This is a genomic window from [Scytonema hofmanni] UTEX 2349, assembly GCF_000582685.1.
Taxonomy (GTDB): domain Bacteria; phylum Cyanobacteriota; class Cyanobacteriia; order Cyanobacteriales; family Nostocaceae; genus Hassallia; species Hassallia hofmanni.
In genome coordinates this window covers 3213074-3270744 of sequence record NZ_KK073768.1, presented here as the reverse complement: position 1 = coordinate 3270744, position 57671 = coordinate 3213074, and the positions used below count along the sequence as shown (strand labels likewise).

General features: G+C 41.2%; 52 protein-coding genes and 1 tRNA gene (2 of these 53 running past the window's edge). 34 read left to right on the top strand and 19 right to left on the bottom strand.

Going from position 1 to position 57671, the window contains the following annotated elements:
- The 3 genes from murA to TOL9009_RS0119625 form a co-directional block, all read left to right on the top strand.
- Nucleotides 1–881, top strand: partial view of a UDP-N-acetylglucosamine 1-carboxyvinyltransferase gene (gene murA / locus TOL9009_RS0119635; protein WP_029634289.1) — the 3' portion only. The gene continues 514 nt to the left of window position 1, outside the view; the window shows 881 of its 1395 coding nt (coding positions 515–1395); its start codon lies off the left edge, out of view; the stop codon is at nucleotides 879–881.
- Nucleotides 882–1037: 156 nt separating this feature from the next.
- Complete coding sequence (locus TOL9009_RS43690) at nucleotides 1038–1913, top strand: M48 family metallopeptidase (protein WP_029634288.1); 876 nt, start codon at nucleotides 1038–1040, stop codon at nucleotides 1911–1913.
- Nucleotides 1892–1975, top strand: a tRNA-Leu gene (locus TOL9009_RS0119625). The genes TOL9009_RS43690 and TOL9009_RS0119625 overlap by 22 nt, the downstream gene beginning before the upstream one ends.
- A 177-nt stretch (nucleotides 1976–2152) precedes the next feature.
- Here TOL9009_RS0119625 and TOL9009_RS0119620 read toward each other — a convergent pair.
- Together TOL9009_RS0119620 and TOL9009_RS0119615 are read right to left on the bottom strand one after the other, a co-directional pair.
- Entirely contained in the window at nucleotides 2153–2668 is a 516-nt protein-coding gene (locus TOL9009_RS0119620; protein WP_029634287.1) for a GNAT family N-acetyltransferase, read from the bottom strand.
- Nucleotides 2668–2949, bottom strand: coding sequence for a type II toxin-antitoxin system TacA family antitoxin (locus TOL9009_RS0119615; protein ID WP_029634286.1), 282 nt, complete (start codon nucleotides 2947–2949; stop codon nucleotides 2668–2670). Before TOL9009_RS0119615 ends, TOL9009_RS0119620 begins: the two co-directional genes overlap by 1 nt.
- 685 nt (nucleotides 2950–3634) lie before the next feature.
- Between TOL9009_RS0119615 and TOL9009_RS0119610 the strand changes: the two genes are divergently transcribed.
- The 10 genes from TOL9009_RS0119610 (at nucleotide 3635) to TOL9009_RS49495 (ending at nucleotide 13061) form a co-directional block, all read left to right on the top strand.
- Nucleotides 3635–3829, top strand: a complete 195-nt coding sequence (locus TOL9009_RS0119610) for a hypothetical protein (RefSeq protein WP_029634285.1) — start codon at nucleotides 3635–3637, stop codon at nucleotides 3827–3829.
- A 507-nt stretch (nucleotides 3830–4336) separates the two neighbouring features.
- Nucleotides 4337–5146 (top strand): WecB/TagA/CpsF family glycosyltransferase, encoded by an 810-nt coding sequence (locus TOL9009_RS0119605; RefSeq protein WP_029634284.1) that lies wholly within the window; start codon nucleotides 4337–4339, stop codon nucleotides 5144–5146.
- Nucleotides 5147–5820: 674 nt separating this feature from the next.
- Nucleotides 5821–6660, top strand: coding sequence for an ABC transporter permease (locus tag TOL9009_RS0119600; RefSeq protein WP_029634283.1), 840 nt, complete (start codon nucleotides 5821–5823; stop codon nucleotides 6658–6660).
- A 15-nt stretch (nucleotides 6661–6675) separates the two neighbouring features.
- Nucleotides 6676–7935 (top strand): ABC transporter ATP-binding protein, encoded by a 1260-nt coding sequence (locus TOL9009_RS0119595; RefSeq protein WP_029634282.1) that lies wholly within the window; start codon nucleotides 6676–6678, stop codon nucleotides 7933–7935.
- 95 nt (nucleotides 7936–8030) lie between these two features.
- Nucleotides 8031–9383, top strand: coding sequence for a glycosyltransferase (locus TOL9009_RS0119590; RefSeq protein ID WP_029634281.1), 1353 nt, complete (start codon nucleotides 8031–8033; stop codon nucleotides 9381–9383).
- 263 nt (nucleotides 9384–9646) lie between these two features.
- On the top strand, nucleotides 9647–10051 hold the full coding sequence (locus tag TOL9009_RS39795) for a class I SAM-dependent methyltransferase (protein WP_084763259.1): 405 nt from the start codon (nucleotides 9647–9649) through the stop codon (nucleotides 10049–10051).
- 68 nt (nucleotides 10052–10119) lie between these two features.
- Nucleotides 10120–11139: a glycosyltransferase family 2 protein gene (locus TOL9009_RS0119580; protein WP_029634280.1), complete on the top strand. Its 1020-nt coding sequence runs from the start codon at nucleotides 10120–10122 to the stop codon at nucleotides 11137–11139.
- A gap of 73 nt (nucleotides 11140–11212) precedes the next feature.
- The gene (locus tag TOL9009_RS0119575; protein ID WP_029634279.1) at nucleotides 11213–11971 is read left to right on the top strand and encodes an FkbM family methyltransferase; all 759 of its coding nucleotides are present in this window, start codon (nucleotides 11213–11215) and stop codon (nucleotides 11969–11971) included.
- A 22-nt stretch (nucleotides 11972–11993) separates the two neighbouring features.
- Nucleotides 11994–12911: a glycosyltransferase gene (locus TOL9009_RS0119570; protein WP_038297348.1), complete on the top strand. Its 918-nt coding sequence runs from the start codon at nucleotides 11994–11996 to the stop codon at nucleotides 12909–12911.
- Nucleotides 12912–12938: 27 nt separating this feature from the next.
- Nucleotides 12939–13061 carry a hypothetical protein gene (locus tag TOL9009_RS49495; RefSeq protein ID WP_260675921.1) on the top strand — a complete coding sequence of 41 codons (123 nt, stop codon included), beginning with the start codon at nucleotides 12939–12941 and terminating at the stop codon, nucleotides 13059–13061.
- 26 nt (nucleotides 13062–13087) lie between these two features.
- Here TOL9009_RS49495 and TOL9009_RS0119565 read toward each other — a convergent pair whose 3' ends face one another.
- Nucleotides 13088–13294, bottom strand: coding sequence for a type II toxin-antitoxin system HicA family toxin (locus TOL9009_RS0119565; RefSeq protein WP_029634277.1), 207 nt, complete (start codon nucleotides 13292–13294; stop codon nucleotides 13088–13090).
- Nucleotides 13291–13494: a type II toxin-antitoxin system HicB family antitoxin gene (locus TOL9009_RS0119560; RefSeq protein WP_029634276.1), complete on the bottom strand. Its 204-nt coding sequence runs from the start codon at nucleotides 13492–13494 to the stop codon at nucleotides 13291–13293. The genes TOL9009_RS0119565 and TOL9009_RS0119560 overlap by 4 nt, the downstream gene beginning before the upstream one ends.
- A 258-nt stretch (nucleotides 13495–13752) precedes the next feature.
- Between TOL9009_RS0119560 and TOL9009_RS0119555 the strand changes: the two genes are divergently transcribed.
- From TOL9009_RS0119555 to glf, 4 genes are all read left to right on the top strand, one after another.
- A complete protein-coding gene (locus TOL9009_RS0119555; protein ID WP_029634275.1) occupies nucleotides 13753–14598 on the top strand; it encodes a glycosyltransferase family 2 protein in 846 nt (281 codons plus the stop codon).
- 119 nt (nucleotides 14599–14717) lie between these two features.
- The gene (locus tag TOL9009_RS0119550; RefSeq protein ID WP_260675920.1) at nucleotides 14718–15986 is read left to right on the top strand and encodes a glycosyltransferase family 4 protein; all 1269 of its coding nucleotides are present in this window, start codon (nucleotides 14718–14720) and stop codon (nucleotides 15984–15986) included.
- 83 nt (nucleotides 15987–16069) lie between these two features.
- Nucleotides 16070–18625 (top strand): glycosyltransferase, encoded by a 2556-nt coding sequence (locus TOL9009_RS49490; RefSeq protein WP_084763257.1) that lies wholly within the window; start codon nucleotides 16070–16072, stop codon nucleotides 18623–18625.
- A 97-nt stretch (nucleotides 18626–18722) separates the two neighbouring features.
- On the top strand, nucleotides 18723–19844 hold the full coding sequence (gene glf / locus TOL9009_RS0119535; protein WP_029634272.1) for a UDP-galactopyranose mutase: 1122 nt from the start codon (nucleotides 18723–18725) through the stop codon (nucleotides 19842–19844).
- A gap of 186 nt (nucleotides 19845–20030) precedes the next feature.
- On the opposite strand, the gene TOL9009_RS39785 is transcribed toward glf, so the two are convergent.
- Nucleotides 20031–22337, bottom strand: a complete 2307-nt coding sequence (locus tag TOL9009_RS39785; protein ID WP_186227602.1) for a glycosyl hydrolase family 28-related protein — start codon at nucleotides 22335–22337, stop codon at nucleotides 20031–20033.
- A gap of 951 nt (nucleotides 22338–23288) precedes the next feature.
- A complete protein-coding gene (locus TOL9009_RS39780; RefSeq protein WP_084763254.1) occupies nucleotides 23289–25361 on the bottom strand; it encodes a glycosyl hydrolase family 28-related protein in 2073 nt (690 codons plus the stop codon).
- A 76-nt stretch (nucleotides 25362–25437) separates the two neighbouring features.
- On the opposite strand from TOL9009_RS39780, the gene TOL9009_RS47475 reads away from it, so the two are divergent.
- From TOL9009_RS47475 to TOL9009_RS39765, 6 genes are all read left to right on the top strand, one after another.
- Nucleotides 25438–25575 carry a hypothetical protein gene (locus TOL9009_RS47475; RefSeq protein WP_186227600.1) on the top strand — a complete coding sequence of 46 codons (138 nt, stop codon included), beginning with the start codon at nucleotides 25438–25440 and terminating at the stop codon, nucleotides 25573–25575.
- Nucleotides 25576–25882: 307 nt separating this feature from the next.
- Nucleotides 25883–26998 (top strand): glycosyltransferase, encoded by a 1116-nt coding sequence (locus tag TOL9009_RS0119505; protein WP_029634270.1) that lies wholly within the window; start codon nucleotides 25883–25885, stop codon nucleotides 26996–26998.
- Between the two features lie 110 nt (nucleotides 26999–27108).
- Complete coding sequence (locus TOL9009_RS39775; RefSeq protein WP_051502958.1) at nucleotides 27109–28242, top strand: glycosyltransferase; 1134 nt, start codon at nucleotides 27109–27111, stop codon at nucleotides 28240–28242.
- A 113-nt stretch (nucleotides 28243–28355) separates the two neighbouring features.
- Nucleotides 28356–29618 (top strand): glycosyltransferase family 4 protein, encoded by a 1263-nt coding sequence (locus TOL9009_RS0119495; RefSeq protein WP_029634269.1) that lies wholly within the window; start codon nucleotides 28356–28358, stop codon nucleotides 29616–29618.
- Nucleotides 29619–29751: 133 nt separating this feature from the next.
- Nucleotides 29752–31101, top strand: a complete 1350-nt coding sequence (locus TOL9009_RS39770) for a hypothetical protein (RefSeq protein WP_051502957.1) — start codon at nucleotides 29752–29754, stop codon at nucleotides 31099–31101.
- Between the two features lie 202 nt (nucleotides 31102–31303).
- A complete protein-coding gene (locus tag TOL9009_RS39765) occupies nucleotides 31304–32548 on the top strand; it encodes a glycosyltransferase (RefSeq protein WP_051502956.1) in 1245 nt (414 codons plus the stop codon).
- On the opposite strand, the gene TOL9009_RS0119470 is transcribed toward TOL9009_RS39765, so the two are convergent.
- The 7 genes from TOL9009_RS0119470 to TOL9009_RS0119440 form a co-directional block, all read right to left on the bottom strand.
- On the bottom strand, nucleotides 32507–33745 hold the full coding sequence (locus TOL9009_RS0119470) for a nucleotidyltransferase domain-containing protein (protein ID WP_029634268.1): 1239 nt from the start codon (nucleotides 33743–33745) through the stop codon (nucleotides 32507–32509). The two genes, TOL9009_RS39765 and TOL9009_RS0119470, sit on opposite strands and share 42 nt — an antisense overlap.
- Nucleotides 33746–33769: 24 nt before the next feature.
- Nucleotides 33770–35641, bottom strand: coding sequence for an ABC transporter ATP-binding protein (locus tag TOL9009_RS0119465; protein WP_029634267.1), 1872 nt, complete (start codon nucleotides 35639–35641; stop codon nucleotides 33770–33772).
- Between the two features lie 130 nt (nucleotides 35642–35771).
- Nucleotides 35772–36710: a phosphoenolpyruvate carboxykinase (ATP) gene (locus tag TOL9009_RS39760; protein WP_051502955.1), complete on the bottom strand. Its 939-nt coding sequence runs from the start codon at nucleotides 36708–36710 to the stop codon at nucleotides 35772–35774.
- Nucleotides 36711–37033: 323 nt separating this feature from the next.
- The gene (locus TOL9009_RS0119455) at nucleotides 37034–37228 is read right to left on the bottom strand and encodes a lasso peptide (RefSeq protein ID WP_029634266.1); all 195 of its coding nucleotides are present in this window, start codon (nucleotides 37226–37228) and stop codon (nucleotides 37034–37036) included.
- Between the two features lie 128 nt (nucleotides 37229–37356).
- Complete coding sequence (locus tag TOL9009_RS0119450) at nucleotides 37357–39378, bottom strand: lasso peptide isopeptide bond-forming cyclase (RefSeq protein WP_029634265.1); 2022 nt, start codon at nucleotides 39376–39378, stop codon at nucleotides 37357–37359.
- A complete protein-coding gene (locus TOL9009_RS0119445; RefSeq protein ID WP_029634264.1) occupies nucleotides 39375–39815 on the bottom strand; it encodes a lasso peptide biosynthesis B2 protein in 441 nt (146 codons plus the stop codon). The genes TOL9009_RS0119450 and TOL9009_RS0119445 overlap by 4 nt, the downstream gene beginning before the upstream one ends.
- 10 nt (nucleotides 39816–39825) lie before the next feature.
- Entirely contained in the window at nucleotides 39826–40140 is a 315-nt protein-coding gene (locus TOL9009_RS0119440) for a PqqD family peptide modification chaperone (RefSeq protein WP_029634263.1), read from the bottom strand.
- 942 nt (nucleotides 40141–41082) lie between these two features.
- Here TOL9009_RS0119440 and TOL9009_RS0119435 point away from each other — a divergent pair.
- From TOL9009_RS0119435 to TOL9009_RS0119410, 5 genes are all read left to right on the top strand, one after another.
- A complete protein-coding gene (locus tag TOL9009_RS0119435) occupies nucleotides 41083–41448 on the top strand; it encodes a ferredoxin thioredoxin reductase catalytic beta subunit (RefSeq protein WP_029634262.1) in 366 nt (121 codons plus the stop codon).
- Complete coding sequence (locus TOL9009_RS0119430; RefSeq protein ID WP_029634261.1) at nucleotides 41445–41849, top strand: DUF309 domain-containing protein; 405 nt, start codon at nucleotides 41445–41447, stop codon at nucleotides 41847–41849. Before TOL9009_RS0119435 ends, TOL9009_RS0119430 begins: the two co-directional genes overlap by 4 nt.
- 271 nt (nucleotides 41850–42120) lie before the next feature.
- The gene (locus tag TOL9009_RS0119425; protein WP_029634260.1) at nucleotides 42121–42621 is read left to right on the top strand and encodes an LptA/OstA family protein; all 501 of its coding nucleotides are present in this window, start codon (nucleotides 42121–42123) and stop codon (nucleotides 42619–42621) included.
- A gap of 31 nt (nucleotides 42622–42652) precedes the next feature.
- Nucleotides 42653–43381: an LPS export ABC transporter ATP-binding protein gene (gene lptB, locus TOL9009_RS0119420; RefSeq protein WP_029634259.1), complete on the top strand. Its 729-nt coding sequence runs from the start codon at nucleotides 42653–42655 to the stop codon at nucleotides 43379–43381.
- Nucleotides 43382–43588: 207 nt separating this feature from the next.
- Entirely contained in the window at nucleotides 43589–44719 is a 1131-nt protein-coding gene (locus TOL9009_RS0119410; protein ID WP_029634258.1) for an LptF/LptG family permease, read from the top strand.
- Between the two features lie 131 nt (nucleotides 44720–44850).
- Here TOL9009_RS0119410 and TOL9009_RS0119405 read toward each other — a convergent pair whose 3' ends face one another.
- Entirely contained in the window at nucleotides 44851–45471 is a 621-nt protein-coding gene (locus tag TOL9009_RS0119405; protein WP_029634257.1) for a CP12 domain-containing protein, read from the bottom strand.
- 573 nt (nucleotides 45472–46044) lie between these two features.
- Here TOL9009_RS0119405 and TOL9009_RS0119400 point away from each other — a divergent pair.
- The 3 genes from TOL9009_RS0119400 to TOL9009_RS39755 all read left to right on the top strand — a co-directional run bounded on the left by TOL9009_RS0119400 (nucleotide 46045) and on the right by TOL9009_RS39755 (nucleotide 50208).
- The gene (locus tag TOL9009_RS0119400) at nucleotides 46045–47277 is read left to right on the top strand and encodes a hypothetical protein (protein WP_029634256.1); all 1233 of its coding nucleotides are present in this window, start codon (nucleotides 46045–46047) and stop codon (nucleotides 47275–47277) included.
- Nucleotides 47278–48234: 957 nt separating this feature from the next.
- Entirely contained in the window at nucleotides 48235–48867 is a 633-nt protein-coding gene (locus tag TOL9009_RS0119395) for a hypothetical protein (protein ID WP_029634255.1), read from the top strand.
- Nucleotides 48868–48939: 72 nt separating this feature from the next.
- Nucleotides 48940–50208, top strand: a complete 1269-nt coding sequence (locus TOL9009_RS39755; protein ID WP_242055314.1) for a hypothetical protein — start codon at nucleotides 48940–48942, stop codon at nucleotides 50206–50208.
- Between the two features lie 30 nt (nucleotides 50209–50238).
- Here TOL9009_RS39755 and TOL9009_RS0119385 read toward each other — a convergent pair whose 3' ends face one another.
- From TOL9009_RS0119385 to TOL9009_RS43675, 4 genes are all read right to left on the bottom strand, one after another.
- Nucleotides 50239–50427, bottom strand: a complete 189-nt coding sequence (locus tag TOL9009_RS0119385) for a type II toxin-antitoxin system HicB family antitoxin (protein ID WP_029634254.1) — start codon at nucleotides 50425–50427, stop codon at nucleotides 50239–50241.
- 275 nt (nucleotides 50428–50702) lie between these two features.
- On the bottom strand, nucleotides 50703–52667 hold the full coding sequence (locus TOL9009_RS0119380; protein ID WP_242055312.1) for a sensor histidine kinase: 1965 nt from the start codon (nucleotides 52665–52667) through the stop codon (nucleotides 50703–50705).
- A 124-nt stretch (nucleotides 52668–52791) separates the two neighbouring features.
- Entirely contained in the window at nucleotides 52792–53661 is an 870-nt protein-coding gene (locus TOL9009_RS0119375; RefSeq protein ID WP_029634252.1) for a substrate-binding domain-containing protein, read from the bottom strand.
- A 752-nt stretch (nucleotides 53662–54413) separates the two neighbouring features.
- Nucleotides 54414–54521: a type II toxin-antitoxin system HicB family antitoxin gene (locus TOL9009_RS43675; RefSeq protein WP_260675980.1), complete on the bottom strand. Its 108-nt coding sequence runs from the start codon at nucleotides 54519–54521 to the stop codon at nucleotides 54414–54416.
- An 87-nt stretch (nucleotides 54522–54608) separates the two neighbouring features.
- On the opposite strand from TOL9009_RS43675, the gene TOL9009_RS0119365 reads away from it, so the two are divergent.
- Both TOL9009_RS0119365 and TOL9009_RS0119360 read left to right on the top strand, forming a co-directional pair.
- Nucleotides 54609–54812 (top strand): type II toxin-antitoxin system HicB family antitoxin, encoded by a 204-nt coding sequence (locus TOL9009_RS0119365; protein WP_029634250.1) that lies wholly within the window; start codon nucleotides 54609–54611, stop codon nucleotides 54810–54812.
- Nucleotides 54809–55084, top strand: a complete 276-nt coding sequence (locus TOL9009_RS0119360; protein ID WP_029634249.1) for a type II toxin-antitoxin system HicA family toxin — start codon at nucleotides 54809–54811, stop codon at nucleotides 55082–55084. The genes TOL9009_RS0119365 and TOL9009_RS0119360 overlap by 4 nt, the downstream gene beginning before the upstream one ends.
- A 166-nt stretch (nucleotides 55085–55250) precedes the next feature.
- On the opposite strand, the gene TOL9009_RS0119355 is transcribed toward TOL9009_RS0119360, so the two are convergent.
- A complete protein-coding gene (locus TOL9009_RS0119355; RefSeq protein ID WP_029634248.1) occupies nucleotides 55251–56672 on the bottom strand; it encodes an NADP-dependent isocitrate dehydrogenase in 1422 nt (473 codons plus the stop codon).
- A 288-nt stretch (nucleotides 56673–56960) separates the two neighbouring features.
- Here TOL9009_RS0119355 and TOL9009_RS0119350 point away from each other — a divergent pair, with 288 nt between their 5' ends.
- Nucleotides 56961–57671: the 5' portion of a GUN4 domain-containing protein gene (locus TOL9009_RS0119350; protein WP_029634247.1), read on the top strand. Its footprint extends 12 nt past the window's final position; the window shows 711 of its 723 coding nt (coding positions 1–711); its start codon is at nucleotides 56961–56963; its stop codon lies off the right edge, out of view.

The window sequence follows — 57671 nt, the reverse complement described above, 5'->3', positions numbered from 1 at the left end:
GTAGTAATGGTAGACTCCAAGGAGCCAAGATTTACCTAGACAGCCCCAGCGTTGGTGCCACGGAAACCTTGATGATGGCAGCTACTCTGGCAGATGGGGAAACGAAGATTGAAAATGCCGCACGGGAGCCAGAAGTAGTCGATCTGGCGAATTTTTGTAACGCGATGGGAGCAAAGATTCAAGGTGCCGGCACTAGTACGATTACCGTCCTCGGTGTCCCCAAGTTGCATTCTGTTGACTACTCTATTATTCCCGATCGCATTGAAACAGGCACATTTTTGGTTGCTGGAGCGATCGCGCGATCGGAAATTACTCTGTCACCAGTGATACCAGACCATTTAATTCCAGTACTTGCCAAACTGCGGGATATTGGTGTGTCTATAATTCAAGAAGCGCCTGATTGCTTACGCATTTTGCCCGCTGAAACCCTGAGAGCGACGGATATAGAAACCTTGCCCCATCCAGGCTTTCCCACGGATATGCAAGCATTATTTATGGCTTTGCTGACCGTAGCAGAAGGCGACAGCATAATCAACGAATCTGTGTTTGAAAATCGCTTGCGTCACGCTTCGGAGTTGAATCGCTTAGGAGCAGATATTCGCGTTAAAGGTAACGCGGCTTTCGTGCGGGGAGTACCGAAGTTATCTGGTGCACCTGTATTAGGTACAGATTTGCGGGCATCAGCAGCCTTAGTTGTAGCAGGACTGGCAGCTGAAGGCAAAACTACAATTCAAGGATTGCACCATTTAGATCGCGGCTACGATCGCCTTGATATGAAGTTGCAGCAATTGGGAGCAAAAATCCTCCGCGTAAACGAAACACCAACGGATGCAGAATTACCCGCAATAGCTAGTAATCCTCAAACCTCGATTTCAACGTAGTAAGCGCTTCAGCGCTTAAAATTGAGCGATTAATCGCTCATTACGAGTAATAGGTAGGGCAGATGCCCTGCCTAATTATCGTTATACTATCTGTGGGGTACTGTGTATATCCGCAGCGACATCCCACCATTTCTTACTTTTTTTCTAGCGATCGCTATGTCCTTTTTTAAGACTCAGCTCATTGGTATCAAAGCAGATTCTTTTCGTCATCCTTTAGACTTGGAAGCAACTCTTGCTCTCAAGCAGATACCCGGATTAGACATGCTCGTGCGGAATTTGCTCGGACCATTGGCAGAGCAAGTTTTTTATGTAGAAAATATTGCCTCCAGCGTTTTGGTAGGTGAACAACAATTGCCTGATTTACACAACTTGTTGTTAGAAGCCTGCAAAATTTTGGATATGGAATCTCCCCAACTCTACATCCGCCAACATCCGGCTCCCAACGCTTATACTTTTGCCATGCGTGGCAAGCAGCCTTTTATTGTCATACACACTTCCCTGATTGATCTACTTACCCCCGTTGAGATTCAGGCAGTGATTGCCCATGAGTTAGGACATCTCAAATGCGATCACAGCGTTTACCTGACTCCAGTAAATTTATTGGTGTTAGCAGCCGCAAGTCTACCAAATATAGGAGCAGTCCTAGCACAAAGCATACAAGCACAACTTTTAGAATGGGTACGTTGTGCTGAGTTTACATGCGATCGCGCCGCATTATTAGCCACCCAAGATCCCAAAGTTGTCATGTCAGTCTTGATGAAGCTTGCCGGTGGTTCCCCAACATTAGCACCGCAACTCAACCTTGATGCCTTTGTCGCCCAAGCTCGCGCTTATGATGATATTAGCAAGACTGAATTGGGTGAAATGGTCAAAGTAGCTCGCACCTCTCAATTGTCACATCCAGTGCCAGTACTGCGGGCGCGAGAAATTGATCGCTGGGCAAGCAGCAAAGAATATCAAAAGTTGTTGCATTCGTCAGAAAAAGTGTATAATGGTGAAGTTGCACCCAAGGGCGGGTGGCGGAATTGGTAGACGCACCACACTCAAAATGTGGCGACCGTGAGGTCATAGGAGTTCGATTCTCCTCCTGCCCATTGTAAAAATATAGATAAATGTAGGGCTAACCATTGCCAACATTTTTATCCCACTTAAATTGTCGTTAAACCCATAACCCGACTAGGGTTTACAACCGTAGTACAGGTCGGCGTAAATAAACCAACCATATAGCTATTTCTAAACATCGCAGAAATCAAAATTTCTGCCTTGAAAACTTATCCAGCCGCTTCAAGCGATTGTCGAATGTCCTTGAAGAGTAAAAGCAGGTGTACTTTATTGGTTGGGGATTCTTCCATGCCGAATTTGAGGTAAAAGGCGCGGGCTTCCTCGTCTTTGGCATGGACAAGAAAAGCACGACCGCCAATGGTTTCTGCCCCCGCCAGGGAACGGCGTAGCGCGTTGCGAAACAGGGCTTTGCCTAAGCCTTTTCCCTGTTCGCCTCGGTCTATGGCAAACCGCGCCATCAGGATAACTGGTACAGGATAACGCCCCTGCCCTTTGATAACACGAGCGGGGGCATCGTCTGGCGATACGGACGCAGGGGCAAGGCTGTAATAGCCGATGACGCGCTCTTCCCGGGTAAGGACATAGGTTCTGGCTCCGCCGCTTGCCTGATTTTGCAAAGCGTATTTCATCAGGAAATCATTAAGCGGTGGCTTGCCGCAATCGAAACCCGCAAAAATGTGACTTTTGGTCAGCAGAACTGGCTCATTTAAAGGCTCACTTTGCATTAGAACGGATCTGGTTCGCTAAAGAGCCGTTGCAATTGTGGAACGACTTTCGGCAGCCCGTCAAGACGTTCGCAGAACGCTTCCCACTGATCCGGTGGCAAGCGAAACTCGGTTTGCTGCATCAGAATGGCATTCGCGGCATCAAGCGATGCTTGCAGGACAAACTTGCTAACATTCGTGTGCCGCACGCGTGCCGCTTCTGCCAGTATTGCCTTTTCCGGCTCCGTTGCGCGAATGGAAAGCCGCGTTTCTTTGGGTGTAGCGGCGGCAGCCTCAAACATGGTTTTTCTCCTATGGCTTTCTTGTATTCCCAATGTACACCCAATGAGTGAAAGCTGCAATTATTTAGTCGTCTTTATACGAATGAGCGCTATTAGCCTGATAAATTAATTCTAAGGCGGTTGTTGGGATTGATGCAAGATATCAGCCCCTCACTAGCGGCGATCGCCACTAGCAACATTTGTTTTACTTATTATAGATATTAAATAAATTTATTAAATTTCTTTGCGATTTATATATTTAATTCCGGATCGTGGTGGAAAAATTATGAATAAATATAAAGAAGCTAGCGATCGCTTACAAGATGGATTCTCAAAGTCTATTGCAGCGAGGCAATAAAATAGCCCGGATAGTTCTTAGTATGGGATGTATTTAACAAAGAAACTTGCTATATTTGGCAAGTTTTGTTTCTATTGCCAATGATAAATGTAAATGTGGGTTTACTTTTTTGATTAGCGATATTGCATGGATAGCCATCAAGCTGCACAAAATTAACTTACATTGCAGCCGTTATTCATCATGATATTTGTTCACCTCTACCATTTTGATTTGACGATATGATAGTTATGAACTAAAATATATGTAGTGAATATTAATTGCGAGAAAAATAAATTATCAGCGACTTCGCAGTCATAAAAGTTCGGTTATCTTATTCCACTAATTTTTACTGAAGAGAGGTTAATGATTATGCGCTTAAAGAGATGGGAATCTCCCCGTCGTGAAGGCAGAAACGATAAAGGCAGAGGTGGTTCTGCAAGACAGCGACAACTTAAAAAACAAAGGCAGATGTTGCGAAAAAGGCTGAAAGAAGGCAACAACCTAGACAATCGCAAAAACAATAAACAGGGGGAAGAAAAGTTAATCTTTCCCCTATTTTTTTGAGCTTTTATTTAAAGTTAAAAAAAATTGTTATTTAAGCTACAGAACAGCAGATTGTTTGTTAATTCATAATTTTTTTAAATATAAATTATACTTCTCATTTGCAATCCTCAAGTATTAAGGTTTGTCTATTTAAGTGTTTAATATTTAGCTAAAATTACTGAGTTTTTGTGTTAATTAAATGTTTGTTTTTCTATTTTTAAAGCACTTGTAAGATTTACGTAAAAGAAATATAAAGTTAATATGAATTTCATGTAAATCTAATATAAAGTTTGCAGAAAAATTACACAAATGGCTTTTTTTTAGAGTACATTCTATACAGGCTAAGAAGAAAGAATTATTACCAGGGAAGCCAAGAATTTACAGGAAAAGGTATTGCATCTCCATGTGTTAACTTCAACCATGCTCTAATCCTTGAAAAGAGTCAGTCTTTTATGAAATCTGACATTTTCAATATTTGGAATGGTTAGTCGTTGTTCTAAATTTTTGTTTGACACAAGGAGTGACCTAATGGTGGGAATTTTTCTACCTAAACAAAGAGTGATTGATTTTCCGATTACAGCTTTACGATTTGACGATCAGATACAGACTATACTTAGGTGGGCGATCGCTCGCGAAAGCAAAACAGTTTGCGTAGCCAACGTACATATGCTGATGGAGGCGCATTGGAATCCAGAGTTTGCTACTGTTTTAAAGAACGCAGATATAATCACTCCTGATGGGATGCCTCTAGTTTGGATGATGAGGCTTTTGGGAGCGCGTTACCAAGATCGCGTAGCGGGGATGGATGTATTGTTAGCATTGTGCAAGCTAGCGCAAGCGCAAAACGTTAGTGTTTTCTTTGCGGGTTCTCAACTAGACATTCTTTCGAGAATGCAAAAAAGGTTAGAGCAGGAATTTCCTAAGTTGAAAATTGCCGGGATGGAACCTTTGCCCTTTCGTCCCATGACGGAAACTGAAGACAAAGCTCTGATTAAGATGATTAACAATAGTGGTGCTGGTTTAGTGTTTGTATCTCTGGGGTGTCCAAAACAAGAAAATTGGATAGCTCAACATAAAAATCAAATTCAGTCGGTGATGATTGGGTTGGGTGGAGTTTTCCCTGTTTACGCAGGAATCCATAAACGCGCACCCCGCATGATACGAGACTTGGGTTTTGAATGGTTATATCGGTGGATGCAAGAACCTCGTCGTCTCTGGAATCGTTATACACAGACCATTCCAGCTTTTATATTCTTGGCTTTGAAGCAACTATTGATGTCAAGTTCTTTTAGCACTCCATTTCGTATCCGCGAACGGTATTTGGGATGGAGAGATTAGCAACAAAGAATGTAGAGACGTAGCATTGCTACGTCTCTGGCTTCTAGATAACGCATGTTTAAATTCGGTTGATGCCTACATAACTTACGCACGAACTATGTATTTCCGTCATTGCGATGCGAGGAAGCAATCTCAAAGTCTTGTTTTCTCCATCAGAAGTACGTAAGTGATAGTCTAATTAGTACCATTTAATCATCCTTTTGCGCTCTTATTTCCATCGTTGTGCTGTTTTGACCTACATTTAGTTTTTGCATCAAATTCAAAGTAGTAGCAGTAGATTTTCTGAGTAAAATGTCCGGAACACCAGTAAAGCACTTAGAAGTATATTACAGAATCTTCTCCGAGTAAATACTAAGACATTCATTTTTCGTGAAGCATTTGACCATAAATTATCAACAAATAATTCGGAGAATTTTGTAGCTCTCTATATCGCCTAAAGTATTTTTGTGTAAGCTTTACGGAGTTTTAAAGCTAAAGTTTCCATCTTGATTTAATCCTTTTTGCCAAAAACTCCAGTTGATTTAAAGCTGAGACAAAATTACAAATATTTCCTGATATGAAGATTAGCAAAGGAAATACTAAAGGGATAACAAAGGCAGTATTTTTTCGGAGATGTCTATTGACTGCAAAACAATCACACGTTCTTTAAATTGATGCAACATACAGGTAAGTAGATGGAAAGCAAAGAACTCATTATCGAGTCAGGTAGAACTGAGAGTCAGTACTGGAAAGACCTGTGGAAATACAGAGAGCTATTCTACTTTCTGGCATGGCGCGATATATTGGTGCGCTACAAGCAAACTGCGATCGGGATGGCATGGGCTTTAATTCGTCCCTTCTTAACAATGGTGGTGTTCACTGTTGTGTTTGGAAATTTGGCAAAACTACCCACTGAAGGTAGCGCACCTTACCCGATACTAGTCTTTTCAGCTCTGCTACCTTGGCAGTTTTTCTCTGGTGCGTTAAACGAATGCAGCAATAGCTTAGTTGCCAACTCCAACTTGCTTTCTAAAGTCTACTTTCCCCGATTGATAGTGCCAACGAGTGCGGTAATTGTCAGCTTTGTAGACTTTTTGATATCTGGCATGATTCTGCTGGGGTTGATGGCATATTACAACTTTGTACCCGATTGGCGCATTTTGACACTGCCACTATTTATTTTGATTGCCTTTGCAGCATCCATAGGTGTGGGATTGTGGCTAGCGGCTCTGACTGTGGAGTATCGAGATTTCCGTTATATTGTGGGGTTTCTAGTCCAGTTTGGTTTGTACGTTTCCCCGGTGGGTTTTAGCAGCAAGATTATTGCTGAACGATATTCTGAACAGGTGCGGCTGCTGTATTCGCTCAACCCAATGGTAGGAGTAATTGACGGTTTTCGCTGGGCAATTTTAGGTGGTGAATCGCAGATATACTTACCTGGTTTTGCACTATCTCTGGCTCTGGTAGTTCTGATACTGTTGAGCGGTATTTGGTACTTCCGCAGAATGGAACGCACTTTTGCAGACGTGATTTAAGTAGGAGTTAGATAGATGTCAGATACTGTAATCCGCGTAGAGAACTTAGCTAAGAGGTACATCCTTGGACAACAGGAAGAGGGAAGTAGTTACAAAACATTTCGTGGAGCAATGACTGATGCGGCGAAGTCCGTTAGCAGTGCGCTAAACCCCCGTGCCAAGAAGGAAGCAAGAACTGCCAAGGGGGAGTTTTGGGCGCTGAAAGATGTGTCATTTGAGATTAAACAGGGCGATCGCGTTGGCTTCATTGGGCGTAATGGTGCTGGTAAATCAACGCTACTGAAAGTTCTCAGCAGAATTACGGAACCAACCAGCGGATCTATCCGGATTAAAGGGCGAGTTGCCAGTTTATTAGAAGTAGGAACAGGATTTCACCCAGAGTTGACAGGTAGAGAGAATATCTTTCTCAACGGTGCAATTTTGGGGATGAGCAAGGCAGAGATTACACGCAAGTTTGATGAGATTGTCACTTTTGCCGAAGTTGAGAAGTTTTTAGATACGCCAGTGAAGCGGTATTCATCTGGGATGTATGTGCGGTTGGCGTTTGCTGTAGCTGCTCACTTGGAACCGGAGATTTTGATTGTAGATGAAGTATTAGCAGTAGGAGATGCAACGTTTCAGAAGAAATGCTTAGGCAAGATGGAGGATGTGGGTAAGGAAGGAAGAACCGTTTTATTTGTCAGCCACAATATGCAAGCCATCAGACGGTTGTGTTCCAAAGCAGTTTACCTTGAGCGGGGAGTCACTAAGGAGGTCAATAGTGTTGAAGACGCAATCCAACGCTACTCTGCTCAATCATCTATGTCAGCCTTTGATATTGACCTAGATTCTGTGCGAAGAAATAGTGGATTTGGAGAAAAAGCTCGTTTACTTCGTCTTCGATTAGCTCGAGGCACTAGTTTCAGCTATGGAGAACCTTTAGAGTTAATATTTACCATTAACTGTGTTCAAGAAGTATCCGATTTAGCAATCGGAATTGGCTTTGAAACCTTAGATGGCAATAGAGTTATGACCCTTGATTCTGACCACGATCAACCTCCTTTACAAATGCCAGTTGGTATTCATGAAATTCATCTTCAATTAGATAAAAATCCCCTACATCCAAGTATATATTCAGTGGGCGTAGCCATTATTTCAAATGCCCATCTCTTAGATTTTATTCCTAACGCAATCACTTGGGAAGCAAGTTCAGGTTCTACAGACTTAGTCGGTGACAGAGGTTATGGAGGCTGTCGTTTATCTGTCAAGGTATTAGTTCCACAACTGTCACAATAATGTTTTTCTGTATTTTTCCAATTCCATAGTCAGAAACTTTCTTATTGACATGGAAAAGTACACAGTTAAGTTCCAAGTTAGAAAATACCAAAATCATGAACATACTTATTGTTGCATTTCATCAAGTTTATCCCTTTGAGACTGGCGCAAGTATTGCCCAATTTGGAATGATAGAATACTTAAGCGATCTATGTAATATAAGTCTATTACTTCCTGAAGAAAGCAGTATCACAGACCAAGAATTTACTGAACTAAAGCAATTGTTACCAAAAGTCAAGATTTATGCGGTAGATAACCAGGATAAATCAAATAAAAAAACACGCACTAATGATATTAGTTCAAAAGCACTTAATTTTGTTAGTGCTTTTAAACGTAAAGTTAAGCTTTTCTTGAAAAGTTTGCTAAAATTTTCGCAAAGTTATAGCAGTAGTAATTTAAAAAATGTTCCAGAAGTAAATGTTTGGGAAGCCGATTTTGTTACTATGTACTCATCATGGAATCCATATTATATTCACAGTAAGGAATATGTTGAAAAATTGAATGAGATAATTCTGCAAGATGAAATTGATATTGTTCAATTAGAATATGTAGACAATCTAAATTTGGTAACAGCCCTTCCTCCACACATCAAAAAAGTATTTGTAGAACATGAGTGTATATTTTTAAGAATTAAATCTCATATAGAGGCAAGACAACTCAAATCAGTTTTTGCTGATTATGTTATGAACTTCTATAAAAATGTTGAGATTTCTTTGCTTAATAAAGTAGACGGCGTTTTAACATTTAATCATCTAGAATATGAAATTTTAAAAAATTCTTTAGAAGATAAAAATAATAAAATTGAGGTTTTTGTTTCCCCTTTCCCTGTTCTTGAGCGGGACTTTAAAGAAATAGACAGGGAAAAATTTGTCAAACCAAACAAATTGATATTTGTAGGAGCAGACCATCATTATCCCAATCAAGAGGCTGTAAAGTGGTTTCTTGAAGAAACAGCAGTAGAAATTTTCAGGAAATTTGGCTTAAAATTTTATGTAGTAGGGAAATGGAAACCAGATACAGTTAAACAATATAATAACCATCCAAGCCAAGTTCAATTTATGGGCTTTATTGAAGATATATATGAGTTTTCTAAGGATAGTATTAGCATAGCTCCAGTAAGAATAGGTGGTGGTTTAAGAACTAAAATACTGTTGGCAATGGCTCAAGGTATTCCAGTTATAAGTACAAAGTTTGCACTTGAAGGAATAAATGCGAAGCATTTGGAAAGTGTGATGATTGCTGATGATAAAGATTCATTTTGCTGGGCTATAGAATATCTTTTAGCAGACTTAGAGCGCACATTTATGCTTTGCCAAAATGCTCAATGTATCATCAGGGAAGGCTACTCACAGTCTCTAGCTTCTGAAGTCAGATACAATTTTTATCAAAGAGTTTTGAAATCGAGATAGTTATGCTTGAATCTGAAAAAATTAGCATGAATCCAGGATAAGCTGATGCTGTGTACTGTCATTTATAGCTTATGTTCAGTTACTTAGCTAGTCAAGTTTCCTGAGATTAAATCAAGTTAAAAAGACTGGCAAAATATTCCTTTTTTTGATTTTTTGTGTTGAAGTACAGAATTGAGAGAATAAGGTATTTACTAGGCGATTATCAAAGCGGTTATATAACTGAAGATTAATCAGATTTACTTTACTAAAGGATATTTACTTTTATGGATTACCTTAACCTTGGCTGTGGTGATCGCTATCATCCCGATTGGACAAATGTTGATATTGTCTCAACAGGAGGAAGCGTAATTGCCCACGATCTCACTCAAGGTATTCCCTTTCCTAATGCTTCTTTTGATCTTGTCTATCATTCACATGTACTAGAACACATACCAAAAACAGAAGCTGAATCTTTTTTGAAAGAGTGCTATCGTGTCTTGCGTCCTCAAGGTGTCTTGAGAGTAGTAGTTCCAGACTTAGAACAGATTGCTAAAACTTATCTAATAGCAGTGGAACAAGCTAGCAGTGGTTCTCAAGAGTGGACTTCTAACTACGAGTGGACGGAACCGGATGGTACAGTTTACAAACCAGATTCTCTATATATGGAAGCCATTAAACCACCTGCATGAAGCTTCTGCATATCGATGTCCGTCTTTTAGTTGAATCATTAGCTTTTAAATAATTATAGAGAATCCTAATGAGTGAGCAACACCCACATAGAGCTACTATTTTACCTGTACCCGAGGGCAGTCCACGACCTTTGTGGTCTGTAATGATTCCTACATACAATTGCGCCAACTATCTGCGCGAGACACTGGCTAGCGTATTAGCCCAAGATCCGGGAGCTGATATCATGCAGATTGAGGTGGTTGACGATCACTCCACCAAGGACGATCCAGCAGCAGTTGTTGAAGAACTAGGTCGTGGTCGCGTTAGTTTTTATCGGCAACCAGAGAACGTAGGTTATATCAGAAACTTTGAAACTTGTTTGCAGCGATCGCGTGGTAAGTTGATTCATCTTCTACACGGTGATGATTGCGTCAGAGATGGCTTTTATCGCAAGCTACAACGAGGCTTTGACGAAAACCCCGAAGTTGGATCTGCTTTTTGCCGACATATGTTGATGGATGAGCGAGGACACTGGACCCACATTTCCTGGTTAGAGCAGCCTGAAAGTGGCATTTTGAGTAATTGGCTAGAGCGAATTGCTGTGCAGCAACGTATTCAGACACCATCAATTGTGGTGCGACGTGATGTATACGAGCAACTTGGTGGGTATGACCGTCGTATGACCTGCTGGGGTGAAGACTGGGAAATGTGGGTTCGTATTGCTGCTTGCTACCCAGTGTGGTACGAAGTTGAGCCACTAGCTTTATACCGCAGAGGTTCAACTTCATTAACTGCACAATCTGTACGAACTGGTAAGAATATTCAAGATTTTCGTAAAGCAGTGGATATAGTGCGGGAATATTTACCAACTGAGTGTGCTGATAAACTTACACAAACAGCATTAAGGAACTATGCATTTTATGCACTTAATACTGCAAATGAATTTTTTAGTGTAGGCGATCGTTATGGTGCCAGAAATCAACTTAGAGAAGCTTTACTATGTCACTCATCACTGTCGGTAGTTAGCTCTTCACTAAAGCTAGGTATAAAAATCTTTTACCTCATGATGCTGTCGGGGCTAAGTGGGGCACAGCCTGCAAATTCATAAATAGTTCTTTAGGGAAAAGTCTGCTTAGCCTCCTTCTCAGAAAAGCTTCTTAAGATTGCTAGGAGTTTATTCAATGCAAAAAGTGCTGAAACAAATTTTTAAACAGTTAGGATATGACGTGCATCGTCTTAATCCATCTAAGGTGGGTACAGAATATCGACCTGTAGGTAATATGCAGATACTTTTGGAGGATCTTAAATATCGAGGCTTAATGTGTCAATCAATTCTTGACGTAGGAGCTAACGATGGAAACTGGAGTAGAATTGCCAAGACAGTATTCTCCTCAGCAAATTGCTTCCTGATTGAGCCGCAGATTGAAATGCAGTCTTATTTAGATAATTTTTGTAAAGAGTTTCCAGGTTCAAATTGGTTCCTAGTAGGTGTGGGTGCAAGCCCTAGTGAAATGACTTTAACTATTTGGGATGACCTAGTAGGTTCATCGCTTTTGCCATCCGAATCAGAAGAGTTAAAGGTATCAGGCAAGCAAAGAAAGATTCAGATAGTTACTATTGATTCACTAATTAAAAATAATTTAATACAAATACCCCAGTTAGTCAAATTGGATATTCAAGGTTTTGAACTTGAAGCGCTACGGGGAGGAACTATGCTGTTTGGCAGCACAGAGGTTTTCATCTTAGAAGTTTCTTTGTTTGAGTTTTTGGAAGCTCAGCCTATTTTCCACGAAATTATTGCCTTTATGGTTGAGCGAGGCTATCTAGTATATGACTTTCCAGGTTTTCTCAGAAGACCATATGATGGTGCTCTTGGACAAGTTGACGTGTGCTTTGTGAAGCAAGATGGGTTTCTGCGTAAAGAAAATCGTTGGTTTTAGTAATTTATTAATGTACCCCCCTATGCAACTAGCTATAAGTATCATCATCTGCACTCATAACCCTCAATGGAATTACCTCGATAAAGTATTAGCAGCACTCAAGTCTCAGACGTTGCCCTTGGAACAATGGGAACTATTACTAGTTGATAATGCGAGTGAACAATTACTCTCATCAGAAATTGACCTTACCTGGCATCCTAACGCTCGTCATGTTCGAGAAGAGCAACTAGGTCTTACACCAGCCCGGTTGCGTGGAATTCGGGAAGCTCAAGCCCAAGTACTAGTCTTCGTTGACGATGATAACGTCCTTGATTCAGACTATCTTGAAATAACCTTAGGAATCAATAAAGACTTCCCATTCCTTGGCGCTTGGGGTGGACAGATTAGAGCTGAGTTTGAGGTGGCACCTCCAGACTGGACTAAACCTTATTGGGGTCACTTGGCTATTCGGGAGTTGGAGCGAGACAAGTGGTCGAACTTAAACCTACATGAAACAGCTCCTTGTGGTGCTGGAATGTGTGTACGAAAAATTGTGGCACAGAAGTATGCTGATCTGGTATGTACTGACCAGAAAAGATTAGGTCTAGACCGAAAGGGAAAGCTATTAATGAGCGGCGGAGATTCAGATATAGCATTTACATCCTGTGACATTGGATTAGGTACAGGACAGTTCACATCTCTCAAATTAACTCATCTTATGCCAGCGAATCGGTTGGAAGAGGAATATTTGATTAAGTTAGTAGAAGGTATGGAGTATTCCCACAGAATACTAGATTCTTTAAGGGGTCAGATGCCAAATGTAGCACGTTCATCATGGAAAGGAAAATTACTTGAATTTTATCGACTTTTACAAATGAATCCGAGAGAGCGTCGCTTTTATAAGGCGAAAAAAAGAGGGCTGCTTTTAGCTAGTCAAGCAATTTTTAGTTTTCAAAGGTGAGTTTTTATATGAGTCTATAAGTCAAAATTGTCGAGCTGTCGAGCGATCGCTCTTGCAGAGTACACCCTAGAACTTCAGGCACAGCGGTACGTTGATTTGTACCGTCAGATTTTTGAGAAACAGGGACGAACATTGGCTAATAAGTGTTGATTTAGAGGTAGAGCGATCGCTCTTTATTACAAATCTTCTTCAGTTAACTCGGCTATCTTCATCAAAGCTTTCAAAGTTCCTATCTTCAAATCTTTGTTCCCATGAACTGGAATCGACAGTATGTTACTAAACTCAGGTTGCTGATAAATGTGATGACTACCAGTAATTTTCTTCAAAAACCATCCCTTCTTTTCTACTATCGAGCATAGCTTTTTCCCAGAAATAGACTTCATATAGCAATTTCAACTACCTGAACTGTATCTTCTGTGGAATGACTTTCATTAGCGACCTCAAGCCATCCTTCAATCGCATCCTTGAGATTAGCCATTAACTCTTCCCAAGTATCACCCTCAGTAATACAACCAGGTAGAGCAGGAACCTCCGCCCAATATCCGCCTTCTTCAGCTTGGTGAACAATTGCCTTAAACTTCATGCCGAATGTTTCTATTAAAAACTTCAACTCTATGCTATCAGTGATGCTCAACCAAAAACCTGAGCAATATTCTCGCTAAGTTACAAATCAGTCTTTACACCGAGACATAACAATAGATTTTACAAAATTTTATAAAAAGTTCTTACAATTAATCCGGATTCTTCTGTTTATTACAGAATACTTCAGTAGTTATACGGTAAATCATCGACTACTTTATCGCCATCAAAGAATAGTCCTGTAATCTAAAGCAAGCCAAGCATGATTAGTGTTATCACACCAGTTTACAACGGAGAAAAATTCATTGAAGCCTGTATCAAGGTTGTCATTGAACAAAATTGTCCTGACGTTGAACACATCATTGTAGATGGTGGCTCAACAGACCGCACTGTAGAAATCATCAAACAATATGCAGAAAACTATCCACATATCCGTTGGATATCTGAAAAAGATAAGGGACAGTCGGATGCAATGAATAAGGGAATTGCAATAGCAAAAGGAGAAATATTAGCAATTCTCAATGTTGATGATTACTATGAGCCAAATGTACTGAATCGAGTATCAGAACTTTTTAAAACCTTACCGAACCCCAGCTTACTTGTTGGAAACTGTAACTTATGGAACGATGATGGTGAACTCATGGAAATCAATAAACCAAAAAAAATGAAGTTCACCGATTTTTTGATGGGATGGAATATAAATCCTTTGCCTGCTAACCCATCTGCATATTTCTATCATACTTCGGTACATCAAATTATAGGTCTTTATGATGTGGACGATCATGATTCAATGGATTTACATTTCATGCTACAGGCTGTGCAAGCAGCTACAGTCAAGTATGTAGATGAAACTTGGGGCAATTTTCGATTACTCAAGGGTACAAAAACTTTCAATAATAATTTGAGTGGTCAGACTATGCCGAGAATAGAAAGTATTATGGCTAGTTATCGTAAAAATCTCCCTTGGTATCAGCAGTGGCGAATAGCTATTATACGTGAGTTTTACGAAAAGAAGAATTGGATTGAAGTCAGAATCAAATATTTTTCAAAAAGCCCCCAAGAACTACCTCGGTCAATTACAGCAAAGTTGATAAAGAAATTTGGTTAATTGCCACAACATAAAGTGACAAAGAAACTACTTTTTGTAGCTTTAATAAAGTCAGAAAAACTGCAATTTTAGCCTTCATAAATTAAATAAATTATCCATCTTCAAACTTTTTAAATGCCGTGGAACTAAACTACAAAATTAAGGTCACGTTTTGTACCTATGATGATCCTGCCTTTACAGGAGGACCAAACTCATGGCTTAGGAGGTTGTTACCTGATCTTAAACTTGCTGGAGTAGAACCACAGGTGCTTTTTTTTATCAATGCTGATTCACCAGATGATTGTCCTTGTTTTGTAAATTTGCGTAATCAAGGAATTTCTTGCCAAACCTTTCCCTGGCAAACGACTACACAACAGAAAATTCACTGGATTCTCTCAAAACTAACTGAAGAGCCTCCGGATGTATTCGTGCCAAATATGCTAGCCCCAGCCTTCTATGCTATTCGATGGGTCAAAGAAGCAGGAATACCTACTGTTGGAGTTTTACATTCTGATGAAGAGTTTTATTGGGGTGTTTTAAGAGAATTTGTTTTTGGTAGAACTTCTTACAGCCTCTCTGCATTAGTCTGTGTTTCACAATTTTTAACACAAAAAGTTAGCAGTATAGGAAATACAGCAACCTTAATCAGACAAATTCCTTGTGGTGTAACTCTGCCTGAGAACTTTGCTCAACCGCCTTTAGAGCGAATGAGGCTGATATATGTCGGTCGTTTAGTGGAAGAACAAAAGCAGATATCCCAAGTAACATCTGCCTTGTGCCGTGCTGTTAGAGAGATACCGAATACAGAAGCAATAATATTCGGAGATGGTTCGGCAAAAGCTAATGTTGAAAAAATACTTACCACAGAAGGAAAAGGATTACCAATAAAATTAGCTGGGCTAGTAGACAATGCTCGAATTCAAGAAGTGATGCTAGAATCTCATGCTTTGGTTTTGCTATCAGATTATGAGGGCTTACCCATTGCTCTGATGGAAGCTATGGCATGTGGTGTAGTCCCAATATGTCTACAAATGCGGAGTGGAATACCAGAGTTAGTAGAAGATGGAGTGACTGGGTTGCTGGTCAATGACAGAGGTAATGAGTTTGTGACTGCTGTTAAACGCCTAAGAAATGAAGTGGGACTTTGGGAAAGATTGTCCGTATCTGCCCGTGCCAAAATAGAAGCTTATTACTCTAGTGAAGTTTGCACAAGCAAATGGGTTCATTTACTGACAGAATTACATACTAATTCTCAAGGGGTGAAAGCCATAAAAAAACCTTTCTGGATAAAGCTACCACCTGTTAATTCTGCTTTAGCACGCGAAGATGTACGTATACCTTATTTTATATTTAAATTTTTACGTAAACTCCGCCAAAATCTTCGTTTAATTCAGCAAAAAATATTCTGAAAAACATAAAAATAGCACACATTATTATCCGTAATATTGCCAAAAATTTGCAATATAGCTACCAAAAGTAACACTGTAATATTATGACTATTCCTCAAACAAAGTTGCGGCTCCTAGTAATATCTCCCTCTACTGAACGTGGCGGTGCTGAGGGATATGCCCTGACATTAACTTCAGCAGCAGTCGAAAAAGGTTGGGACGTGCATGTAGCTTTCCCAAAAAGGGAACAAACAGCATCTCTTATCAAAAGCTTTGAGGAAAACGGTGTAAGTTATCACCCTTTAGAAATTGAAAATTCAAATCCTCTCAAATTCAAAACGATAAGAAAATATTTACCTCACTTAACTCAAACAGTTCGTTTACTACTGAAGAATAAGCCAGACGTGGTGCAAATAGTCCTGCCTCAGTTGGACTTGTGTTTGGGTAGCATACTTGCATGTGGTTTATTAAAGATACCGACAGGAGTTGTCTTTCAGTTAGCACCTACTCCTATTTCTTATAATCGGGTAAGATTAAAGCTTTATCAGTGGGCACGAGATAGAAATCAGCAGTGGATTGCTGTATCAGAGCATAATCGCAAAGTCATCTCTGAATCATTTCAGTTTCCTCGTGAACAAGTGCGTTATATCTATAACGGGAGTAAAGCAGCTTTATCTATAAACAACTTCAACAACGAGGAAATCAATAACTTACGCCGTCAAATCAAACAAGAACTTAATCTACCACAAACGAGTCGTCTTGCTCTCACCGTTGGTCGCTTAGAGTCTCAAAAAGGACACGTGGATCTCATTCCGGCAATCCCTCACTTGGTTAAAGAGTTTCCAGATGTGAGGTTTGTTTGGGTAGGAGACGGAAAGGAACGGGAAGATATACTTCAAAAAGTTCGACAATACGGTGTTGAAGATAAAGTATTGTTTTTGGGATATCGCTCTGATGTCCCAAAATTATTAGTTTCTGCTGACTTGTTTCTCTTCCCTACTCGGTATGAAGGTCAACCCTTTGCACTGATGGAGGCAATGGCGCACGGATTACCAATCGTGACCTCAGATGCTTGTGGTATTCCGGAGTTAATAGAGAATAGAGTTCATGGTCTACTGTTCCGTACGGGCGATAGCTGTGACCTCCTGGAAACGACTCGTTGGGCACTTCGCTACCCGGAGGAGATGCAGCAGATGGCTATGAAGGCAAAACTGCGCGTCCAGGATTTTTCGGAGCAGAGAATGGTGGAGGAAACTTTAAGCTTATTACAGAAGTTAAGCAATGCTCCGAAACAAGTTGATTTATCCAAGCCTAACTCCTCTAGAATTGTTTCTGCAAAGATCCAAGAACCTGTAATAAATCGACCTATTAAGGTTCAGATTTTTAGTCGGCATATTCCAATCCAGAATACTGTTGGTAATGCCACTTATATCTTGGACTTCATCCGCTACTTACATTATGCAGGTTGTGAAATTGAGTACACAGTTCTAAGTTCATCCCCAAATGGCGGAATTCCCTTCTATATTATTCCATCGTCGTTGGCAGCGATCGCCACTGTGTCAGCAAGGGATAACTTGCGAATTGGTCGTGTTCTGTTAAAATTCAACTCCTTATCACAATGGCTTCTTGCGCCATTACAGCTAGCTTACAGACAAGTGCCAAACAATTGGAAAAGTTTCTACCGAGCTGTTTGGAATAAACTACGGAACAAGCGCGAGGATGCGATCGCCCCTCAAACTTGGGATGCTTTGGCAACACCAGAGGAAGTAGCCTTTGCAAATTCACGCTTTGTCAGCTTCCAGCCAGATGTTGTGATTGCTAACTATACTTGGTTAGGGAGTCTATTAGAGGCTCTCCCGCAAAAGCAATCAGTCTTAAAAGCCATATTAACTCATGACATTCTTCACCAAAGAGTTGCCGATTTTAGAAAAATAGGCGTAGATTCCCATCTTTCAGACTGGAATTGGGACAAAGAATCTGCACTGTTGCGAAAAGCACAAGTTTTGTTAGCTATTCAGGAACAAGAGGCTGAAATTCTCAAAGAGATGGCTCCTTCAAGCAAGGTGATTAGTATGCCTATGTCTGTTGTTTGCCATGTTCACGAGACTCAGCAAGTTGATGGTCGCTGCTTATTTGTAGGTAGTGGATCGCCTCACAATGTTCATGGTTTACGATGGTTCTTGGAAAATGTATGGCTACTTGTTTTAGACGCAGCCCCATATTGCAGTCTCCATGTTTGTGGTGACGTATGTGCTCAGATTCAAGGAAGTTTTCCAAATGTTCGCTTTTTAGGCAGAGTTGCCAACCTTAAGCCAGAGTATGGAGCCGCTCAGGTCTGTATGGTTCCTCTTCTTATGGGTAGTGGACTGAAGATTAAGCTTGTAGAAGCTCTGTCATCTGGGCGTGCTTGCGTATCAACACCTATTGGTGTTCAAGGACTAAGTGATATAGTCGGTCATGCTGTGCTTGTAGCCGAAACAGCCGAAGAGTTTGCAGCAGCAATTCACACACTGATAACCAATCCAGAAAAACGTAAATGGATGGAGGCACAAGCTCATCAATATGTAAAAGGGAAACTTTCTCCTCAAGCAGTGTATCAACCATTTTTACATCAAATTGAACAGCATATACAGCAGGTAACAAACTCTGTCCTTAAATAATTTATCAAATTTAATCTTTTTGATAAAGGTATCAAACTGGCTGTAAGCAAGACCTGCACTCTAATACTTTACGTAACATAAATAAAAGAGAAGCCAAATGAAATTTGATTGGTTAATTATTGGAGCAGGCTATTCAGCTTGCGTTATGGCTGAAAGAATTGCTAATCAGTTAGGACAAAGAGTGCTAATTGTAGAACAGCGAAACCACATCGGTGGCAATGCTTACGACTACTACAACGAGCATGGAATTTTAATCCACAAATACGGTCCCCATATCTTCCACACCAAATCTAAAAAAGTTTGGGATTACCTATCTCAATTTACTGATTGGAGACATTACTATCACCATGTACTAGGAGTAGTTGAAGGCAAGAAAGTCCCCATCCCTTTTAATCTCAATTCCCTTTATGCTCTTTTTCCGCCAAAATATGCAGAGAAGCTAGAGAATTTACTTCTAGAAAACTTTGGTTTTGGGGTCAAAGTACCGATTTTAAAACTGCGTGAAAGTGCTAGTGGTGACTTAACTTTTCTAGCCGAGTACATCTATGAAAATGTCTTTCTCCGCTACACCATGAAGCAGTGGGGTGTGAAACCAGAAGAACTAGATCGGGGAGTTACAGGGCGTGTTCCAGTCTACATCAGTCGGGATGACCGTTATTTTCAAGACCCTTACCAAGCTATGCCCAAGCTTGGTTACACCGAAATGTTCCACAAAATGCTCGATCACCCCAACATTAAGGTGCTTCTGAACACAGATTACCGCGAAATTATCAACGACATTCAATTTAACCGGATACTCTGCACTGGTCCGATTGATGCCTTCTTTGATTATATGTACGGTGAGTTGCCCTACCGTAGCCTGCGCTTTCAATTTGAGACTTTGGATCAAGAGCAGTATCAAGAAGTTGGTACAGTCAACTATCCTAACGATTACGACATCACCCGCATCACTGAGCAGAAATATCTATCAGGACAAACCTCACCCAAAACCACTTTGGTGATGGAATATCCCCAAGCTTATGTACCAGGGAAAAACGACCCCTATTACCCCATCCTCAATGAGGATAACCGTGGGCGTCTAGACCTTTACCTTAAAGAAATAGAGAAACTCAACGGCAGTGTACTGTTTGCAGGGCGACTTGCAGATTACAAGTACTACGACATGGATCAAGCAGTGCTGCGGGCATTGGGCTTATTTGAGAAAGAAGTGGCGCAGTAAGTCTAACAGGTTAGGAGGTAGATCAATCAGGATTTACACACCAGAACCCAGCTTTTAATGCACCTTATTCAAAGCCCGCCTACGCGGGCTTTGTTTGTATAGCTCCAGTCTTCTAGACTGGGGGGAAAGAGGTTTTTAACGAGAATTTGTGATTAAAACTACGACTCTCAAACCCCTAATTTTCCCTCACTGCCCTCCTACGTAGAGCGGCACTGTACTACCATTAGTGTATTGGAAAACCTGATCGCGAGTGAGTTTACGACTTTGAGATCCCTGTGTGTCTTGAACCTGAATCTGGAAATCGTTAGCTCCATACTTTCTTGTGGCATAAGAGAGTGCAACCCAAGAATTGTCATTGATAAAAGCGATCTCATTAGGTGACACACTTTCAGTCACGTACAAGAGCGCTCCCAATAACTCGCTTGCACCACCTCCTTTGGTATGGATCACAGTGTTGACATTACCTCCTTCGGTTTTAAGACCTAACACCCAAAGCTTCCCGCCATTATTGAATATCTTCTCATTACTACCCTCAGGATTAATCTGACGCATCCATACTTGTTGCGGATGCTCAAAGCGCCAAGTTTCAGCAGATACATTCTCAACGAAGAGCTTTCCGGCTCCTGGGGTGTTCCGAAACACATACTTCTGGTCGGTGGTTCTCCATGAGCAGCAGCCCATATCCTTCAAAAACAGTGTTCGGGAAGTAGCTTGTTCAAAACCAATCAATCCAGGTGAGGCATCTGGAGTAATATTTGTGATACCAACACGTTCAATAGTCACGTCAGGCGCTGCTCCATCCTCAATCCGAAAGAATGGTTTGGGATTGTTTGCATCCCCAAAGGCTCTTCCACCAGGAGAAAGCGTAGCATTCATCGCAATGATTTTGCGAACATTTCCCCTGACGCGTAGGGTATCACTGATATAGTAGCGACCAGGTGGAATGTAAACGGTGGATTTTCCTGAGTCGAGGGCGTTTTGAATTGCAGCCGTATCATCGCCCCAATCATCGCCACCATTTGCTGCTTTCCCTCTTGCACCATAATCCTCAACGTTTGCCCAGTTTGAGAGATTATTATCATGAAAGTCTGGCGGTTCCTCGACTGGAAGATTGAGAGAGGTCTTTGCGGAAGTCCCAAACAAAGTAAAAGGAGTGTTCGAGGTATATTCCTTTACCGTAGCTTCCTGCAAGACCTTGTTATCTTGCATAATTGCAGACAGATAACCCGATGAACTGACATTCCGGGCAAACATACGGCTATTGCTCTCAATAGCACTTACCAAGGGATTATTGCCATAAAGCTCGGCATCGATTAGGGTCATAAGACCCGTCATGCCTGTATTGCGTATCGCCGGCACACTATTGCTGCTCCAGAGGTCTCGTATTGCTACAATATTTCCCGCATTCTCTAAACCGACAGTTTTCTGGTTGCAAAGACTAATGTGTTCGAGAGTCATACCGTTGACCTCGCCCGCAATACGAATACCATGATCAAAGCCTTCCACAACGACGTTCTTGACTAGAGCAGGACCAATCCACTTTCGAGTTATCTCAAGCCCGACAAGTCCTTGACCGCGAAGTGTGACATTGCGAACCGCACCCATGTTGTTGGCTAAATAATCGAGTGCGATCGCTCCACGATTATTACCAGTGTCAATCGTCAGGTCTTCAATGTAGTTTGCAAATGCCTCGTTCCCCTCCCCCTTTCCGAAATAGTCCTTTGCTCCGGCGTAAGCATCTGTCGTATAGAGTCCCGACGCGGTATAGACTACTGCTTTCGGGTTGCTAGGATCGTTGTAACTAGGTGCATTGTCCTTCAACCGGATAATAGTGTTGGTGCGGTTTTGTCCTTGAAGCCTTAGCTGTGATTGCCATTTACCGTTCGTGTCTTTCCACTCCAGGCGATCGCTCACAAGGTAAGTCCCTTGAGGGAAATAGACAACTCTGTTTGTACCTACGTTCTCTCGAATCGCCCTTTGGATTGCGGGAGTATCATCTGTGACTCCATCGCCTTTGGCTCCATACTGTGTCTTAACATTAATCACCATATTTTCGGGAAAAAGCTTATCCTCCGAAGTATTGGCGGTGACGACACATCTATTTTCTGCTGAGTTGACAGCAACCTTCTCAGAAAGCCCTAATTGAGAGGGGATGTTTGCACTCAGTGTAGGTTTGTTAACCCCAGCAATAGGAGAAAATACTGCTATCCCACACATGATGGAAAGTTTAGAAAATGTCTTCTTTCTGCGCTTAAACTTTGTCACAACTACCTTGGTAGGAGTAGGTTCGTTAACCTCAGCAACAGAAGAAAGTTCTGTTATCCCACACATGCTCGAAAGTTTAGACAATATCTTTTTTCTACGCTTAAACTTTGTCACAACTACCTTGGTAGGAGTAGGTTCATTTACATCAGCAACAGAAGAAAGTTCTGTTATCCCACACATGCTCGAAAGTTTAGACAATATCTTCTTTCTGCGTTTAAACTTTGTCACAACTACCTCGCTTCTTAATAGGGAACTTATTTTGACGCTTAAGCGTCTCCTCTTTTCACTAGAGGTGGGGATTCGTCCATCACCGAGAACTATTCATTTCTTGGGCGCAGTCGCTAAACCAAATATCTGTCCAATGAAACCAAATATTGAGCCTATCTTAGATAGACCATAGAGTTTCATCTTGGCAAAGATTTGAGGATGACTGGGAATATTTGTGTGCGCTCAACGGTAGATCAAAATATTCAGGCTGAATACTTGCTTTTTGCACCTAGACTAAAATTAAAGCACACAGCGGGAACATATCACTTCTGCAAAAATACTCAATAGTTGCAGTATGGTAAATACACAGGATTCACTTAGATCAGGTTAATGACCGCTGAAGAAAAGCAACAGCTACATGTAAAATTAACACAAATCACATCAATTATGTTGTGGAATCTACTTACTATTATGGGTTAGGCTTTTTTTAGCGATCGCCAATTTTAGATCGGGTCATCTGAAGTATGAATTCAGAAGGCAGAAGGCAGGAGGCAGAAGGCAGAAGGCAACCCACCCTTACTCATAGTGGGATTGAAACAAGGACGTTTTATACCGGAAGTGCAAGCAGTCTCGGTATAATTATTTGTTTAAACTGGGCTTTAGCTTTAAACCCAGAACTAAAGTTTTAATTGATACTCGTAACCTTCTGCCTTCTGCCCTCGAACTTCTGCCTTTCTTGTAAACCCCATCAACAAATTGAGGGGCTTATAGGCTTGTATCCTATAAATGTATGAACATTGCTTACGGCTTTGCAAATCGAGAAGGATTGACCGTTGACAAGTTTTTTATTGTTTATCCTTCTTCAAATACACAGCGCGAACATACTTTTTTGTCAAAATGGTATGTGGATTTTTTTTTGGTGAGTTCCAAAGTTGCTCAAGGCAATTGAAAATTCTTGATTAGAAATTTCCTTCACTGCTTTCCTACATAAAGTGGCACCGCACGCCCATTACCATGCCCAAGCAGCCGATTGCGAGTGAGTTGAAAACGCTTAAACCCTCGTGTTTCTTGAACATGAATCTGGAAGTCGTTGGCTCCGTAGCTAATAGTGGCATAAGAGAGTGCAACTTGAGAGTTGTCATTGATAAAAGCGATCGCATTTGATGGCACGTTCCCGGTCACGTACAACAGCGCTCCCAATAACTCGCTGACACCACCTCCTTTCGTATGGATAACAGTGTTGACATTACCTCCTTCAGTCTTCAAACCTAACACCCAGAGCTTGCCACCGTTATTAAATATCTTTTTATTACTACCTTCAGGGTTAAGCTGACGTGCCCATACCTGTTGAGGATGTTCAAATTGCCAACTTTCAGCGGATACATCTTCAATAAATAGCTTTCCGGCTCTTGGCTTGTTCCGAAATACATACTTCTGATCATTGGGTCTTAATGAGCAGCAGGTCACATCTTTCAAAAATAGTGTTCGGGAGGTGGCTTGTTCAAAACCAATAAGTCCAGCTTGTGGTGGGGCTTGTTGAACAAGATTTAAAACACTAACATGTTCAATGGTCACATCAGGTGCTGTTCCATCCTCAATCCGAAAGAACGGTTTCGGATTATTGATATCTCCAAAAGCTGTCCCACCAGGAGAAAATGTAGCACCCATCGCAAAGATTTTGCGAACCTTTCCCCTGACGTGTAAGGTATCACTGACAAAGTAGCGACCCGGCGGAATATAGACAGTGGATTTTCCTGAGTCCATCGCTTTTTGAATTGCCACTGTATCGTCCCCCCATTCATCGCTTCCATCGGGGTTTTTCCCTTTTGCACCAAAATCCTCAACGTTTACCCAGTTTGAGAGCTTGTTATCATGAAAGCTTGGCGGCTCCTTAATCGGAAGATTGAGAGAGGTCTTTGCGGAAGATTTAAACAAAGTAAAAGGAGCAAACGAGGTAAACTCCCTGATCTTTGTCCCCTTTACGACCTTATTATCTTGCATAATTGCTGACCGATAACCAGATGAGCGGACATTCCGAGCAAACATACGGCTATTGTTCTCAATAGCACTTACCGAGTCACTGCTGCCACGAAGATCCGCATCGAGAAGGGTAATAAGGCTCGTGTTGTTGGTATTGCGTACCGCTGGAACACTATTGCTGCTTGAGAGGTTTCGGATAGCTACAACATTCCCTAAATTCTCTAAACCAACAGTTTTCTGATTGCAAAGATTAATATGCTCAAGAGTAATACCGTTGACCTGACTCCCAATCCGAATTCCAGAGTCAAAGCCTTGGACAAAGACGTTCTTGATCAGAGCCGGACCAATCCACTTTCGAGTCATGTCAAGACCGACGAGTCCTCTCCCTTGAAGTGTGACATTGCGAACCGCACCGATGTTGTTGGCTAAATAATCGAGTGCGATCGCTCCACGGTTATTACCAGTGTCAATTGTCAGGTCTTCAATGTAGTTTGCAAACGCCTCGTTACCCTCTCCTTTAGCTGGATAGTCTTTTCCGCCGCCGTTAGGCTGCTCTACATAAAGTCCCGACGCAGTATAGACTACTGCTTTAGGGTTGTTAGTAGAGTTGTAACCAGGTGCATTGTCCTTCAACCGAATAATAGTGGTGGCACGGTTTTGTCCTTGGAGCCATAGCTGCGATTGCCATTTACCGTTCGTGTCTTTCCATTCAAGGCGATCGCTGACAAGATATGTCCCTTGAGGGAAGTAGAGAATTTTGTTTTTCCCTACATTCTCGCGCATCGCCGTTAGAAGTGCTTGAGTATCATCTGTAACACCATCTCCCTTTGCTGCATAGCGGGTCTTAACGTTAACCACTAAATTATCGGGAAAGAGCTTATCCTGTGTCGGGGTAGTAGCAATAACGCATGGATTCTTCGCTCTTACTAGAGACTTGTCCGCAAAAATCCCCGACACAGAAGAAAGTCTAGGGTTTGTCACAGCAAACACAAAAGAAAGTAGTATTATCCCAGAGATGATGGCAAGCATAGAGGAGACTTTCCTTCTGCGCTTAATCTTTGTCATAACGACCTCGTTTCTTGCTACAGAACTTATTTTGATGCTCTCCCGCCTCCACTGTAACTAAAGACGGGTGATTTTTGTGGAATCTACGCATGTTAAACTTACATCTTGCAGCTTTTGGGAACTGCACTTAGCACTCAGCTTAATTGGTAAAAAAATTCTGCATATATTACTCAAGCCTATGCAACTATATCCGGAAGAAATCAAATCTTTATAAATTAATTACATGATTTTTGCAAAAATTAGCTTTTTTTTACATAGCTCAAAGCCAAACTACACAGCTATTACGGCACTTTCTTATTAAATTAATGATGTTTTTCAGTAGATTTGCTAATTAAAATTTCCGGAATGTGTGCCAATGTGCCGAAAAACTATGACAGCATCGTTTAAGGGAAACTACGGTAAAACACGTTTTTAGGTCTTTTAGTGCGAATGAGATGACTTATTTTTAAAGTGAAAATTGAAAATTTTTCCAACTTGTGTTGGTTTAAGAATGTGCCGAGTATAAAGTTAAGGATGAATATATGCAAGAACTGCAAACCGAAAAGCTACAACCACTCAAACTTCCCCAACTAAAAGAATTGCCTTTAGTTTCAATACTGATTGCCAACTATAACTACGAAAAGTACATTGGGGAAACTTTAGAGAGTGTACTTTCTCAGACCTACCCAAATTGGGAAGCGATCGTTTGTGATGACGGCTCTAAAGATAACTCCTGTGAAGTCATCGAAACTTATGTCCAGAAAGACTCCCGAATCAAGCTGATACGTCAGCAGAATGGTGGTGTAGCTTCTGCATTAAATACAACTTACAGCAAAAGCAACGGTCAAATCATCTGTTTACTTGATGCAGATGATGTGTGGATGCCCCATAAGGTACAAAAAGTTGTTGAAGCGTTTCAATTTAATCCTAAGGGCGGCTTTGCCATTCACGATGTCTATCAAATTGATGGTCAAGGAAAGTTGATCAAACCGACACCTATGCTGAAAAATTTAGCATCAGGCTGGGTGGCATTATCTGGATTAGAAAATGGCGGTAAATTTGAAAACATACCCCCCGCTTCTGCACTTTGTATCCGTCGCGAGTTAGGGGACTTAATCTTCCCAATGAACGAAGAGTTTACGCGCAATGCTGATAGTCTAATTTTCCGTCTCGCTCCCTTTATCACTGAAATAGTACCTATATCAGAAGTACTTAGTAAGTTTCGCTTACACGGTGCAAATCTTACGAGTTTTACCTCCATCACAACCGACATATTGGTACGGGAGCACGAGACTGCAAAACGAGTACACCAAGAACAGAAGCAGTTTCTCAAAAAGATTTATGGTGTAGAGGTGGCAGAAAGTCTAGCGGGTCTGGAAGCTAATCCCTGGCACTATTACGAACGCTACTTGTTGGCTCGCTTTCAAGGTGCAACCAAGTCAGAAAGAAGGGAAATTCACCAGCGACTTGTAGCGCATCCGCAGTTTCACAAAGTTTTTGTTTACAAGCCTTTGAAATGGTTACTTCAATCAGGTGAGTATTTATCGAATGCTGTATTTTTAGCGTTGTTTAATCAGATATCCCACGAAAGTGGACTTAAGCGTCTGGCAAGATTAATTCTAAAGGGAACGATTGGGTTATTTATCTCAAAAAGATGAAAGAAGTCAGCAAAGCATTGGTGATTAGGACTATTTTTTTTCTCTTATGAAGAGTGTATCTAACTCCGCAAATTTAAATTTTGTTTAACTACGTTGTACAAGGACAATAGATGAGTCAGAGATCAATTGCTATCTTTACCTGGGGTTTAGACGGCGGAGCATTCACAAATCTTCCAGTAGCTCTGACTAAAGGCTTTTGGAACTTGGGAGTCACAGACTTATACGTCTTGTACCTTTCAAAAGGACCAGCAGAGGATATCACTTTTCCAGAAGGTGTCAAATTAGTGCCACTGGGTATTGAGCGGTCTATGGCATCTCCCATTGCCCTAGCTAAGTTTTTGAGAGCTGTCAAGCCAGATGTACTAATCTCCATGCCCACAATCATTAGTATCCCTGCAATTATGGGATGGCTGTTAGCTGGTGTGCGCCAGACAAAATTTGTGATTTACCAAGGAGATACTCTCACCTCTGATATTGCGATCGACCACAAGCATGACCTACGGATGCAAATCATGCCTTGGTTAGCAAGGCTGTTGTATCCCACAGCTAATGGGTTAACCACCGTTAGCCAAGGTGTCCTTGACATCCTCAAGGAAGATCGTATCCCCATGCCCTCCAATCGTGTGGCAGTAATCCCGAATCCTGTAGATGTCGATGATTTTTTAATCCGCAGCCAAGCAGCACCGGAACATCCCTGGCTTCAGCACAAAGACCAACCAGTGATTGTTAGTCTTGGGCGTTTAGTGAAGCGCAAAAACTATCCCCTGCTTTTGCAAGCGGTTGCAAAAGTCCGAAGCCAGTTGAAAGTCAAGCTGATTATTTTGGGAGAAGGTCCAGAAAGAAAACACTTGGAGGAAGTGATTGCGAAACTAGGTTTGCAGGAGTGTGTCAGCTTACCTGGTCATGTGGCTAATCCTTGGAGCAACATTGCCAAAGCCGATGTTTTTGTCATGTCGTCACTGGATGAAGCGTTTTGCCTAGCATTGGTAGAAGCGATGGCTTGTGGAGTACCCGTTATCTCTACGGATGCCATTGGTGGGGGTCCTCGCAGCATCTTAGAAGATGGCAAATATGGAAATTTAGTGCCAATAGATGATCCAGAAGCTTTAGGCACAGCAATTTACAAAGTTCTAACTTCAAAAGATTGGCGCAATCAATTGATTACAGCTAGCCAGCGGCAGAGTGAAGCGTTTAAGCCGGAAGCGATCGCCCAGCAGTGGCTCAGATTTCTAGAACAACTGTAGCTAAAAGTAACGCCAGAAAAAATCAATAATCGTTTTGAATGCATAGTCTTTTGAGATAGTGATACAGCTTTTATTTTTGTAGAAATCAAACTTGACACTGGAGAATTTCATCCATGAAAGTCCTTCTATCTGCTTATGCATGTGAACCAGGTCGCGGATCTGAACCAGGAGTGGGCTGGAACATGGCTTGCCAGATTGCTAAATACCATAAAGTCTGGGTTTTGACTTCAAATACTCATCGTCCAACTATTGAGGCAGAACTGGCTCGTAACCAACAGCCCAACCTGAACTTCGTTTTTCTCGATCCATTTGGTTGGGTCTATGACTGGTCTTATGAAGGAAAGCGATCGCAATGGCTAGTCTACCTCCACTACTACTTATGGCAAATTTGGGCATATTTTAGAGCCAGAAGACTCCATCAAGAGATTGGCTTTGATATTGCACACCACATAACCTATGGTCGATATTCGAGTCCGAGTTTTCTTGTCTTTCTTCCTGTACCCTTTGTCTGGGGTCCAGTTGGAGGCGCGGAATCTACACCTAAAGCATTCTGGCAAGACTTCAGCAGACGCGCTAAAGTTTATGAAACTCTACGTAACCTTTTGCGCTGGGTGGGTGAGCTTGACCCATTTGTGCATCTTACGGCTCGCCGAAGTACTGTTGCGATAGTGACGACTCCAGAAACCGCGACCCATTTGAATGTTTTAGGTGCTAAAAGAATTGAATTTTTGCCTGGACAAACTGGAATTAATCAACAAGAGTTTGCTCGTCTTGAAAAACTTGCGGTTTCATCTGACGAAACTGTTATCAGATTTGTCAGCATAGGACGTCTTTTACACTGGAAAGGATTTCATCTCGGTCTCAAGGCATTTGCTCAGACTGGTTTAGAGCAGAGTGAGTACTTGATTATTGGGGAAGGACCCGAAAGAAAAAGGCTGGAAGAACTTGCCAATCAGCTGGGAATTGCAGACAGAACATTTTTTTTGGGAGCAATATCTCGTGAAGAAACCTTTCAAACATTAGCAAAGTGCCATGTAGTAGTACATCCCGCACTGCATGATTTTTCACCAACTGTCTGCTTAGAGGCTATGGTGGCAAGGCGTCCAGTAGTCTGCCTGAATTTAGGCGGACCAGCTATCCAGATCACAGAGGAAACTGGCTTTAAGATTCACGCTCAAACGCCTGAGCAAACAGTGAGCGATCTTGCTAAGGCAATGACGGTGCTAGCCAAAGACCCAAATTTGAGATTGCGTATGGGTCAAGCTGGACACAAGAGGGTGATAGAAGCTTTTAGTTGGCAAAGTAAAGGGCGCTACTTTGCTCAACTTTACGAAGAAATTTCAACTCAAGATAAATCCTACTTGAAATTGGGTTAGAAAATTATGAAAAAAAGCCAGAACTGAGAATTCACATGGGAGAGGCTGGAAAAAAAAGGGTATGGGAAGTCTACAACTGGGAAGTTAAGGGAAAATATTTAGCTCAAATCTATCAAACCGTAGCAGGAAATTCATGAGTTCAGCAACATCACCTCAACCTCAAGCAGGAATTATCACAAGGTCTAGCTTAATCGTGATATTTCTCGCTTCTGTTATGTTCCCACGTGTTTTAACAGCACTAAAAGTCCCATCAGTTGTTAACTTTTTGCATTTCGCTTTGGTTATAGTCTTATTTGTATGGGTAGTACCGAAAATTCGTAGCCAAATTGCTGGAAAACTCCTGGTTGGACTGATGATTTTTCTGGGAATAATTATATCTAGTGCCATGTTCAATAAAGCAGGCGTTATCAATGTCATTCTCAGCTTTTTGATGCTTGCCGAACCTTTTATGATGTTGATAGCAATTGTCAGTACAAAAGTACCTGAATCTAGTATTAAAAAATTTCAATTTTGGATATTTTCATTTGTCTATATTCATCTAGCTTTTGTATATTTTCAGAAGTTTATTATCAATCCATATTCTCCAGATGAGATTAAGGGAATTTTTTTGAAGATGGGAGCGGGACACCATGTAGGAGGTGATGTTGCCCTAACTTTTGGCGTTTATTTCCTTCTGTGTTCCGGCGTTCGTTCACTATGGTTACGCATATTTGTATTTATTTTATGTATGGGAAACATTCTTTATGCTGATGTGAAACAGGTAGTCATTGCATTTCTAGTTTCCTGGTTTCTCTTGATACTTACGCAGATGAAGGAGATAGTGAAAGCAATAATGTATTTAGGAATTGCTATTCCAATTACTATTGGAGTTCTGAAAATCATCAACACTCTGTACTCTGGAATACGCTACATATCTGATATGGAGGTAGTTACAGAAGCTTTTCAATATAAATTATCTGTATTTTCTATTATTAGCTCCTTCTATAAGTCAGATATAAATTGGTTGTTTGGACTTGGACCAGGTCATACTATTAGCCGATTAGGTTGGCTAATGAAAGATTATCTACAACTTTTGCAACCATTAGGTATTACTGGCACTTCTGTTTTTGAGACAGTATTTAACGCTCAAGAGAGCTACTACTGGTCTAATAGTATTACTGGCTCTAGTATGTACTCTTTATTATTCTCTTGGGCAGGTATTTGGGGAGATTTAGGGTTTCTAGGATTGGGAGTATATTTGTATCTCTGGTTCTTGGTCTGGAATTATATCTGTTTAGATAAAGTTTCCAAGTTTTTCCTAATTACTGTGTTTGTTGCTGGACTAATATTTTCTTGGATGGAAGAACCTGCTTTTATGCTTTTTGTCGCTAGTTTAATTGGACTGCAATGGCAAAAACATCAAGCTGAGAAATCTAACAAATTATGGCAGCACAAAATGCAAGACAATTTTTTTGTTCAAAAACCATTAGGAGAAAAAGCCTAATTTTAGCTTCAATTAAATGCATAATAAATTAACAATCAATCTTGTTACAGCACTTCCCGGTGTCATGAGGTACAAGAACCCCACCCCCAACCCCCTCCCCGCAAGCGATGAGGGGGCTATTATGTACCTCATAACAAAGGAATCTGCTGTATATGGAATCATATAATGCCTAATTTTTTTTAAGTTTAAAACTATCACAGAAATGAACATTTTAATTATCCATAATCGCTATCAACTTGCTGGGGGAGAGGATGCTGTTGTACAAGCTGAAGCGGAATTGTTAAAGTCTTACGGACATGATGTTTCAGTTTTAGAAGTAGACAACGACAGCATTGTAGGAGTATGGGGTAAAGCAAAAGCAGCCTTTTCGGCAATTTACTCTTTTTCATCAAGAAACCTGGTGAGTAATGCGATCGCTCAACACAATATTCAAGTTGTTCACATACACAACTTTTTCCCACTACTCTCCCCATCTGTATACGATGCTTGTCGAGATGCGGTTGTGCCTGTTGTGCAGACACTACACAATTATAGATTGGGTTGCCCAAAAGCTATGCCCTTTCGGGAAGGTCGAGTTTGCGAAGAGTGTATTGGCAAAGCCTTACCTCTGCCTGCTGTAGTGCATGGCTGTTACCGAGGTTCCCGCGTTGAAAGTGCAGTGGTAGCAAGCATGTTAGCGGTGCATCGCTTAAGGCAAACTTGGCAAGAACGGGTGGATGGTTACATTGCTTTGACCCAGTTTCAGAAAGATAAACTAGTGGAAGCCGGACTTCCTAGTGAGAAGATTTACATTAAATCTAACTTTGTATTTACGCCAGATACCATAGCAGAAACCAGCTATGATGGTGATTACGCACTTTTTGTCGGGCGACTTTCAGAAGAAAAAGGTGTTGCTACCCTAATTGATGCTTACAAACAAGGCAATCTAAGTATTCCCCTAAAAATTGTTGGTGACGGTCCATTAAACGACGTACTACAGCAGCAGGTACGGACGTTGGGGTTAGAGAATATGATTACCTTTCTTGGGCAGCAAAATAAGTCAGTTGTGTTGAATTTAATGCGTAAAGCCCAGTTTTTAGTCTTTCCCTCTATCTGGTATGAAGGTTTTCCCTTAACAATTGCCGAGGCATTTGCCTGTAGTCTACCTGTCATTGCAGCAAAATTAGGTAGTATGGCAGAGATTGTAGAAAATGGGGTAACTGGTTTACATTTTGAAGCCGGAAGTGCAGTAGATTTGGCAGCAAAAATAACATGGGCAACTACTCATCCTGAAGCGATGATTGCAATGAGAAAACATGCTCATTCTATGTATCAAACCAGGTATACTCCTGAAGCAAATTACTACCAGTTGATAGAAATTTATCAACTGGTAATCAACAAAAATATGTCTAAACTTGCTAGTATTTCATTCTCTAAATCTTCGCTTCAGTCCGTAGATTCTAATTAAGCGAATAAGTCGGAGAGGATAGTACAAGAAAGATAGAAATTGAGGTAGCGGCAGAAACACTTCGTCTGCTACTGTTGGAACAACTAAATGCTCAAAACAGTACCAAATTTTATCCAATGGGTGTTCTATCATGCTTAAGTGAAACAATGATCTATTAACTTTCTGGCTTGGAAGTAAACTTTCAGTTTGATAGAAAAGTTGTGTATAAATCTGGGAAGCGAGGGACTTCACTAGTGGGTCGGCTTGTATTTGCTGTAAGATGGTTTTTGGAAGCTTTACTTCTAGAAGTTCATGCCCTAGTAAAAGACCAAGTAAGAGGATTCGCGTCATCCGTAACTTAATCGCGCGATCGCAAACCTGCTCCCAATTTATCTCACCACAGGTACAAAGCACTTGAGCAATATCACAAATCCGGTTCAACTGTTGCCAACAATCCTTAGCTCCCTGAGAACAGAGGATTAAGATTGAATCCTCCGAAGAAAGATTGAGAACCATTCTATTCGCAAAAGGCTTTGGTTGAGCATACTCCCATAGCCATTCAGTATCATACAAAAATGAGAATTGCTTTGGTAACATCCCATGATGGAGATCTATAGTAACGCGATCGCGCTCATCAACCATATGCAGTTCCCAATGGGATTGAAGGTAAGCCTTTTGTTGTTTGTCTTTGAGAGAACTAAGGTAAGCTGCTTCTTTCTCACTATTATTAGAGTATGGTTGGTATCCTTGAGTAGTCAGTAGTTCTTTTGCCTTCAAAAAATCTTCTTTGCGAACTAGAATATCTAAATCAAAAAAATCTCGACGTGAGATATCACCATAAGCTGATATAGCTAAGATCGGACCTTTGAATGGAATCACAGGTATATCATTTGCCCCAAAAAGCTCCAATAGCTTGAGCAGTTTGCTTGTTAACATCAGGTTGCGTTGAGTTCTCGCATACTGGTTATGTTGAAACTGCTGTTGGAAACTTGCAGGAATTAATTGTGGGCATATATTACTGAGGTTGCTGTAAAGAAGCGGTATTACACCGTGTCTATATGCTGTTTGGATTAGGTATTGCCAGTCAATATTTTCTTGAACCAAATCTTTAATGCGATCGCTATCAATTTGTGGACGAACGCAATTAAGAAGTAACTCTATTTCCAAACATAATTTTTTTTCTGAAATCCAGGTGTTTTGTTTAGATATAAGTTGCATTTTTGGTAATTAATCTAATTAATTTTACTTTGTCAATGAGTTTTGCTCACTAACTATGGCACTTCCACTCGACTCCATTTGGTCTTTCCAAGATTGAGCATAAAAACCACCCTGACCAAGCAATTCATCATGGGTACCTGACTCCACAATTTGCCCAGCACGCATGACGTGAATGATGTCAGCTCGCATCGCTAATGTAAAGCGGTGAGTAATTACCACCGCAGTGCGATCGCTTGCTAATGTGCGAAATCTCTCTAACCAATCATGTTCTGCCCAAGGGTCCATTGCGCTTGTTGGTTCATCTAAAATGATGATTTGGGCACGTCTAAAAAATGCCCGTGCTAATGCCAAACGTTGCCATTGACCACCGCTTAAATCAGTTCCTTCCGGAAACAACTTACCCAACATAGCGTTATAACCTAGAGGCAAGCGCTTAATCTTATCGTGAATACCTGACGCTTTAGCAGCTGCTTGAATTTCTGTGTAATTTGATGCTGCGGATATGTCACCCAAACCAATATTTTCCCCAGCGGTAGTATAGTAAGGAATTGGTGACTGGAACAAAACAGTAATTAATCTGCGAAATGCTTTCACCGAAAAGTTACGCAAATCAATACCATCTAGTTCAATACTTCCCGACTCCGGGTCATAAAAGCGGCATAAAAGCTTAATTAGCGTACTTTTACCAGCACCATTATCACCCACAATCGCCACAATTTTACCAGCCGGCAGCGTCAAGTTAAAATTATCTAAAACTGGTTCTGATGTACCAGGGTAGCGGAAGGTGACTTGCCGAAAACGAATTCCCTTTTTAGGTGTTGACGGTACGGGAACAGGATTAAGCGGATCTACAATTTTGGGCTGTATTTGTAAGAATTCAAATAAGTTAGCCAGAAACAAGCTATTGCGATAAATTTGTCCCAGGTTGTTTAATAGATCCCTAACAATGCTTTGTCCTTGACTGAATGCCTGAAAAAACAGAGCTAAGTCTCCTAAAGTCAAAATTCCTAGCAATACCTGCCGTCCTATCCAGGCTATAGCTCCACCAGAAATTAACAGTGCAATTATGGTAGCAACAAAGCGACCTAATGTTTGCAGTTTCAATAGACGGAATTGTTCGTGTCTCAGGCGCCGACGCAGATTATGGTAAGATGATTGAAAGTAATCTGCATAATCAAACAATCGCACTTCCGCTGCCGTGGCATTGTTTGTCAGCAAGTAGTCATAATACGTCAGCCATCGGCGATCGGTTGTTGTACGTTGTGACCATTGATACTGAATTTTATTTAAATATGTCAAAACATAGAAAGCAGGAAAAGCACTGACTACTAAAGTGATGGGTAGACCAAAACCATAAGGAGCCAAGATTGCAGCCATCGCAAATAAAGTAACGGTGTTTTGTAAGAATCTGCCAGTATTTTCTAGTAAAGCAAGCGATCGCCCACTTGCACCCTCCCGCGCTCTGTCAAGTTTGTCATTATACTCAGAGGATTCATAAAAGCCATAATCCACAGCCACAGACTGTTTTTGAATCAAACCAGTGACGTAATCCTGTACCAATTCTGACTGAGCCGTGCGAATCCATTCAGCAACACTATTTAAAACCTCCCCCACTAGCACGATACCTGCCATTAACCCCACTGGTATAATTACTTTTTGAACATTTGCCGCAGAAATGCCCGATCCAGTTACTGACACCAAAGCATTGATTGCCCGTGGGGTGAGGGAAATCGAAGCTGCCGGAATCAATCCTTGAACCAGCAGCAAAATTATCCAAGCCACAGTCCAGTAGCGAGACGCTGCCCACACCAAGCTGAGAGTTTTGACTAAATGTGAGAATATGGTGTTGGCGCTACGGAGTTTGCTAATCAAGATATTAAAACCCTGTGAATTCAACAATAATCATCGAACTGAAGCCCTCAGGCTGGAAGTCTGGGGCTACAGAAACAAAGCAGGCACACGCAGGCTAATAAGGCGCATCTTCATTAAAAATTAGTATAAATACTAAAAATAAAAGTGATGCTAGCTACATCATTGAAGCCCACGCAGGTGGGCTTAGTTCGTATAGCCCCAGGCTTCCAGCCTGAGGGGCTTGTGCGGTTAATTCTGCCAAGTCATCCTCAACTAGCTTCACAAGCTCAGGTAAATCTCCTAGAGAAGGTTTACGCGTAAACCGAGAAAATCTGACGTTTTTGATAAGTTCGCCACAAAAATGTAAATGCTCTGCCATAAATTCCTGTTCAGAGATTGAGCTAATAGCGCGAGTATGACGCACCAATTCAACGAATGCTTCTTGGGGTTTAATTCTGGTAATTTTGTGTTCGCTTCCCTTATCCAATACATAAATATGATGTAATGGAATCGGAGTTTGTTGGAAACCACGAGAGAGTTTGTATGCTACTTTGAATGAGTTTTGCGAAACAGGCAATAAGCTTTTAGTATCGTGTCCTAAAGATGTTGCAGCGTCCGGGCAAAGTTTAAATTGGGGATAGCTGGGAAAAACAACAGGTTGACCTGTCTTAATTTGGATTGGTAGTACATCATCAGTTAAAACATCATAGCCGCGATTATGAAAAGCAGTTGCCAAAGTTGATTTACCCCAACCGGAACCACCCATAAATGCGACACCTTTGTGATTGATGTTAATACAACTAGCATGTAGAACTAACAAACCCCTTTGTCGCAGCAGTACGCATAATATAGGTCCTAGAAGTACAGTGCGAAGAAGAGATTCGTCCACATCCGCTAGAGGATTAATAATAATTTCTCGTCCATTGCGAATAAAACACTCAGCTACTTCTGGCATTTCTCCCAGAAAATTTTGACCGCCATCATGTTGCATTGCGGTTGCATTATCTATTTTGCCAAACCGCACAATTACATCTGGCTCACCCTCAGTTTCAATTAGTTCGGGAAGTGGCAATTCCGAAGCAATGCACAAGTTGTAGGCTTTATAAAATTTCATATTGTGATTTTATTTAGTGCTAATAAAAACAGAGATTTAATGTAAATTCACCAAGGATTAGATTTTTTCACGCAATCATCTAGGATTGCTATAGGAATCCTAGATGATTTGTGGTGCGATTCGTGTTGTTCAGATTCCCGACTTCTTAGAGAAGTCGGGAATCTAACTTTCAACGTTTATTCCAAAACAGGCAAAAAATTGGGTATTTTCTGCTTCAGAAGAGTGGAATTGCTACAGAGACAAACCAGGAATTTGGTATTGCCTCTGTGTCTACCTCACTAAATAAGTTCTACAGCTTGAAATCAAAGATTTTACTGGTAGAACTATTTAGGAACGCAATCCAAGTTATGTGCCGTACCCTTACAGTCTAAATCTATCGAATCGACGTCATTACTATTAGATATAACGTTGCCGTTTAAAAACACAAAATCTTGCGCTGTTGGATTACCAAGAACTTGTGTAATGTCAGCAACATTACCGTGAACAGTCAATTTGGGAGCAGTGTAAGAACTTTTCATGATCTATTTCCTGATTTTGAGTGTGTTGATGTATTAGTCGTTGAAAGTAGTGCCCCATAATTGGACTTACGGTGTGGCATGGTTGTCGTAAATAGGACACCAGCCATAACCTGCCAAGACTGTTGGACTTACGGCGTCATTTGCTTGTAGTCGAACCACAAAGCTAAAGTAACTGCCTGCCAAATTGGTGTAATATCCTCATCTCTGACTTCATTTCCTGCTGATATCGATCGCTCATAAGCTGCTTGCAGGAAATCTGAATCAATGTATTTTTCCAAGTATCTAATCTGATTGGACATCACCTCATCCAGAATGTGGCGATCGCGATTCAACAGTCCATCGTCGAAATTGGCTGATAAATCTGCTTTTCCCCCACGCCATTGAACTTTTTCCGGTAGAATTCCTTCTAAGCCACGACGCATCACCATCCTTCCCCATCCTTGGTATAACTTCTGCTCGGCAGGCAATGCTAGGCAAAATTCAATTAGTCGCTTATCCATGAATGGATGACGCGCTTCTAAAGAAAACATTGCCGCATATTGATCCGCTCGTTCTAAGGTATAAGGCAATACACCTTGGGTAAGTCCTCGCCAATGTTGTTCTTTTGCGGTGAGGGGTTCTTGATTCGATGTACCAAACTTCTGGATTCGCTCATCTAAACCAACACCTTCTGCAAAGTTACCTTTGATAAGGGGAGTCTGGGAAACAAAGGAATTTGCAACTTTTGTTTCTTTGCGCTGCCAAAGTTGCCGTACTCGTTCTAGAACTGGTTTTAGTCCGTGATTTACGATCAACAATTTGCGCGAAACACCAAAATGTTTGTGGATTAGCCTTACTCCCTCAAAGAATGATATCCAACGGAACTGCTTTGCAAAATCCTTCAGGTAGGGCAGCCCATAACTCCGAAATGCGGCGTAAGGTGAGACATTAAAGTGTGGCGAAAATGCTTTAACTTCCTCTATACATGTTTTCCAATGTCCTTGACGTGCTAATTCGGTAAGCCTACTTACACCGTGGCAAACTGTGGTGTCTCCATCAAAACCATCTAGGGAAATCCGCAGTCCTAGTTCTTTAGCAGCGCGGTTTACAATCCAAGGATAAAAATGACTTGGACCCAAAAGACCTTCATCTTCGTACCGGAAAATGCTATCCAGGTTAGATAACGGACCAAACTTGTCACCGTGGACGTAGTGGGGAATCAATCCCCCCTGTTCTAGCACCGCATTCATAAAAGGGCGCTCGTCACACTCAGTAATTCTATCAAAAATAGTGGAGATTGTGTGTAGCGGAGTTGTCTTTTTTTCCGCAAGTAAATCCCGTGCCACACAGGTAACAGCCGAAGAATCTAATCCACCACTCAACTGGCTGGCGATGGGGAAGGCACTACGTAAGCGACAACGTACTGCCTCGGTAAAAATTTCCCGAAACTTCTCTGCGTAAGCCTCATCAGAATCCATCTTAATCTCACGATGGGGATCGAGTTCCCAGTAAGACCTTATCTCCATTCCTGACTGACTGACAACCATACTGTGAGCAGGGGGAAGCCGCAGAATATCTTGATAACTAGTGATGGCTCTGTCTTCCATCGTCAATGTCAAGTAATCGGCAATTCTAACTTCGTTGAGTCGGCGCGGAACTTCTTGCAAACATAATAGTGCCTTGATTTCTGAAGCAAATACAAGGGCTTTACCTGGTTGATAGTAGTAATAGAAGGGCTTGACTCCGAGATGGTCTCTAGCACAAAACAGAGACTGTTGTTGCTTATCCCAGATAGCAAAGGCAAAATCACCTAAAAGATGTTCTGGGCAAGATTCTTTCCATTTTTCATAAGCCGCCAATATCAGCTGGCTATCCGTAATTTTATCAGATACACAGTTATTTAATTGTAACTTATTTATAAGTTCATCACGGTTATCTATGCGAGCGTCTGATGTAATAATCAAATCGCCTGTAGAGTTAGCTAAAGGTAACTTTTCTAGCAGAGATTCGGGAGTAGTCCACAGCATCCGATGCCCAAAACCGATCGCTCCATGTATCCAGATGTCTGCACCATCGGGTCCTCGGTGTGCCAGGGTTTCCATCATCATTCCCAGGTCTTCCCGGTCTAGAGTGCGATCGCCCAAATAGTAAATTCCCATAATACCACTCATAATTTCACTCCTTGGAGAGATGGCAGTGGAATGAAACGTGAAAGGTCTACTAGATAACCCATGACAACCCGTCCTTGATGTTCTATCCAAGCGTGAGCTTCTAAGGTTCCTTTTTCTCCTTTAGCAACACCAATCCGCAGTTCACAAGAGTGACCGTAGCGACTCATTAGCACTTGAGTAGTCAAAGCGCGAGCTAGGCATTTTACCCCAGGCATATAGCGGCTAACTGCGTTTACAGCCCAAGCAATTTTGCGGACGGAAACTGGATTTGTCACTTGTAAGCGATCGCTTTGCCGACTAACTTTTGCTAACACTTTTAAAAGTGTGCGGAAGGGCATTATCCAAAGCCCTAACCTGATGGTTGCTAGTATTATTAAGGTCATGATTAAAAGCTGGCGATCGCGTAGCGTGTGCTTCGCACTCTGGCTCGCTCCCATCCGAAAAAAATTAAACAGTCGTATTATTTTTGACATCGATTAGTCCCGCAGCCAAAAGGTCTTCAAGTAATGCTCTCAGGTCGCGATCGCACTGTTGATCTTCAACTTCATACTCTTGCAGAAGCATCTGCTTAATATCTCTCACAGCTTTTGGTTCCTGAATCAAATTCCAAATCAGCGCTCCCACCTCATTTAATCCGTGATAAACTCCAGTCTTGAGATTGAGAATGACTGCTTCCCCACCCAGATCGGAAGAAATTTGTTCTTGATTTGCCTCTACTATAGAAGACTCGGAAATTTTCTCATCTAGTTGTTTTAAGTTCATATTTTCTAAATTTCCTTTGGCTATTTGATTAATGATGTATTTAGCTTTTGTATAAAGAATTTTTCTTCTACTTACGTATACATCCGGTAAATTTTCACCAAGTATCAAATATATTTTCCTAACCAAGTAAATCCTTTTAAGCGAATTCACTATCACTGTTGTATCATCATACACAAGCTATCAGAAACAATCTGTCTAAGTGCATACTTCGAGGGAGAAGTTATTCAACAAAATCACTACCTTTAAAAGAAATGCAAAATGGTGACAAAGCCTTTAAAGTCAGCGATCGCATCGATTAGATAGCAGTAATTAGTCCTGGTTTAAAATCTTGAGAAGGTTTGCTTGGCTACAATTTGCACAAGGGTAGATTTTACTAAAACAAGTAGCCTGGTAGAAGTATTTGGTAGATACTTACGTACCCTCTCTATCTGGAAGTATACATGTATATGCTAGCTTTGCCTCTCAAGTTCATGAAAAAAACATGACCACATTAAGGGAGTGTAAAAAAACAATTTATTATTATCAACCCTGATTCCTTTTTTTACTATTAACCCGTAAGTACCCAGAATTAGTGGTGGATATAAAACGGATGATAAGGAGGCGTTGCTGATTAGATGTATGAAAATGATTCTGCGTGATGCCAAAACCCTTGATTAGACGATTCTGTGCTACGTCTCTACATCCGGATTCATACCTGAATTCAGCAACGCCATGAGGATTCTATAATAGGACTTACGTACTCGTTACCAGAAAACAAGGCTTTGAGATTGCAACCGAAGCTATGTAGTTCGTGCGTAAGTCCTGTATAAGCGTAACGTTAGCAATTATTAAAAAACTTAACTAAACTTAAAAATCTGAGAATGGGGAAATACCCCCATTAATAGCTCACTGAGGCTGAGGTACAATGCAAAGAAATATTTAAATTATGAGACGCTCTCTCCTATGATCAGACCAGAAGTTAACACAAAATCCAGTGATAAAAACCTAGAGGCAATGCGTCATTTTTCCGAACAATACGCCAAGCGTACTGGAACTTACTTCTGTACTGAAGCCTCTGTAACCGCAGTTGTAATTGAAGGACTTGCCAAGCATAAAGACGACTTAGGGGCGCCTTTATGTCCTTGTCGTCACTACGAAGACAAAGCAGCTGAGGTAAGCGCGACATTTTGGAACTGTCCTTGTGTACCGATGCGAGAACGCAAAGAATGCCATTGTATGCTGTTTCTTACCCCAGATAACGATTTTGCAGGTGAAATGCAAGAAATTTCTTTAGAAACAATCAAAGAAGTTCGCGATAGCATGGGTTGATGGAAAGCATCCCCAGCGAGTTTTGGCAAGGCGTAGAGCAGTTCAATTCTGGGCAGTTCTATGCCTGTCACGATACTTTAGAGGCTCTATGGATCGAAGCATCAGAGCCAGAAAAAAGCTTTTATCAAGGCGTTTTGCAAATTGCCGTAGCCTTATATCATCTGAGTAATCTTAACTGGCGAGGCGCAGTAATTTTATTAGGAGAAGGAAGCAATCGCCTGGGACGTTATCCATCAATATACAGCGGTATTGATGTTGACCAATTATTAGATCAGAGTGCAACATTGTTGAGCGCACTACAAAAAGCCGGAGCAGACAAGATTACCACTGAGGACTTGAGTCAAGATGAAACCTTGACTTTACCCAAGATTTTACTCGTTAACGAATTAGGGGACGCTTGAATGCTTGGACAAGGAGACAAGGAGCTTCGCAACAAAAGCTGTGTAATGGCGAAACAATAAAGTTTTAGAAAGCGTCAAGAGTTTTAGCCAGTGCTTAATCCACAACTAGTCTAGATTGTGTATTGTATCCGAAACACGACTAAAACTGCGTTACTTATTGTTTCGTAGTAAGCACTTCAGTGCTTAATATTAAGCACTAAAGTGCTTACTACAATAAAACACTTAAGATAATTAAAGTAAAAATCAAATTCATCTTAAATCTTAAATTACTATCATGCCCTGGTATCAATTGCCTCAATTACACATACGTCGCTTTGGATTAGCCTTAATGTTACCAGTTGCTCTGGTGGGAACTATAGCCTTTCCCATCCAACTGCAAAGCGCTACAGCACAAACTTCTGGACAACAAGGACGCCCACTGCAAATTAAGTCTGATATCCAAGAATACGACGCCAAAACCCAAGTAGTAACAGCGCGTGGTAACGTACAAATGGTTTATCCGGCTCGGCAAATTCAAGCCACAGCTGCCCAAGCTCAATATTTTAGCAAAGAACGCCGCATCGATTTCAGTGGCAACGTTTATATTTTGCAACAGGGTGCTAATAGCATCCGAGCAGACAAAGTTACATATCTAATTGACGAAGGACGGTTTGTAGCATTACCGCAAAACAATCGCCAGGTAGAATCAATCTATTTGGTGAACGATACCAACGTCAACGCACCATCTGCGGCACCCGCACCAAAAACACCGCCTTTAAAGCGCTCCAATTAGAAATAATCGCTTTATTTAGGGTAGATCAACTGTGAAAATTGTTTTAGAAAACGTTCACAAATCTTACGGCAAGCGAGTTATTGTCAATCGTGTTAACATTTCTGTCGCTCAAGGAGAAATCGTCGGTTTACTCGGTCCCAATGGAGCTGGTAAGACAACCACATTTTATATTGCTACAGGTTTAGAAAAACCCGATCATGGAAACGTTTGGTTAGATAACCAGAATATTACTGACATGCCAATGCACAAAAGGGCGCGAATGGGTGTTGGCTATTTAGCGCAGGAACCAAGTATTTTTCGTGCCTTGAGTGTGCGAGATAACATTCTTTTAGTACTTGAGCAAACCAATGTGCCACGATTAGAATGGTCAGGGAGAGTACAAAATTTACTGCGGGAGTTGCGTTTGGAAAAAGTAGCTAACAGTAAAGGAATTCAACTTTCTGGAGGTGAGCGACGCCGGACAGAATTAGCCAGAGCTTTGGCTGCTGGGCGTTCGGGACCAACATTTTTGCTTTTAGATGAACCATTTGCCGGAGTTGATCCGATCGCTGTTTCGGAAATTCAGCATATTATCGCCAAATTGCGCGATCGCAATATGGGTGTCCTCATCACAGATCACAATGTCCGTGAAACTCTCGCCATCACAGATCGCGCTTATATCATGCGCGAGGGGCAAATTCTCGCCGCTGGTACTGCTGAAGAACTTTATAATAACCCGCTAGTTAGACAATATTACTTAGGCGATAACTTCCAGGTTTAGTCATGTGTCAGGAGATAAGAGGGGTAAAGGGGAAAGGAAAAAAGGGGAAAGGTATGGAAATAAAGAATTATTTTAAACAACTCATGATATTTTATTAACCCTTTCCCCCTTCCCCTTTACCCTTTTCCCCTCCCACTAATTAGTGACTAATGAATAATGAAATACAAGCCTTTTTATACCCTAAATTCTCTCCTGCCTTTTTCCATCATGGATCGCTACCTCACTAGCGAATTAATACCGCCATTTTTATTTGGTGTCGGTGCATTCTCATCAATTGGTGTCACAATTGATGCAGTATTTGAATTAGTGAGAAAAATAGTAGAATCCGGGCTACCAGTAGGAATTGCACTCCAAGTTTTTTTATTAACCCTGCCAAAGTTCGTTGTTTTAGCCTTTCCCATGTCTACGCTGCTAGCTACTTTGATGACTTACAGTCGTCTTTCTAGCGAAAGCGAATTGATTGCTTTGCGAGGATGTGGTGTAAGTGTTTATCGCATGGTATTAACTGCGGTATTTTTAAGTTTGCTGGTTACAGGATTGACATTTGTTTTCAACGAGCAAATTGCACCAGCAGCAAGTTACCAAGCCGCTGTTACCTTAGAAAAAGCCCTAAAATCGGACAAGCCACCTATTGCTAAACAGGATAACTTCCTTTATGCAGAAAAGCGAGATGTGAGGCAACCCGATGGTAAAAAGCAAAAAATTCTCATTCGCTTATATTACGCCGACCAATTTGATGGCGATCGCTTCAGAGGTTTGACAATTATAGATCGTTCCGACCAAAAAGCTCGGCAAGGTTTAAGTCAAATTGTCGTTGCAGATTCCGGCGAATGGAATCCATCGGAAAACACCTGGAATATTTACAAAGGTACCATTTATTTAGTAGCTCCTGATAGTTCTTATCGCAATATTGTGCGGTTTGAACAGCAACAATTACAATTGCCTCGCACAGCATTTGAACTAGCACAAAAAAGCAAAGATTACGACCAAATGAATATCGCTCAAGCGCTAGATCAACTGGAAATAGAACGTCTTGGCGGTGATGATAAAAAAATTCGCAAACTGAAAATTCGGATTCAACAAAAATTTGCCTTGCCCTTTGTATGTGTAGTTTTTGGCTTAGTAGGTGCTGCAATGGGAACCATACCACAGCGCACCGGACGAGGAACCAGTTTTGGTATTAGTGTCATAGTTATTTTTTCTTACTACTTATTTGGTTTTATTACTAGTGCGCTAGGAGAGGCAAATGTTCTCTCTCCCTTTATGGCAGCTTGGTTGCCGGATTTTCTTGGTTTAGGCACGGGTATATTCTTATTGATGCGAGCTGCTCGACGATAAATTACAACACAAAATAATCACATCTTATATCATGTTCGCGCTTATTACTTATTAAAACCGAAGAACCCCACCCCGCCAAAGCTACGCTTTTGCTCCCCTCCCCGTTCACGGGGAGGGGTTAGGGGTGGGGTCTAATAAGTGTAGTTCCGACATTCCGGAGCATCGGGATTTTCTCTACAGTATTGCTCAAAAGAGGTTTTAGCTGATACCATGCTTTCAGCTTTTTGATGAGCAGCTTCCGCTTGGAGTTCTTCTACTTCATCCCAAGCGGCAGCACAAGCTTTAGAATAAGCACCTTTGGCTGTACAAATAGCACGAGCATCTTCAATCGCTTTTTGAATTCTATCCTCCAGCACAAGTCCTTTGGGAGAATCCACAAAGTCGCTTTTTGTCAAGATGTCAGTAATTGAGATAATGCCCAACAGCCTGCCTTGGATCACAGGTGCTCTGCGAATACCAGTATTGGCAAACAACCGCGCTACAAATTCTACCCCCAAATCGGGATTGACAACAATGCAAGGTTTGCTCATAATTTCGTAAACCCGCACTGCTTTAGGATCTTTGCCGTAAGCCGTTATTTTGTAGACAATATCTGTCTCAGTAACAATACCGTAGGCATCATTTTCATGGCGGCGATCCACAACTAAAGCACGTAGCTTTTTATGTTTCATCACCTCCACCGCTTCAGCTACAGTTGCCGAGCCACGAATGGTAACTACGTCCTTAGTCATGATATCTTCAGCTTTCATCATTGCTATAGCCTCCCGTTAAAGTAGGATGGTACGGTAGGATCGCTCTTTGCTCAACTCTCGCCCACAACAATAAAGTTAGAGCAGCTTTCAACTTTAGATGATATCCAAATTGACCAAGGCGCAAAACCGAGGATAAATAACTTGACTTTTGTATCGCTTTGCTATCCAAGTCATCGGAGAACGAACCTAAGAGCGAAAGAATTTGACAAAGTGAAAAAAAAGTCAAGTTTCTCACCGAATGCATCTGGATTATTAATAGACACTCTTTAGTAGAGTCATACGTAGAGACGTAGCACTTGGTAGTCTAATCAAGGGTTTCGGGCAAGGCATAATTAATTTCTACTTTCTTTGTGTCTAATGACGCAGGACTCTGGAAACGTTAGGATTAAATTGCAATGCAACTTCAAGTGAGAAATTTCCTTAAGTTCAGACTTGATTTCTAAGGTAAAAAATTATATTTTCTGATGAAATTGCTACGCCTTAGTCTGAATACACTCTTGAAAGCTCAGTTTTGAATTTGTGGAAAGTTTTGTGCTTTTTGTAGTAAATGTAAATTCAAGGATTTGAGTCCCCATGTCACCCCGTCGTTATCCCCCCGCTTACTTACGTTACCTCAGAGCCAGATTATGGAATTTAGGGCGACCGGCTTTTTGGGGAACAGCTATATTTTTATCTGTGCTAGGGCTAGGAATTCGAGAATATTGGGCAAACCCAGATTTTTTAACGTTTTTGCAAAATAATAAGCAACCTGCTGCACAGAAGCCTCCTGACTCATCTCTTTCAGATGAAGATAGAGCGATCGCAGCTGATATTGATAATTTACCAGTGCTGATTAATGACGCTCAACAATCAAAGTTGCTCATAGCCCCTACCACGCCCAAGGAAAAAAGTCAAGACAATAATAGCAAAAACTTATTAGATGATTTAATTAGCAAACAGCAAGAAGTTGCTAAAAATGCTAAACCAAATTCTGTGGGGATAGTTGGTAATCCACCGACTTTAAAGGTGACAAATCCTTTTGTGGCACAAGCAGAAAATTTATTGCAAGCTGGGACTGGTAGTCAGTTATTTGGTGTCAAGTCCTCAAATACATCCTCTCTTCAACCAGGTATAGCAGGAAGTTCCTCTAACTTAGGGATTGGTACGCCTAATCAAATTAACAATAATCAAAATCCTGCCGCAATCAGCGCTTTACAAACAGCAATCAATGAATCGACACAGAAGCCGTCAAGTTTAAATAATACTACTTTTAACCAGACAAATACTATTGAGCGATCGCTACCCAGCAACGATTTACCCAATCAGGATTTCTCTGCAAACACTCAGTTGAATACAAACCCCATCGCTCCCATCTCTACAACGGGTTACACTGAGCCAACACTCACGAATCAGCCACAAAATCTCTACACCAATTTCCCTGGTTCTCAGCCAACACTCACGAATCAGCCACAAAATTACTACACTAATAGTTCTCAGTTGGCGACAAGTTACCAAAAGCCGATAGTAACCAACCAGCCGCCAAATTACTACGGTAATTTTAATAATGTTCAACCATTGCCCAGCGTAGTAACACCAACATCAACGGTATCGCCGGAAACTTATGCTGCACCGAATAATATTGCACCATACTCTCCCCAGGCTCCGAATCAAGGTGCTGTCCAGCCGAGTAACCAAGTAGGATATGGTAATAGCAATCTAAATCCTAGCTTGCTGCAAACGAAATCACCTCAATCTAATCTCACAGTTCCTCCCCTGTCAGCAGGACAGTATGGGGGAGTTAACATTAATGGTTACACGTATCCTTAATGAGTTAGGAGCAGCAAGTTTAATAGTTGCGATCGCGCTGCGGGTAATTTCGCATATACGACTCGACTGAACGCAACGGTGTAATATTATATGCCTGGGTGGAAAAAAGAGAATAATATTTTTCAATTATGGCTGATACCATTTCTGTGTGAAGATGCGCCTAATTTAGCCCACGCAGCTGGGCTTCGTTCGTTTAGCCGCGAGTTTACTCGTCGGGTTATTAAGCGCAGCCTCATAAAGAATTGGTATGAGAACACCTAGAATTATCACTCTTAAGTTAGATGTTGTGGGGTCATACCCCATCTTTAATATTTAAAGAAAGAATTAAAGATTTAATTGAACATTATGCACTACTATTAATCGTACCCCCAAAAATTTATTTGATATTTAACAAATGCGACGCTTATGATAATCGTGTCTTGTAAAGTAGCCTTCCGAGGAGTTACCGGATACTAATATTGTAAATATTGGCTAAGGAATGCAGAGTATGGGAGCGATGTCTCACTGCTAATAGGGTCTAGGCATCCTAACTTCATCTGATATTAGGAGTCTAGGACTTACGCATTTTTCTTTCTAGGGAGCTATATGGACTAACAACACAGTGTATTCCTAGTGCAGCCGTTTCGTCTGTGGGTATTTTTTCCCATTTCTATCCCAGACATTGCATAAAAAATCAGTGGTAAGACCTACTTAAGAATACAAAGGAAAAGTAAGCTTATCTGAATTAACCCGTGTTGCTAGGGCTATGCTTAGACAATCAGGTTTTTGTCAATGCCTAAGTCCTAGAAGCTACCCCTGTTAAGGTGAAGTGTAAAACTGAAGTTTTTCTTCGTGTTCTTCGCGTCTTTGTGGTTCAAAAATATTTCTGAACCGCCAAGACATGAAGAACATGAAGGTCAAATGTCGAAAATCGGGCATAATTTTCCAGATTTTCGGATTATTTAATGGAGTTTTTCAATGAATATATTTGTGCGCTTTTTTGGCGCAGCGGCTTTTGCTATATATGCAGTAGCCGCTGTATCTGATGTTGCTTTTTCACAGGAGGCTCCGACTGCTTCCCCTGACAGAATAACACAGAAAATTTGCTCTAGTGATGCAGTGGAGAGTTTGTTACCTCCATTAAGCCAGCCAAGTAATTCTCCAATTTCCTACCTGGCACAGCAAGGTTTTACACAAAGTAGTGACGGTTCGTGGATTTGTTATGTAAATGACCCGAAAAAGCAAGGACGCTATTACACCCTCTTAAAGGTTCAACAGAGAGATGGAAAGCTTGTAGCAAGTTCTTTTCTTGACCAGGGTAGTTTCATTGAAGGACAAGAAGACCGCAGCTTAGATTTCTTCATGACGCTTGTTGATAACTATACAAATACAACCCGGAATAACCGTGAAAGTATACGTAAGTATTTGCAGACATTTATATCCCTAGTACGCTCCGGAAAAATACAGGCTTCGCGCCGTGGTTATCTGTTTGACCAACCGAGTCGTAGTTTGGTGATGTACCACCCCCTTAGTTCGGGAGAACTCAAAGGTACGGGAATCACCATCAATATCAATTCCCCGTCTAACTTGGGTTCTAGCCAAGTCCGTTAGGTTAAGTCCAATTTTATTTGGTGGAGGTTAATTATCTTGAGGTCAGTTCTAAATAGAATTGCGTTCTCATTCTTGGCAGTAATAGCAATTATTCAGCCTGCTTCTGCTCAATTGAATATAGGACGCTATGGTGTTCAACCAGGATTGGAGCAAAATTATCTCCAGTACCAACTTTCGGGGCAAAGTCTCAGTCAGATACGAGCCATTCCTGGGTGTCTTACAGGATTTGGAGCTAGTTGCAACAAGACTGGATCGGTACTCCAACAATTAGTTGAACAAAATAACAATACTAGTTACTCCAGCCTGCTGATGCGTGCAGCCGGTGGAGAGCAAAATTTTCGTAATTTCTCCAACTTCTACGGTAACAATCCCCGTCTACCTGAAGTTCCATATTCGTCTTTTTGGCAAAATGATGCCAAAAACATTGTGGATGGCTATCAGTATGTTCTGGGGCAACAGGTTGCTCGAAATCCGGTAGAAAATCTGGGACTGATAACCAAGAACTTCTACTGGTCACCGTTATCGGGAGACAATAACTCACTCAGTCTCCGCAGTGGATTGCTCGACTTGAAATATTCTTACGGGCGTCTGCTTTTAGAAGAGGTTTCCAAAATTCCTAACCTTGAGCAGCAGATTCAATCTTTGGGTTTGCCAAAAGAAGTCACGCAGTATTACTTGAGTAACTTCTCTAGAGGTTTGGAAGCGTTGAATGCAGGAAATGAGAATTCACTCAAAGACAGCATTTTACACATACTTTCGGTTCCCTTCTCACCTGAAGGAGGAGAATTTGGGCGTCCGAACGTTGGAATTCCGAATGAGTTTGATTCGCTATATGGGCAAGGTTTAGAAGGAAATGCCTTTTCAGGTGGTTCTGTAGTCACCTTGGAGCCAGAAGTGATAAGCTTTGATACTCCTGGTGAGGGAGAAGGATATGCCTTGGTTCCAGGTGGTTCTGGTAATCAGTTCCCTACTTGGTTAATAGGAATTCCTCTGGCAGGACTGCTTTTATTTCTATTGTTGAATGGAGACAGTGGAGATAGTTCCGGTTCAAGAGGTAATCTTATTTCCAGTGGTGGAGAAACTGGTGTGAGTCCTCCTCCTCCCCCTAGCCCTAGCCCTACCGTATGCCCTACTATGTCTGGTGGCAATGGTGTTGTTAATAATCAGAGTGTCAATAGTTCTTGTCCTAACCCGATAATCGGAGGGCAGGAAGTTAAGAAAGTACCAGAGCCATCAGTTGTAAATGCTCTTCTGCTACTTACTATTATGCTTTGCTTGCTGAAAAACAACCAGAGGCGATATTCTTACAGAGTTGTTGGGCGATCGCACATAAGTGGTTAATTTCTTGCTTTATGCGAAGAAAGACAGAATCTACTGATTGAGGCTGGCATTTTTGCGATCGCTAAACACTGCTAAACGACAATGCAGGAATTTCGCCATTGTCTCATCTAAGGTTTCACCTTGGGTGAGCAAATCTTTAATTTTGGCTACATATCCCCCTTCTCGCTCGGGGTAAAGTTTTACTGGATATTGAAGATTTAAATAATATTTTAAAGGCATAGGATTGCCAAATAACTTAAAACTATTTACCCTAGTCTATGCAAGGTAATACAGTCACTATTGATTTTAAGGAAATTTATCTCACTCCAATTGATATTTTGCTCAGTTTGTTGAAGGCTACTATTAGTAATTAATTTTTCGCTCTCAAGAGTTAGGAGGCAGTAATTCCTAACTCCTAACTTCCGGGAGTTGCTTGAGAAATTCCTGCACTAATTTATTTAATTTGCTCATTTAAATTACTTATAGAAATGTCATACCTTCTTGGCGGTTACAGGTCAAGATTTCTCAACAACTGCTACTCCGACTTCTCGAATCGGGATTGTAATTACAAATTCTGTACCTTGTCCCGGTGATGAAATGCACCGTAACGAGCCACGATGTTTTTCAGTAATAATCTGGTAGCTAATTGATAATCCCATACCAGTCCCTTTACCAACAGGTTTAGTGGTGAAGAAGGGGTCAAATAGAAGTGACTGGATTGCTTCTGGAATTCCTGTGCCATTATCAGCAATACAAACAACGGCATTTTCATTCACTTGGGTTGAAGAAATACGAATTATAGGTTCTGGACAAAGCCCGTTGTGAAAAGCCTCTTCTAAAGCATCAATAGCATTTGCTAGGATGTTCATAAATACCTGATTCAATTGTCCTGCAAAACACTGAATTTTAGGTATTTCACCGTATTCTTTAATCACTGTAATTTCAGGGCGATGTCTATCGACAAGCTGCTTTGCATCTACGCTTTGGAATTTTATCCGGTGTTGTAAAATTAACAGGGTACTGTCAATCCCTTCATGAATATCAGCGGTTTTAAATTCGGCTTCATCCAAACGAGAGAAGATTCGCAAACTGAGGACAATTTCCCGAATGCGAGCGGCTCCCATTTTCATGGAAGTCAAAATTTTAGGCAAATCTTCTGTTAAATATTCAATATCAGCTTCTTGTTGAGCATTTTGAATTTCTGGTTCTGGGTAGGGGTAATACTTTTGATAAAGTTGAAGTAACGACAGCAACTCTTGGGTGTAATCATCAGTGTATTTGAGATTCCCATAGATGAAATTAACTGGGTTGTTGATTTCATGAGCAATGCCAGCAATCAATTGCCCCAAAGAAGACATTTTTTCGTTCTGGATTAATTGGGACTGAGTACGTTTGAGTTGCTGTAAAGTATCCTTGATAGCGATATTTTTTTGTCGCAGTGCTTGCGTTCGCTCTTCTACTTTTTGTTCTAGTGTTTGGCTGTAAAACTCTAGCTTTTGATTCGCTTCATATTGTTCTGCCAGCAATCGCTTTACCTGTTGAATTAACTGGTTAAAAGAAATTGCTAAGATTCCAACCTCGTCTTCAGTTGTTACGGGAGCTTGGAGATCAAAATTAGATTCTTGGGTAACTCGTTGTGCGACTTGTGTAACAGCTTTTAGGTGACGAGTAATTGTTCGCGCAATTAAAAACCCAGTAAATGTTAAGATACTGCTTCCCAACAAAAATAACAGTCCTAAATACTCCCATAACTTATATTGGGCAACCTCTAGCACCGACATGGAAGACAAAACTGTGATTCTTAAAGACTGACTTGCTCCTGTAAATACAACGCTTTTGGCTAAATATTTTTTGTTGTCAATAGTGATTCGTGTAGCAGGCAAATTAGGAGGAGGAAATTGCCAAGTTCCACTCTTGGCTGCCAACAATGTTGCCGCAACCACAAGATTTTTTCTCTGGACAATCAGGTGTTTGGAGGAACCCACAGCAATTTTTTGCAGTAGAGTATCGTCTACTAAATTACCAATGATGATTGCTCCCAAGAGTCCGGTTGATGATTTAATCCCATTTGTTACTACTTGTAGAACCTGTTGCTCACCTTCTATATCTACCAAATCGACTAAATGCGCTCCTTTACTAGCAATGCTGGTAATTACTTCGTCTAGAAACTTAGTTTGACTCAACGAGTTGTTCCGTAAATCTATGACGACATTGCCCTGAGTATCGATTACCTTAATCCAATCCAATTTCAAAACAGATTTAAGTGGTAGTAATATCTGCAAAAGCAATCCTTGGTTACGCTGTTTAACAGCCTGATTCAGTATATCTCGATTAACAATTAGCTCGATTTCAGTTTCTAGTGTTTGCTGTTCATACTGAAAATCTTGATAAACTCGTTCGGTAAAACTTTCGATTTGTTGGCTAAAATTCTGCTGTAAACTATCCGTAAACCAATGTCCTACCACTACTAAGCCCAGCATGAATATGCTAAGACAAACAGCAAGCAGCGGTAGAACAATTTTTTGGCTGAGTCTCAGCCTCCTAAAAAATCTTTGCATGGTATATCAATTCTTAATTCGTAACTCGTAATTACGAATGGTTAATTTATTTGGCAGGGACAAAGCCATTATTTTGTAGTAGTTTTTTACCTTCCTCGCTAAAGATAAAATCAATAAAACCCTGAGTAGGTGCTGAAGGTGCTTTTTCCCAGATGATACCTATGTGACGCACCATTTGGTATTGACCACTGGCAAAGTTTTCCGCTTTGGGAACAACACCATTGAGACTGAGACGATTGACAGGCAATTGATTGATCAGGGAAGATGCTAAAGAAAAAGCGCCGATGGAATTAGGAGTACTTTGTAAGGTTTCGATTAACTCTCCTTCTTTGTTTAAAATCACCGCTTTAGTTGTGGTCTTCTCTTCTCCCAAATAATATTTTCTCAATAACTTTTTTGCTGACTCGTCTTCGGGTCTATCCAATACTACAATGTCTGCATTAGCACCGCCTAATTCTCGCCAATTTGTGATCTCACCTTTGTAAATTGCTTTTAATTGCTTGGTTGATAAGTTGGTAACACCTTTAGCACTGTTATTAGTAGCGACAATTAACAAATCTTTTGCCAGTTCACGATATTGAACTTGATTGTTATCATCTTCTGGTTTGAGTTGGCGACTGCTACCAGCGACATCAATAATATCGTTTTTTAGGGCTGCGATCGCACCTTCGGATTGGCTGTTGGAGATAAACTCAATTTTGACAGTTTTATTTTCGGATTGATAAGCTTGTGCTAAAAGTTTTAAAACAGTTACCGTTGAACTGGAAGAACCAATTTTGATAATTTTTTTGACTTGAGAATCAGTTTGGTTGGTAACTTGATTAGAATTTATTTGATCAGTCGATTTGACTGAGTTACAACTACAAAGCCCAAGGAGGATGATTCCCATGATTATTGAGTTAGCAATCTTTTTCATAAGTGAGCCTTCAAATATCCAAAACCCGATATGGTTCTAAGGTTTAATAGCTTAGTATTCCCGAATAATTATAAAATTTAACTTTTCACTCTCACAAATTTTACGATTAGCGGTGAGGGAATGAAATTTGAGCCACTGCGTTGGACGGGTTTCCCGGCTTGTTCGCGCAGCGTCTCCCCGAACCCTTGAAGCATGTGGCGTCCAGACTTCCAGTCTGAGGGCTATTTAAACTGCTTAATTATCGCTTCGGCAAACTCGGAACACTTCAAGGCTTCAACCGGCGGTTCTAGCATCCGCGCTAAATCATAAATGAGAAGGAGGGGGAAAGGGGAAAGGGGAAAGGGGAAAAGGAACCCCATATTTAAAAATAGGGGTTTCACTTCCGGGACGCTGATTTTTATCGCACTACGTGTCTGGTAAAATCTTCCTTTATATGTGTCCATATTTAAAAATAGGGGCTTTATACCATGTGGGGAAAAGTTTTTTCTTCTTCCTTTACCCCTTACCCTTTCCCCTTTTCCCCTTCTTGGTAATATCATGTCCGATAAATTACTTATAATGTAAAGACGTTCCGGCGGAACGTCTCTACGACGGTAGGTAGGTTTTTATTACTGTTAATTAAACGAACATGATATAACTTGACTTTGGGCGATCGCTTGCGACAAGTCGCTCCGCGTCTACACATTCCCACAACTACCAAATGCCTTAAACAAAAGCTTCTTGCCCCAAGCATTGCCATTTCTCAACATCACTTACACCGCTGCACTCAATAAAGACACAATATACTGATTAAGACTTACACCTTCATTTTCAGCAGTCTCAGCCAAACGACGATGCAGAGATTTTGGCATCCTTACCAGTAGCTTACCACCAGACTAAGATAGAGGTTTATCATTTGTAAAACTTTGTTATATCAATTTGCACATTTAGTGGAGGTAATGCCGGAAATGAAACTTAAAGTTATCATTCATGAGGCTGAAGAAGGCGGATATTGGGCTGAAGTGCCTGCTATTCCAGGTTGTGCCACTCAAGGAGAGACTTTTGAAGAATTGCTACAGAATATTTATGAAGCTGTAGAAGGTTGTTTATCCGTTGATATTGAAAATCTGGAAACGACCGATCAATCTAGAATTATAGAAATTGCCGTATGAACTCGATGTCTGGCAAAAAGTTAGCAAAGCTCTTAGAAGCTAACGGTTGGATATTATTGCGAGTTCAAGGTAGTCATCATATTTATGGCAAACCTGGAATTTTATCGCGAATTTCTATACCAATTCACGGTAATAAAGACTTGAAAATAGGTTTGCTTAGAAATCTGCTAAAAACTGCTGGTTTATTAGATAGTATGTCCCAAGAAAAACCTCCTGAACAATCAGCAAATGAAGCAACTGATGAACAGCCAGACGTTAATAATAGTGAGTAAAAAAGTGTGTTATGGCAAAGCATAACGCACCCTACCAAATTAATAGCCCGCCTTCGCGGGCTTTGTTCTTGTAGCCGAGCCACTGCGTTGGACGGGTTTCCCGGCTTGTTCGCGCAGCGTCTCCCCTTGGGAGAAGCATGTGGCGTCCAGACTTCCAGTCTGAGGGCTATTTAAACTGCTTAATTATTGCTTCGGCAAACTCGGAACACTTCAACGGTTCAACCGGGGGTTCTAGCATCCGTGCTAAATCATAGGTAACTTGACTTTGGGCGATCGCATTCCCCAATCCCTTCTTAATCAAGTCCGCTGCTTCTTGCCAACCCATATATTCCAACATCATCACCCCTGACAAAATCACCGAACCGGGATTAATTCGATCCAAACCGGCGTGTTTTGGTGCAGTACCGTGGGTAGCTTCAAATATCGCACAGCTATCGCCAATATTTGCCCCAGGTCCCATTCCCAATCCCCCAACGATCGCTGCTGCTGCATCAGATAAATAATCGCCATTCAAGTTCATTGTCGCCAAAATCGAGTACTCATCTGGTCGAGTTTGGATTTGTTGAAAAATACTGTCAGCAATGCGATCGTTCACCATCACTTTATCTTTCCACTTGCCGCTGCCGTGACTTTCCCAAATTTCATTAAGAACTGTTTCAACTTCCTTGACAATTTGCTCTTTCTTCTCTTCAGTCAAACCATCATAACCAGGATCGATCATCCGGGCATTTTCTTCTAAGCTGATGTTGGGATTTTTCTCTTTATTGCTCAAAATCCAAGATTCCCGCTCAGTGACACACTCGTTGCGAAACTCGCTCTCTACTAATTCATAACCCCAATCACGAAAAGCGCCTTCGGTGTACTTCATAATGTTGCCTTTATGCACCAAAGTCACCATTTGCTTATTTTTCGGCAAAAGCAAGGCGTGTTTCATGGCACGACGTACAAGGCGCTGAGAACCCTTTTTGCTGATGGGTTTGATGCCAATACCCGAATCGAGGGGAATTCGCTTTTTACCGTGTTCTGGGGTAGCGGGGATCAATTCTTCGTTGAGGATTTTGATCAGGCGATCGCCTATTTCGCTTCCTTGTTTCCACTCAATCCCCAAATAAATATCCTCCGTATTCTCCCGATAAACAATCACATCAAGTTTTTCAGGATTTTTGTGCGGTGAGGGAGTACCAGCATAATAACGGCAAGGACGCACACAAGCGTAAAGGTCAAATATTTGGCGCAATGCCACGTTTAAAGAACGAATTCCGCCGCCAATGGGAGTTGTCAAAGGTCCCTTGATCGCCACCCCATATTCTTTAATCGCTGTGAGGGTATCTTCGGGTAAATACTGGTATGTTCCGTATAATTCGCAAGCTTCATCACCAGCGTAAACCTTAAACCAGCTAATTTTTCGCGTACCTTTGTATGCTACCTCTACCGCAGCATCAAGTACCTTTTGAGCTGCGGGCCAAATATCTATTCCTGTGCCATCGCCGCGAATAAAAGGGATAATTGGATTATCAGGCACAATCGGTTCAGTGTTAGAAAAGGAAATTTTTGCTCCGGTTGTGGGGGGGGTAATCTTGTCGTACATATATTACACACTCCTAATAGATACGCTGCCACTCCAAGTGAGAAAATGGTTCTTTGGAATTCTGGCAGATGTTACTGTGTCTTGTTTTCACCAATTTATGAAGCGCAAAATTTTACTTTATTCCCGATGTAAAGTATTGGGAAAAAAGGTAAGGGATTCGGTCAAAGCATTGCTTTTTGTGCGCTCAAAAATAGTAAACTACATTTCGCTATCAATGCTTCAGCTTACAGAATGCACGGGGCAATGCGATCGCTTGTTCGCTCTATTACGCTAACACTCCTTAATGGCATGACAAACCCAATGATTGTACCAGGCACTGCTAATGACATCGACTTTCTCCTTCAACAGTTAATCGCTGGGTCTATTGCTGTCCAACAACAACTGATTCTACAGCTATCAGACTTCGGTGATGAAGGATTGCACGCATTGACGGAGTTTTTACTAAAACGTCGTGAGACTAAAGCGACTTGGATTGATGGCAATGCCTACCAAGTCCTCTACAAGTCTAATGCACCTAAGGCAAAAGAATTTCTGCTCTCCTATTTCCCTGAGGGAATTGTACCTCTAAAATCGGAGTGCGGGATTGATTACAATTCTTTGCAACAACTACTTGCCGTCCAAGACTTTCAAGCAGCAGATCGCTTGACTTTGCAAAAAATGTGTGAAGTCGCAGGATCGACGGCTGTTCAAAGAAAATGGTTGTATTTTACCGAGGTAGAAAATTTTCCCACCACTGACTTACAAACGATTAATCATCTGTGGTTAGTTCACTCGGAAGGCAAATTTGGCTTTTCAGTCCAGCGAGAAATTTGGTTAGGATTAAGTAAAAATTGGGAGAACTTTTGGTCAAAAATTGGCTGGAAAAATGGTAACAATTGGACACGTTATCCCAACGAATTTACCTGGGATTTAAGCGCACCCAAAGGTCATTTACCACTTTCCAATCAATTGCGCGGGGTGCGTGTAATTGCTTCTTTATTTTCTCATCCAGCTTGGACT

What these genes read in the sequence shown, in the direction of transcription:
- TOL9009_RS43690 (WP_029634288.1), top strand. Translation starts at nt 1,038, where the DNA reads ATGTCCTTTTTTAAGACTCAGCTCATTGGTATCAAAGCAGATTCTTTT.
- TOL9009_RS0119620 (WP_029634287.1), bottom strand. Translation starts at nt 2,668, where the DNA reads ATGCAAAGTGAGCCTTTAAATGAGCCAGTTCTGCTGACCAAAAGTCAC.
- TOL9009_RS0119615 (WP_029634286.1), bottom strand. Translation starts at nt 2,949, where the DNA reads ATGTTTGAGGCTGCCGCCGCTACACCCAAAGAAACGCGGCTTTCCATT.
- TOL9009_RS0119610 (WP_029634285.1), top strand. Translation starts at nt 3,635, where the DNA reads ATGCGCTTAAAGAGATGGGAATCTCCCCGTCGTGAAGGCAGAAACGAT.
- TOL9009_RS0119605 (WP_029634284.1), top strand. Translation starts at nt 4,337, where the DNA reads ATGGTGGGAATTTTTCTACCTAAACAAAGAGTGATTGATTTTCCGATT.
- TOL9009_RS0119600 (WP_029634283.1), top strand. Translation starts at nt 5,821, where the DNA reads ATGGAAAGCAAAGAACTCATTATCGAGTCAGGTAGAACTGAGAGTCAG.
- TOL9009_RS0119595 (WP_029634282.1), top strand. Translation starts at nt 6,676, where the DNA reads ATGTCAGATACTGTAATCCGCGTAGAGAACTTAGCTAAGAGGTACATC.
- TOL9009_RS0119590 (WP_029634281.1), top strand. Translation starts at nt 8,031, where the DNA reads ATGAACATACTTATTGTTGCATTTCATCAAGTTTATCCCTTTGAGACT.
- TOL9009_RS39795 (WP_084763259.1), top strand. Translation starts at nt 9,647, where the DNA reads ATGGATTACCTTAACCTTGGCTGTGGTGATCGCTATCATCCCGATTGG.
- TOL9009_RS0119580 (WP_029634280.1), top strand. Translation starts at nt 10,120, where the DNA reads ATGAGTGAGCAACACCCACATAGAGCTACTATTTTACCTGTACCCGAG.
- TOL9009_RS0119575 (WP_029634279.1), top strand. Translation starts at nt 11,213, where the DNA reads ATGCAAAAAGTGCTGAAACAAATTTTTAAACAGTTAGGATATGACGTG.
- TOL9009_RS0119570 (WP_038297348.1), top strand. Translation starts at nt 11,994, where the DNA reads ATGCAACTAGCTATAAGTATCATCATCTGCACTCATAACCCTCAATGG.
- TOL9009_RS0119565 (WP_029634277.1), bottom strand. Translation starts at nt 13,294, where the DNA reads ATGAAGTCTATTTCTGGGAAAAAGCTATGCTCGATAGTAGAAAAGAAG.
- TOL9009_RS0119560 (WP_029634276.1), bottom strand. Translation starts at nt 13,494, where the DNA reads ATGAAGTTTAAGGCAATTGTTCACCAAGCTGAAGAAGGCGGATATTGG.
- TOL9009_RS0119555 (WP_029634275.1), top strand. Translation starts at nt 13,753, where the DNA reads ATGATTAGTGTTATCACACCAGTTTACAACGGAGAAAAATTCATTGAA.
- TOL9009_RS49490 (WP_084763257.1), top strand. Translation starts at nt 16,070, where the DNA reads ATGACTATTCCTCAAACAAAGTTGCGGCTCCTAGTAATATCTCCCTCT.
- glf (WP_029634272.1), top strand. Translation starts at nt 18,723, where the DNA reads ATGAAATTTGATTGGTTAATTATTGGAGCAGGCTATTCAGCTTGCGTT.
- TOL9009_RS39780 (WP_084763254.1), bottom strand. Translation starts at nt 25,361, where the DNA reads ATGACAAAGATTAAGCGCAGAAGGAAAGTCTCCTCTATGCTTGCCATC.
- TOL9009_RS0119505 (WP_029634270.1), top strand. Translation starts at nt 25,883, where the DNA reads ATGCAAGAACTGCAAACCGAAAAGCTACAACCACTCAAACTTCCCCAA.
- TOL9009_RS39775 (WP_051502958.1), top strand. Translation starts at nt 27,109, where the DNA reads ATGAGTCAGAGATCAATTGCTATCTTTACCTGGGGTTTAGACGGCGGA.
- TOL9009_RS0119495 (WP_029634269.1), top strand. Translation starts at nt 28,356, where the DNA reads ATGAAAGTCCTTCTATCTGCTTATGCATGTGAACCAGGTCGCGGATCT.
- TOL9009_RS39770 (WP_051502957.1), top strand. Translation starts at nt 29,752, where the DNA reads ATGAGTTCAGCAACATCACCTCAACCTCAAGCAGGAATTATCACAAGG.
- TOL9009_RS39765 (WP_051502956.1), top strand. Translation starts at nt 31,304, where the DNA reads ATGAACATTTTAATTATCCATAATCGCTATCAACTTGCTGGGGGAGAG.
- TOL9009_RS0119470 (WP_029634268.1), bottom strand. Translation starts at nt 33,745, where the DNA reads ATGCAACTTATATCTAAACAAAACACCTGGATTTCAGAAAAAAAATTA.
- TOL9009_RS39760 (WP_051502955.1), bottom strand. Translation starts at nt 36,710, where the DNA reads ATGAAATTTTATAAAGCCTACAACTTGTGCATTGCTTCGGAATTGCCA.
- TOL9009_RS0119455 (WP_029634266.1), bottom strand. Translation starts at nt 37,228, where the DNA reads ATGAAAAGTTCTTACACTGCTCCCAAATTGACTGTTCACGGTAATGTT.
- TOL9009_RS0119450 (WP_029634265.1), bottom strand. Translation starts at nt 39,378, where the DNA reads ATGAGTGGTATTATGGGAATTTACTATTTGGGCGATCGCACTCTAGAC.
- TOL9009_RS0119445 (WP_029634264.1), bottom strand. Translation starts at nt 39,815, where the DNA reads ATGGGAGCGAGCCAGAGTGCGAAGCACACGCTACGCGATCGCCAGCTT.
- TOL9009_RS0119440 (WP_029634263.1), bottom strand. Translation starts at nt 40,140, where the DNA reads ATGAACTTAAAACAACTAGATGAGAAAATTTCCGAGTCTTCTATAGTA.
- TOL9009_RS0119435 (WP_029634262.1), top strand. Translation starts at nt 41,083, where the DNA reads ATGATCAGACCAGAAGTTAACACAAAATCCAGTGATAAAAACCTAGAG.
- TOL9009_RS0119410 (WP_029634258.1), top strand. Translation starts at nt 43,589, where the DNA reads ATGGATCGCTACCTCACTAGCGAATTAATACCGCCATTTTTATTTGGT.
- TOL9009_RS0119405 (WP_029634257.1), bottom strand. Translation starts at nt 45,471, where the DNA reads ATGATGAAAGCTGAAGATATCATGACTAAGGACGTAGTTACCATTCGT.
- TOL9009_RS0119400 (WP_029634256.1), top strand. Translation starts at nt 46,045, where the DNA reads ATGTCACCCCGTCGTTATCCCCCCGCTTACTTACGTTACCTCAGAGCC.
- TOL9009_RS0119395 (WP_029634255.1), top strand. Translation starts at nt 48,235, where the DNA reads ATGAATATATTTGTGCGCTTTTTTGGCGCAGCGGCTTTTGCTATATAT.
- TOL9009_RS0119385 (WP_029634254.1), bottom strand. Translation starts at nt 50,427, where the DNA reads ATGCCTTTAAAATATTATTTAAATCTTCAATATCCAGTAAAACTTTAC.
- TOL9009_RS0119380 (WP_242055312.1), bottom strand. Translation starts at nt 52,667, where the DNA reads ATGCTGGGCTTAGTAGTGGTAGGACATTGGTTTACGGATAGTTTACAG.
- TOL9009_RS0119375 (WP_029634252.1), bottom strand. Translation starts at nt 53,661, where the DNA reads ATGAAAAAGATTGCTAACTCAATAATCATGGGAATCATCCTCCTTGGG.
- TOL9009_RS0119365 (WP_029634250.1), top strand. Translation starts at nt 54,609, where the DNA reads ATGAAACTTAAAGTTATCATTCATGAGGCTGAAGAAGGCGGATATTGG.
- TOL9009_RS0119360 (WP_029634249.1), top strand. Translation starts at nt 54,809, where the DNA reads ATGAACTCGATGTCTGGCAAAAAGTTAGCAAAGCTCTTAGAAGCTAAC.
- TOL9009_RS0119355 (WP_029634248.1), bottom strand. Translation starts at nt 56,672, where the DNA reads ATGTACGACAAGATTACCCCCCCCACAACCGGAGCAAAAATTTCCTTT.